Origin of the sequence: Flavobacterium sp. WV_118_3 (assembly GCF_039778605.1) — a bacterium.
In the GTDB taxonomy this organism is placed as follows: domain Bacteria; phylum Bacteroidota; class Bacteroidia; order Flavobacteriales; family Flavobacteriaceae; genus Flavobacterium.
The window spans coordinates 620,001-677,437 of the sequence record NZ_CP156060.1 but is presented as its reverse complement, the minus strand read 5'-3'; the positions used below and the strand labels follow the sequence as shown (position 1 = coordinate 677,437).

59 protein-coding genes (1 of these 59 only partly in view) are annotated in these 57,437 nt (G+C 40.5%); 27 read left to right on the top strand and 32 right to left on the bottom strand.

Going from position 1 to position 57,437, the window contains the following annotated elements; translation table 11 throughout:
• Positions 1-252 precede the first annotated feature (252 nt).
• The 6 genes from ABFU83_RS03250 to ABFU83_RS03225 form a co-directional block, all read right to left on the bottom strand.
• Positions 253-1,968: a S41 family peptidase gene (locus ABFU83_RS03250; protein WP_347068906.1), complete on the bottom strand. Its 1,716-nt coding sequence runs from the start codon at positions 1,966-1,968 to the stop codon at positions 253-255.
• 8 nt (positions 1,969-1,976) lie between these two features.
• Complete coding sequence (locus ABFU83_RS03245; protein ID WP_347068904.1) at positions 1,977-2,582, bottom strand: outer membrane beta-barrel protein; 606 nt, start codon at positions 2,580-2,582, stop codon at positions 1,977-1,979.
• 274 nt (positions 2,583-2,856) lie between these two features.
• Positions 2,857-3,222, bottom strand: a complete 366-nt coding sequence (locus ABFU83_RS03240) for a hypothetical protein (protein WP_347068902.1) — start codon at positions 3,220-3,222, stop codon at positions 2,857-2,859.
• Positions 3,143-3,328: a hypothetical protein gene (locus ABFU83_RS03235; RefSeq protein ID WP_347068900.1), complete on the bottom strand. Its 186-nt coding sequence runs from the start codon at positions 3,326-3,328 to the stop codon at positions 3,143-3,145. The genes ABFU83_RS03240 and ABFU83_RS03235 overlap by 80 nt, the downstream gene beginning before the upstream one ends.
• A 198-nt stretch (positions 3,329-3,526) precedes the next feature.
• Positions 3,527-4,024 (bottom strand): sigma-70 family RNA polymerase sigma factor, encoded by a 498-nt coding sequence (locus ABFU83_RS03230; protein ID WP_347068899.1) that lies wholly within the window; start codon positions 4,022-4,024, stop codon positions 3,527-3,529.
• A gap of 126 nt (positions 4,025-4,150) precedes the next feature.
• Positions 4,151-4,480, bottom strand: coding sequence for a YegP family protein (locus ABFU83_RS03225; protein ID WP_347068897.1), 330 nt, complete (start codon positions 4,478-4,480; stop codon positions 4,151-4,153).
• Between the two features lie 323 nt (positions 4,481-4,803).
• Between ABFU83_RS03225 and ABFU83_RS03220 the strand changes: the two genes are divergently transcribed.
• Positions 4,804-5,406 (top strand): TetR/AcrR family transcriptional regulator, encoded by a 603-nt coding sequence (locus ABFU83_RS03220; RefSeq protein WP_347068895.1) that lies wholly within the window; start codon positions 4,804-4,806, stop codon positions 5,404-5,406.
• Here the strand turns inward: ABFU83_RS03220 and ABFU83_RS03215 are convergent.
• From ABFU83_RS03215 to ABFU83_RS03205, 3 genes are all read right to left on the bottom strand, one after another.
• Complete coding sequence (locus ABFU83_RS03215) at positions 5,384-6,628, bottom strand: sigma-70 family RNA polymerase sigma factor (protein WP_347068893.1); 1,245 nt, start codon at positions 6,626-6,628, stop codon at positions 5,384-5,386. The genes ABFU83_RS03220 and ABFU83_RS03215 overlap by 23 nt on opposite strands.
• Positions 6,612-6,968, bottom strand: a complete 357-nt coding sequence (locus ABFU83_RS03210; RefSeq protein ID WP_347068891.1) for a YciI family protein — start codon at positions 6,966-6,968, stop codon at positions 6,612-6,614. Before ABFU83_RS03210 ends, ABFU83_RS03215 begins: the two co-directional genes overlap by 17 nt.
• Positions 6,969-7,043: 75 nt before the next feature.
• The gene (locus tag ABFU83_RS03205) at positions 7,044-8,351 is read right to left on the bottom strand and encodes a DUF2268 domain-containing putative Zn-dependent protease (protein WP_347068890.1); all 1,308 of its coding nucleotides are present in this window, start codon (positions 8,349-8,351) and stop codon (positions 7,044-7,046) included.
• 145 nt (positions 8,352-8,496) lie between these two features.
• On the opposite strand from ABFU83_RS03205, the gene ABFU83_RS03200 reads away from it, so the two are divergent.
• Positions 8,497-8,961, top strand: coding sequence for a hypothetical protein (locus ABFU83_RS03200; RefSeq protein WP_347068888.1), 465 nt, complete (start codon positions 8,497-8,499; stop codon positions 8,959-8,961).
• 16 nt (positions 8,962-8,977) lie between these two features.
• Positions 8,978-9,931, top strand: a complete 954-nt coding sequence (locus ABFU83_RS03195; protein WP_347068886.1) for a hypothetical protein — start codon at positions 8,978-8,980, stop codon at positions 9,929-9,931.
• 51 nt (positions 9,932-9,982) lie between these two features.
• Here the strand turns inward: ABFU83_RS03195 and ABFU83_RS03190 are convergent, their stop codons facing one another.
• Positions 9,983-10,828: a DUF2911 domain-containing protein gene (locus ABFU83_RS03190; RefSeq protein ID WP_136404430.1), complete on the bottom strand. Its 846-nt coding sequence runs from the start codon at positions 10,826-10,828 to the stop codon at positions 9,983-9,985.
• A 127-nt stretch (positions 10,829-10,955) separates the two neighbouring features.
• On the opposite strand from ABFU83_RS03190, the gene ABFU83_RS03185 reads away from it, so the two are divergent.
• Positions 10,956-11,405 (top strand): SRPBCC family protein, encoded by a 450-nt coding sequence (locus ABFU83_RS03185; protein WP_347068884.1) that lies wholly within the window; start codon positions 10,956-10,958, stop codon positions 11,403-11,405.
• Between the two features lie 16 nt (positions 11,406-11,421).
• The gene (locus ABFU83_RS03180; protein WP_347068879.1) at positions 11,422-12,720 is read left to right on the top strand and encodes a deoxyribodipyrimidine photo-lyase; all 1,299 of its coding nucleotides are present in this window, start codon (positions 11,422-11,424) and stop codon (positions 12,718-12,720) included.
• A gap of 15 nt (positions 12,721-12,735) precedes the next feature.
• On the opposite strand, the gene ABFU83_RS03175 is transcribed toward ABFU83_RS03180, so the two are convergent.
• Positions 12,736-13,395 (bottom strand): HAD family hydrolase, encoded by a 660-nt coding sequence (locus ABFU83_RS03175; protein ID WP_347068877.1) that lies wholly within the window; start codon positions 13,393-13,395, stop codon positions 12,736-12,738.
• Between the two features lie 121 nt (positions 13,396-13,516).
• Between ABFU83_RS03175 and ABFU83_RS03170 the strand changes: the two genes are divergently transcribed.
• From ABFU83_RS03170 to ABFU83_RS03160, 3 genes are all read left to right on the top strand, one after another.
• Entirely contained in the window at positions 13,517-14,059 is a 543-nt protein-coding gene (locus ABFU83_RS03170) for an RNA polymerase sigma factor (protein ID WP_300491788.1), read from the top strand.
• A 98-nt stretch (positions 14,060-14,157) separates the two neighbouring features.
• On the top strand, positions 14,158-14,568 hold the full coding sequence (locus ABFU83_RS03165) for a hypothetical protein (RefSeq protein ID WP_347068875.1): 411 nt from the start codon (positions 14,158-14,160) through the stop codon (positions 14,566-14,568).
• A gap of 4 nt (positions 14,569-14,572) precedes the next feature.
• Entirely contained in the window at positions 14,573-15,019 is a 447-nt protein-coding gene (locus tag ABFU83_RS03160; protein WP_347068873.1) for a sensor of ECF-type sigma factor, read from the top strand.
• Positions 15,020-15,132: 113 nt separating this feature from the next.
• Here the strand turns inward: ABFU83_RS03160 and ABFU83_RS03155 are convergent, their stop codons facing one another.
• Together ABFU83_RS03155 and ABFU83_RS03150 are read right to left on the bottom strand one after the other, a co-directional pair.
• Entirely contained in the window at positions 15,133-16,209 is a 1,077-nt protein-coding gene (locus ABFU83_RS03155) for an oxidoreductase (RefSeq protein ID WP_347068872.1), read from the bottom strand.
• Between the two features lie 40 nt (positions 16,210-16,249).
• Positions 16,250-16,609 (bottom strand): DUF983 domain-containing protein, encoded by a 360-nt coding sequence (locus ABFU83_RS03150; RefSeq protein ID WP_347068870.1) that lies wholly within the window; start codon positions 16,607-16,609, stop codon positions 16,250-16,252.
• A gap of 103 nt (positions 16,610-16,712) precedes the next feature.
• Here ABFU83_RS03150 and ABFU83_RS03145 point away from each other — a divergent pair, with 103 nt between their 5' ends.
• The 4 genes from ABFU83_RS03145 (at position 16,713) to ABFU83_RS03130 (ending at position 21,261) form a co-directional block, all read left to right on the top strand.
• A complete protein-coding gene (locus ABFU83_RS03145) occupies positions 16,713-17,582 on the top strand; it encodes an AraC family transcriptional regulator (RefSeq protein ID WP_347068869.1) in 870 nt (289 codons plus the stop codon).
• Positions 17,583-17,631: 49 nt separating this feature from the next.
• Positions 17,632-18,846, top strand: a complete 1,215-nt coding sequence (locus tag ABFU83_RS03140) for a methyltransferase domain-containing protein (RefSeq protein ID WP_347068867.1) — start codon at positions 17,632-17,634, stop codon at positions 18,844-18,846.
• 27 nt (positions 18,847-18,873) lie between these two features.
• Complete coding sequence (locus ABFU83_RS03135) at positions 18,874-19,968, top strand: endonuclease (protein WP_347068865.1); 1,095 nt, start codon at positions 18,874-18,876, stop codon at positions 19,966-19,968.
• A gap of 216 nt (positions 19,969-20,184) precedes the next feature.
• A complete protein-coding gene (locus tag ABFU83_RS03130) occupies positions 20,185-21,261 on the top strand; it encodes an endonuclease (RefSeq protein WP_347068863.1) in 1,077 nt (358 codons plus the stop codon).
• A gap of 74 nt (positions 21,262-21,335) precedes the next feature.
• Here the strand turns inward: ABFU83_RS03130 and ABFU83_RS03125 are convergent, their stop codons facing one another.
• Both ABFU83_RS03125 and ABFU83_RS03120 read right to left on the bottom strand, forming a co-directional pair.
• Positions 21,336-24,764, bottom strand: a complete 3,429-nt coding sequence (locus ABFU83_RS03125; protein ID WP_347068861.1) for a methylmalonyl-CoA mutase family protein — start codon at positions 24,762-24,764, stop codon at positions 21,336-21,338.
• Between the two features lie 187 nt (positions 24,765-24,951).
• The gene (locus tag ABFU83_RS03120) at positions 24,952-25,098 is read right to left on the bottom strand and encodes a hypothetical protein (protein ID WP_347068860.1); all 147 of its coding nucleotides are present in this window, start codon (positions 25,096-25,098) and stop codon (positions 24,952-24,954) included.
• 88 nt (positions 25,099-25,186) lie between these two features.
• On the opposite strand from ABFU83_RS03120, the gene ABFU83_RS03115 reads away from it, so the two are divergent.
• Positions 25,187-25,921 carry a DUF4197 domain-containing protein gene (locus ABFU83_RS03115; RefSeq protein ID WP_347068858.1) on the top strand — a complete coding sequence of 245 codons (735 nt, stop codon included), beginning with the start codon at positions 25,187-25,189 and terminating at the stop codon, positions 25,919-25,921.
• Between the two features lie 298 nt (positions 25,922-26,219).
• On the opposite strand, the gene ABFU83_RS03110 is transcribed toward ABFU83_RS03115, so the two are convergent.
• The 3 genes from ABFU83_RS03110 to ABFU83_RS03100 all read right to left on the bottom strand — a co-directional run bounded on the left by ABFU83_RS03110 (position 26,220) and on the right by ABFU83_RS03100 (position 30,232).
• The gene (locus ABFU83_RS03110; protein ID WP_347068856.1) at positions 26,220-27,605 is read right to left on the bottom strand and encodes a di-heme oxidoredictase family protein; all 1,386 of its coding nucleotides are present in this window, start codon (positions 27,603-27,605) and stop codon (positions 26,220-26,222) included.
• A 144-nt stretch (positions 27,606-27,749) separates the two neighbouring features.
• Positions 27,750-28,844, bottom strand: coding sequence for an imelysin family protein (locus ABFU83_RS03105; protein ID WP_347068854.1), 1,095 nt, complete (start codon positions 28,842-28,844; stop codon positions 27,750-27,752).
• Between the two features lie 29 nt (positions 28,845-28,873).
• Positions 28,874-30,232, bottom strand: coding sequence for an autotransporter outer membrane beta-barrel domain-containing protein (locus ABFU83_RS03100; RefSeq protein ID WP_347068852.1), 1,359 nt, complete (start codon positions 30,230-30,232; stop codon positions 28,874-28,876).
• 103 nt (positions 30,233-30,335) lie between these two features.
• Between ABFU83_RS03100 and ABFU83_RS03095 the strand changes: the two genes are divergently transcribed.
• The 7 genes from ABFU83_RS03095 (at position 30,336) to ABFU83_RS03065 (ending at position 37,022) form a co-directional block, all read left to right on the top strand.
• On the top strand, positions 30,336-31,727 hold the full coding sequence (locus tag ABFU83_RS03095; RefSeq protein ID WP_347068850.1) for an HTTM domain-containing protein: 1,392 nt from the start codon (positions 30,336-30,338) through the stop codon (positions 31,725-31,727).
• A 137-nt stretch (positions 31,728-31,864) separates the two neighbouring features.
• The gene (locus ABFU83_RS03090) at positions 31,865-33,223 is read left to right on the top strand and encodes a T9SS type A sorting domain-containing protein (RefSeq protein WP_347068848.1); all 1,359 of its coding nucleotides are present in this window, start codon (positions 31,865-31,867) and stop codon (positions 33,221-33,223) included.
• Between the two features lie 5 nt (positions 33,224-33,228).
• A complete protein-coding gene (locus ABFU83_RS03085) occupies positions 33,229-33,666 on the top strand; it encodes a thioredoxin family protein (protein WP_347068846.1) in 438 nt (145 codons plus the stop codon).
• Positions 33,663-34,655 (top strand): FAD:protein FMN transferase, encoded by a 993-nt coding sequence (locus tag ABFU83_RS03080; RefSeq protein ID WP_347068844.1) that lies wholly within the window; start codon positions 33,663-33,665, stop codon positions 34,653-34,655. The genes ABFU83_RS03085 and ABFU83_RS03080 overlap by 4 nt, the downstream gene beginning before the upstream one ends.
• Positions 34,656-34,862, top strand: coding sequence for a DUF4266 domain-containing protein (locus ABFU83_RS03075; protein ID WP_136404451.1), 207 nt, complete (start codon positions 34,656-34,658; stop codon positions 34,860-34,862). It abuts the gene before it with no gap.
• Positions 34,863-34,864: 2 nt separating this feature from the next.
• On the top strand, positions 34,865-36,358 hold the full coding sequence (locus tag ABFU83_RS03070; protein ID WP_347068842.1) for a DUF3570 domain-containing protein: 1,494 nt from the start codon (positions 34,865-34,867) through the stop codon (positions 36,356-36,358).
• Positions 36,359-36,410: 52 nt separating this feature from the next.
• Positions 36,411-37,022: a lipocalin family protein gene (locus ABFU83_RS03065; protein WP_136404453.1), complete on the top strand. Its 612-nt coding sequence runs from the start codon at positions 36,411-36,413 to the stop codon at positions 37,020-37,022.
• A 62-nt stretch (positions 37,023-37,084) separates the two neighbouring features.
• Here ABFU83_RS03065 and ABFU83_RS03060 read toward each other — a convergent pair whose 3' ends face one another.
• Positions 37,085-37,882: a helical backbone metal receptor gene (locus ABFU83_RS03060; protein WP_347068840.1), complete on the bottom strand. Its 798-nt coding sequence runs from the start codon at positions 37,880-37,882 to the stop codon at positions 37,085-37,087.
• A 78-nt stretch (positions 37,883-37,960) separates the two neighbouring features.
• The gene (locus ABFU83_RS03055) at positions 37,961-38,599 is read right to left on the bottom strand and encodes a YdcF family protein (RefSeq protein ID WP_347068838.1); all 639 of its coding nucleotides are present in this window, start codon (positions 38,597-38,599) and stop codon (positions 37,961-37,963) included.
• A 300-nt stretch (positions 38,600-38,899) separates the two neighbouring features.
• Here ABFU83_RS03055 and ABFU83_RS03050 point away from each other — a divergent pair, with 300 nt between their 5' ends.
• Positions 38,900-39,985 (top strand): lipase family protein, encoded by a 1,086-nt coding sequence (locus ABFU83_RS03050; RefSeq protein ID WP_347068836.1) that lies wholly within the window; start codon positions 38,900-38,902, stop codon positions 39,983-39,985.
• A gap of 6 nt (positions 39,986-39,991) precedes the next feature.
• On the opposite strand, the gene pyrF is transcribed toward ABFU83_RS03050, so the two are convergent.
• Together pyrF and prfA are read right to left on the bottom strand one after the other, a co-directional pair.
• Positions 39,992-40,810 (bottom strand): orotidine-5'-phosphate decarboxylase, encoded by an 819-nt coding sequence (gene pyrF / locus ABFU83_RS03045; RefSeq protein WP_347068834.1) that lies wholly within the window; start codon positions 40,808-40,810, stop codon positions 39,992-39,994.
• 89 nt (positions 40,811-40,899) lie between these two features.
• Positions 40,900-41,973 carry a peptide chain release factor 1 gene (prfA, locus tag ABFU83_RS03040; protein WP_347068832.1) on the bottom strand — a complete coding sequence of 358 codons (1,074 nt, stop codon included), beginning with the start codon at positions 41,971-41,973 and terminating at the stop codon, positions 40,900-40,902.
• Positions 41,974-42,080: 107 nt separating this feature from the next.
• On the opposite strand from prfA, the gene ABFU83_RS03035 reads away from it, so the two are divergent.
• A complete protein-coding gene (locus ABFU83_RS03035; protein ID WP_347068830.1) occupies positions 42,081-42,575 on the top strand; it encodes an SRPBCC domain-containing protein in 495 nt (164 codons plus the stop codon).
• Positions 42,576-42,624: 49 nt separating this feature from the next.
• Here ABFU83_RS03035 and ABFU83_RS03030 read toward each other — a convergent pair whose 3' ends face one another.
• A complete protein-coding gene (locus ABFU83_RS03030; RefSeq protein ID WP_347068828.1) occupies positions 42,625-44,091 on the bottom strand; it encodes an aminoacyl-histidine dipeptidase in 1,467 nt (488 codons plus the stop codon).
• A 130-nt stretch (positions 44,092-44,221) separates the two neighbouring features.
• Positions 44,222-44,506 (bottom strand): (2Fe-2S) ferredoxin domain-containing protein, encoded by a 285-nt coding sequence (locus tag ABFU83_RS03025; RefSeq protein ID WP_136404460.1) that lies wholly within the window; start codon positions 44,504-44,506, stop codon positions 44,222-44,224.
• 114 nt (positions 44,507-44,620) lie between these two features.
• On the opposite strand from ABFU83_RS03025, the gene ABFU83_RS03020 reads away from it, so the two are divergent.
• Positions 44,621-45,682, top strand: a complete 1,062-nt coding sequence (locus tag ABFU83_RS03020) for a DUF3810 domain-containing protein (protein ID WP_347068826.1) — start codon at positions 44,621-44,623, stop codon at positions 45,680-45,682.
• A gap of 29 nt (positions 45,683-45,711) precedes the next feature.
• On the opposite strand, the gene ABFU83_RS03015 is transcribed toward ABFU83_RS03020, so the two are convergent.
• Complete coding sequence (locus ABFU83_RS03015) at positions 45,712-47,013, bottom strand: NAD(P)/FAD-dependent oxidoreductase (protein WP_347068824.1); 1,302 nt, start codon at positions 47,011-47,013, stop codon at positions 45,712-45,714.
• 172 nt (positions 47,014-47,185) lie between these two features.
• On the opposite strand from ABFU83_RS03015, the gene ABFU83_RS03010 reads away from it, so the two are divergent.
• Together ABFU83_RS03010 and ABFU83_RS03005 are read left to right on the top strand one after the other, a co-directional pair.
• Positions 47,186-47,680: an RNA polymerase sigma factor gene (locus tag ABFU83_RS03010; RefSeq protein WP_347068822.1), complete on the top strand. Its 495-nt coding sequence runs from the start codon at positions 47,186-47,188 to the stop codon at positions 47,678-47,680.
• A gap of 14 nt (positions 47,681-47,694) precedes the next feature.
• Positions 47,695-48,336 (top strand): hypothetical protein, encoded by a 642-nt coding sequence (locus ABFU83_RS03005; RefSeq protein WP_136404464.1) that lies wholly within the window; start codon positions 47,695-47,697, stop codon positions 48,334-48,336.
• 38 nt (positions 48,337-48,374) lie between these two features.
• Here the strand turns inward: ABFU83_RS03005 and ABFU83_RS03000 are convergent, their stop codons facing one another.
• Both ABFU83_RS03000 and ABFU83_RS02995 read right to left on the bottom strand, forming a co-directional pair.
• Positions 48,375-49,184 carry a lysophospholipid acyltransferase family protein gene (locus ABFU83_RS03000; RefSeq protein ID WP_347068819.1) on the bottom strand — a complete coding sequence of 270 codons (810 nt, stop codon included), beginning with the start codon at positions 49,182-49,184 and terminating at the stop codon, positions 48,375-48,377.
• 56 nt (positions 49,185-49,240) lie between these two features.
• On the bottom strand, positions 49,241-49,879 hold the full coding sequence (locus tag ABFU83_RS02995) for a CoA pyrophosphatase (RefSeq protein ID WP_136404466.1): 639 nt from the start codon (positions 49,877-49,879) through the stop codon (positions 49,241-49,243).
• A 94-nt stretch (positions 49,880-49,973) separates the two neighbouring features.
• Between ABFU83_RS02995 and ABFU83_RS02990 the strand changes: the two genes are divergently transcribed.
• Positions 49,974-50,417 (top strand): DUF4268 domain-containing protein, encoded by a 444-nt coding sequence (locus tag ABFU83_RS02990; RefSeq protein WP_347068817.1) that lies wholly within the window; start codon positions 49,974-49,976, stop codon positions 50,415-50,417.
• 12 nt (positions 50,418-50,429) lie between these two features.
• Here the strand turns inward: ABFU83_RS02990 and ABFU83_RS02985 are convergent, their stop codons facing one another.
• Complete coding sequence (locus ABFU83_RS02985) at positions 50,430-51,656, bottom strand: glycosyltransferase (RefSeq protein WP_347068815.1); 1,227 nt, start codon at positions 51,654-51,656, stop codon at positions 50,430-50,432.
• Positions 51,657-51,749: 93 nt separating this feature from the next.
• On the opposite strand from ABFU83_RS02985, the gene ABFU83_RS02980 reads away from it, so the two are divergent.
• On the top strand, positions 51,750-52,331 hold the full coding sequence (locus ABFU83_RS02980) for a tRNA-(ms[2]io[6]A)-hydroxylase (RefSeq protein WP_136404469.1): 582 nt from the start codon (positions 51,750-51,752) through the stop codon (positions 52,329-52,331).
• A gap of 54 nt (positions 52,332-52,385) precedes the next feature.
• Here ABFU83_RS02980 and ABFU83_RS02975 read toward each other — a convergent pair whose 3' ends face one another.
• From ABFU83_RS02975 to aspA, 4 genes are all read right to left on the bottom strand, one after another.
• Positions 52,386-53,561 carry a porin gene (locus tag ABFU83_RS02975; protein ID WP_347068812.1) on the bottom strand — a complete coding sequence of 392 codons (1,176 nt, stop codon included), beginning with the start codon at positions 53,559-53,561 and terminating at the stop codon, positions 52,386-52,388.
• Between the two features lie 19 nt (positions 53,562-53,580).
• Positions 53,581-54,924 carry an anaerobic C4-dicarboxylate transporter gene (locus ABFU83_RS02970; RefSeq protein ID WP_347068810.1) on the bottom strand — a complete coding sequence of 448 codons (1,344 nt, stop codon included), beginning with the start codon at positions 54,922-54,924 and terminating at the stop codon, positions 53,581-53,583.
• A gap of 92 nt (positions 54,925-55,016) precedes the next feature.
• On the bottom strand, positions 55,017-56,087 hold the full coding sequence (locus ABFU83_RS02965; RefSeq protein WP_347068808.1) for a type II asparaginase: 1,071 nt from the start codon (positions 56,085-56,087) through the stop codon (positions 55,017-55,019).
• Positions 56,088-56,103: 16 nt separating this feature from the next.
• A protein-coding gene (gene aspA, locus ABFU83_RS02960) for an aspartate ammonia-lyase (RefSeq protein ID WP_347068806.1) crosses the window boundary here: on the bottom strand, positions 56,104-57,437 show its 3' portion. Its footprint extends 76 nt past the window's final position; the window shows 1,334 of its 1,410 coding nt (coding positions 77-1,410); its start codon lies beyond the right edge, outside the window; its stop codon occupies positions 56,104-56,106.

The following is a 57,437-nucleotide window of genomic DNA, read 5'->3' as shown; positions in this document are numbered from 1 at the left end:
TTTTTTATTACAAGGTTATCATAGAATCATTTTTTGATTGTTTTCGACATTTGTTTTCAACAACAATCTATTCGGATCCAATGCTACAGCAATTGTTTTTTGTTTTAGTTTTAACCGGTATTTTCCAAACTGTTTTTCGCAATAACCACCGTTTTAGCCGTTCCGTTTTTATAGATTAATTCCATTCCAACAGCTTCCTCAAATACCCTAATTCTCCGGTTACCGTTATTTATATATATTAATTATTTTTTTTTATTTTGAAGACAGGTGGTTTACAGCCGCTTCCATTACCCGATCTACAAAAGTATCCGGAGCATTTTCCATCTGTGTTACTTCAGCATCGGTCGGAGGTGCTACATAGATGTCTGGTTTTATCCCGACACCTTCTATTATTTCACCATTAACATCTTTTACAGCAGAAAAAGGCATATAAAAATAAAACCAGTTATCGGCTATATTACCGACGACTCCACCATTAAAATCTGCGGGATCGGATGTAATACCGGCTGTTGCTCCATAAGTATAATCTCCGATAGAAACAACATGATTCCCCTGACTTTTCAGCAATAACACCGTTATTTCCGACATGCTGGCACTATAATTATCGGTCAAAATAGCAATAGGGATGTTAGACGGAATACCGCCTAATTTATGAGGTTTTGTTTTTTGTGGAATCCAGGGAGTATAGTCAAATCGTCCATTTCCTTCTTTTGTTCTTTCATAAGACCATATAGTACTTTTTGTGACCAAACGTTCTATAAAAAATTGTAAATCTTTTAAAGCTCCACCACCATTACTTCTTAAATCAAGAATCAGCTTTTTAATCGTTCCTTTATGCAATGGATTCAGAAGATTCTGATAAAAAGAAGCCCGCTCAATAACAGCTATAACGGCTGTTTCAAAATCATTCATATTGCGTTCATTTCCAATATACTGCTCCATTTCACTTATAAACCAATCAATATAAGGCTTACTTTCAGGAGTCAGAACAGTGGCATAGGTCTCCTCCTCATAATAAACCGGCAGCTCATCATATTTGATCAATGCGGATCGTGCAGCCTCCAACAAATCGTCAGACATGATTTCCGTTGCCATAAACTGTCTGCACTGGGTCCTGAAAACATTTAACTCCGGAGCTATTATAAAAGCGTCCCACTTACTTTGTATATCCCGAGTAAGCACTTTTACATTTTCTCTAACTGTAAGATCTGTGATTCTTCCCAGCAAAGGGTTATTTTCAATGTTACGAGTTCGTAATCCCAATTCATTCGGATTGCTATCGTTTAAAAATTTAGAGCTTAGAAATTTTGTCAGGTCGCTTAAATACAGTGAAAACGAATCATAGGTCAAATAATAGATATCCGGATTTTTTTTTACACTTCCCATCAGGTAAGTAATAGAAAGATCACTCTTTTTTACCCCCGGTATCAGCGTATACTTCTGACATATGGTATCATTTCCTAAATAATTTTTTATATATCCAAGCTTCGATGAAAACATATAACTATTTGCGTGTTGTTCTTTCATTCCACCCCGAAATCTAAAAACACCATACTGATAACGATTTAAAGGTATCCTTATCTTTACAAAAAAATGCCTGTCAATAATCGGATTTATAATATCGATAAAATAGTGTATGGCTTTAACTTTGTCAGTATCGATTTCATTTTTATCGTCTGTACTTCTGCCAAAAGTTTTTAAAGCTGAAAATTTCGGATAATATTCATTGTAAATAGCGTCCCAACCCTTGCCATCCTTTCTTTTTTGCTCATAAAAATAACTGTAACGCTGATCCATAACTGTCCAGAATACTTTGAAAAGATCTGCATAAGATTTAACATCATCCTTAGTATACTGTTCCGGTGCGCTAATTGGATATTTATCATCCAGTTCACAAGCGTTAAAAATCAGTATCGCTAGTAGTACTCCTAAAACAAAAGCTGTTTTTTTATATAATTTTAGATACATAATCCATCTTAATTAAATTGATAAGAAGTTCCGGCGGCAATCATATAAGATTGAATTGTTTTTTGCATATTTTTATTCGTGTTAGCTATACTGATATCAGACAATCCATACTGATAATTACAGGTCCCATAAAATGTCCACTTTTTAAAAGAATATCCCAGACTTAACTGCCCTTGCAAACCATAACCAAGCCGATTTAGCATATTTTCATTTTTTTTAAAATCATACGTCTCCGAAACTTTTTTATACCTACTTTCGGTTAGCGCTATATACTGTCCTTTCCGTTGCAAACGCATCAGATACTCAATATAGGTACCACCGGCTATTTTAAGCCATACCCCCTGGCTTTTATCAGCGGAACTCAATACCGTAACACCTACCAGAAAAGGTATCGAAAGGAAATCATTATAATATTTTGTATACCATCCGAGTCGGCGACCTGTTCGCCTGAACGTGTAGTTTTTTTGCAGGAACGATACCGCTGTTTTCAGAAAAACCGGTTTCCGTATCGCATATTCTCCCGTAAGACTAGCACCAAAACCATAGCCTACGCTATATTTCGATTCCACTAAATTAGACAGGTTGGCATTGAGATTACTATAAGTATATCCCATATCGAATCCTGCCTTAAATTTACTTTGTGCCTGCAATGTTATACTTGAAAGAAAGAAGTAAAAACAAAACAACCAAACTACTTTTTTTACCATAATTAACCGAATATAAAACCGTTAATAATCCTAAAAGTTATTATAATATGAAAAGCGTTTATTATTTTCAGTATTCTTTGTCTATACAAATTCCTTATTAGTCTAATTTACTCACACAATATGATTTGATCGCAAACCATAAAAAAAGCCGATCCTGTTACAGACCGGCTCCAAAAACTAACTAATTATTCCTGTAGTAATTTATGAAAAAGATTGTATTGATACGATTGTAGCGGTATTGATGCTTTCGTTTTAGCTCGGTATTCATTTTCCGGATGCTTTTATACATCACACTTTGAACGGCCTTACGCTTTTCTTCGTACCGTTTGGTACAATTGTCCAATTCTGTTATCAGATTCCGGAACTTTAAATGGAGCATCTGTAACTCTTCCACCCCTTGTCGGATTTTATGGTCGCCTTCGGCCGATACCGTATGAGCCGAAATACGGGCCAGTTGCTCAATTTTTTTAAACGCTTCGACGATAACCTGATGTTCCGGGCGTAAAATAGAAGTTGTGCATATAGGTTGCTCTTTCGGTATGATCAATATCCAGTGTGGTTTGTGTATTCCGAAACATAATCGAACCGACAAAACCCCAACGGTTGTTGTCTTTCATTTCAAAAGCATGCCCTAAGGCAAACTGTAACGACATACCCGGGTCGGCTACATTTTTATAGGTCGAAAAATTATCCTTTGCAAACTATCGGGATTGTTGGAAAAAAGGTTCCGATCGGATACATTGCGATAACAATGGTGATGGTGTTTTAAATCGAAAGTCGATATAAACGTGATGTACAAACATCGGAAGAAACCAGTACAATTCGTTATTTTTCACCGAATGTTTTTTGAGCTATTGGAGTGTTTTGGAAATCTGGTTGGCCACGGCACCGGGTGTCATGTTCATTTCGGAAGCGATCTCTTTATAGCTGTGCTCTTCGAATTTGTGTAGGGTAAATATTTTACGTCTTTTTTCGGGAATCTGACGTAACAACAGTTCGATCTGTTCAAATCGGGAATCGAGTACCTCATCCGATCCGTAGGTAATATCCATTTCGGAAATGATCTGTTTTTCCTCGGTTGTCAAAATCCGATTCTGTTTTTGGCACCATTTGGAAATTTCCTGTTTGGAGCTTTTAAACAATACCGATTCCAAGGCTACTTCCGGATTGAGTTTGTTTCGGTAATTCCACAAGTGGATAAAGACATTTTGAGTCACATCTTCGGCATCGGCAGACTGTTTGGTATATTTCTTTACAAAACAATACACTTTAAAGGCATACAGATCATAAATTTCCCGGAAACAAGATTCGTCATCTTCGCGTAACCTTATAATCAAATTAGCACTCATATTGCCCATAATTATAGGTAAGTATGCGTAGAAAAACAACACAAACTATCATCAATAATTGGAGCCGTCGGATATTTAAAGATTTATTAATCTTAAAAAAAGGTCGGCTTTATTGCCGACCTTTTACTAGGACAAATCTTCTACCGTAGCGCCCGGTGCATTATTTTTTACCGAAGTAATTCCGGTTTCACGAGCCGATTCGGATTGATACATTTGACTGGTTCCGATAATTTCACCATTACCCGCTTTCAGGTTAAAATACAGCCTCCCGTCTTTCGCCGTTTCTCTTGCATAACGGGCATCCAATTGTGAGTTTTCGCGTACCGATTTGATCCCATTCAAACAACCTGCTTTGGCAGTATAACCTTCGCTGGTAAGGATGGTCTCGCCATTTGAAGCTCTCAGATTAAACTGAAACTCATTGTTTGTTCTTCTTGTAATTACAAATGTTCCCATTGTTCTAATTTTATAGTAATAATTGACTACAATAGTATCGCAGCATTTCCTATAAAAATTACGGTTTATCGTAAAAACACTTCTATAAGCTGGAAAATTTCATACCTCTAAAACGACTTATAGCATCAATCCGCGCCATATCTTTTTTGAAACAAGTCAATGTCGAACCGATTCGTATACCGGAAGTTTGTCAGCGCTTCAAACACTATTTTCAAAACGAACAACTTTGACAGCCGTCAGCACTCCGTGTCAAGGCATTCTGGCGATAATACCGGGAAACATTCTGATTTTTATAGTACCTTCGCTTTATCATATCCGAATGTATGTCAAAAGCAACCCTTACCCGAATGGCTATACTCAAAAAATCTTTCGAACTGATCTACCGAAAAGGTTATCAGTCGACTAGTATCGACGATATCATCGCGACCACACAGGTTACCAAGGGCGCTTTTTATTACCATTTTAAAAATAAGGACGAAATGGCTTTGGCGTTGATCAACGATTATATGCGTCCGAATATGCATCAGGTAATGCTTCGTCCGTTGGAAAAAGCCGAAAAACCTTTGGAAACCTTTTACGATATGATGTGGAATTTATTACACGATACCGATTTTTTTGATGTACGCTACGGTTGTCCGGCGATTAACCTGATTGAAGAAATGGCACCGCTACACGAAAAATTCCGGGAAGCGCTTTCCGTTTTGATGACGGACTGGAAATTGGCCATTGCCGACTGTATTCGATACGAACAACAGCAAAAAAACATTAGTCCGGATATCGATCCGCAGCAAATTGCGTTGTTTTTGATTTCCGGTTATGGCGGTATTCGTAATATCGGAAAACTGGAAGGTACCGAAAGCTACGAAAGCTATCTGACCGCATTGCAAAAGTATCTTCAATTTCTTAAGCCGTCTTTTTCAGTATAAAAGCACGATCCATTGTTGTTTTTGCAAACGGTAAGGCCTCGTTATACCAATATCGGGCCACAATCAAATCACCAAGTCTTTCATAGGCATACGCCTTGGTTGTGAGCCATACAAACCGATTTTCCTTACCGAATGCTGTTTCGATCTGATCGATCGCTTCGAATTGCTCCGACGTAATGTGAATATGCATTTCGGCTACAATCCGGTTTAGCCGGATCAAAATGGATTCCGGCTGCAAGCGCTCCAATTGCTCATACAAATACACAATTGCAGACCAATCAGTATGATCAAAACTGGAGGCCGTACAATGTAACGAGGCTATTAAGGCTTCGAGATAATAGGTATTGAGTTGCTGTTTGGGTTTTGCCTGATCCAGGTAATAAAATCCTTCGGCAATAAAAGTCGGATTCCAGAGGCTTCTGTCCTGTTCGGCCAATGTGAGCCATTCGCCGGTAGTGGTAATACGCGCCGGAAAACGGGCAATCGTAAAAAACAATAAGGCCAGCAATCCGTTTATTTCCGGATTGGAAGTGTCCTGTTCCCGGATGAGTTTCGCCAGTCGGATTGCCTCATAACACAAATCGATATTGATTCCGGCAGCATCACTTGTCGTTTTGTATCCTTCATTAAACAACAGGTATACGAACGTATGCAACATCACACTATATTTCCGAATGTCTTCTTTTTCCGGATTTTCAAACTGTTGCTTTTTGTTTTTGAGTTCCGATTTGGAACGGTACAAGGCTTTTTTAACCGCCTCATCCGACAGTAATAAGGCATTGGCAATTTCGCGGACACCAAATCCGCAGAGGACATTCAGTGTAAGCATCATTTTTTTTTGTGACGTCAAGTCCAGTCGGCAACACGCTAATAAAAGTCGTAACTGACTGTCGGTGATTTCATTTTCCGAAAAGACAACTTCCGGTTCGGTATTGTTTGTCCGATCCGATGGCAGAACCGTTACACTCCTGGCATTCCGTTTTAAAACATTAATGATTTTATTCCGGGCAACTTTGATCAACCAAGCGGAAGGATTTTCGGGTACGCCCGAATACCGCCATTTTAGAAGAGCCGATTCAAAAGTATCTTGTATGGCATCGGTAATCGTATCCAGATTATCGATGCCGTAAAGCCGCACCAAAACGGCCGTCATCTTTCCCGCATTTTCGCGGAAAAGATGCGCCGTTAAATGGTTTAGCGCTTGTTTATCCTCCGAATGCATCGTCGGTAGCCATAATCGGTCGGACTTCCACCATCGCTCCCAATTCCAGCGACGGACAACCTTTTGCTATATCGCGGGCTTCTTCGAGCGAATTGGCCAGCAAAAAATAAAAACCGCTGATGCACTCTTTCGTTTCGATATAGGGCCCGTCGGTTACCATACGGTCTTTTCCACGAATACAAACCCCTTCCGCATCCAACGGATTGCCTTCTTTAAAGTGACCTTTTTGGATCAATTCTTCAACCCATTGCATGTGTTTTTCGATGTCCTCCTGCATTTCCTCTGCGGTAAAACTGCCGTAATTTGTGCTTTCACGGATCAGCATTAAAAATTCTTTCATGACTTTTTGTTTTTAAATTAGTATTATCCGTATTTATAACAATCGACTTTATCAAAAAGGGACACTATACTTTATTTATTTTGCTGTTGTCAGATCAATCAAAAATGGTTTTAAACGGATTCCGGCTTTATTTCTAAAATTAACTGTAGCTGTGGACTGGTAGTGATGTCCCGGTTGTAATTCGGTTTCAAAACGAAACGAACGTCCATCGTCCGAAAAACCGATTACTTTTGAAATCCGCAATACATTATTTTCGCCAAGCGGACCGAAGTCGAATCCCCGGAAATTTTTATCCATTTCCTCCGAAAACGTCAACGTTATCGTTAGCGGGCCGGATGGTACTAACCCATTTTCTCCAACAACCACCGAAGGCTTCATGTCGATTACCGTCGGTCTTATTTTGTCATAATCCGCTTTAAGCTGTGCGAGTGTTCCGGAAAAGAAACCGGTACTGTTGACCAAAGCATCGATCTGTTCCGAATTAGTATAGTCCAGTTCGATCAGGGTTTTGATCGCCTGTTTTTTATCTTTTGCCTGATCGTAATATTTTTCACAAATCGCATAACCGATATAATAGCCCAAATCCCTTTCTTTTAATTCATTCTGATTGGTTCCCCAAAGCCAGTTGTAGGTCGTTTCGATATGTTGCATGTCTCTTTCAAATAACGCTTTTACCCGCGCTTCATTCTTTTTTCCGAACGCTATCGCTGGCGTATAAGACGGTTTCCCGGTAACTTTAGTCGAAATAAACTCCGCCACACCTTCATACAAACAATAGTACAATAGATCGTCGACCATCTCTTTTTGCTGCGTATGCACATATTCGTGCGTACATAACAATCCGATATCATCGATTGGATTCAGGTTTTTATAATACGAATGCAAATAGTTTGGAAGCGCATCGGTGTTTACATTCCGATCTGACAACGCCATTTCACTACCAATTAAGACTTTTCCATTTGAAATGGTTCCATTCGTACGGAAAACACCTACCGTAAAATAAATCGGAGCTGGTTGTAATTCCGGATAAGCCTTTTTTAATCTGCTAATATTTTTTTGGATTTCCGGACTTACCTTTTTGACCGAAAGTGTATTTTTTCGGATCGTTTTCCAGAAATCCGGATACTTTTTAATAGCGTCGATATACTCTTTTGCCGTATAACGTCTGCGTTGTCGTATCGCTTCGAGTCCTTCGGTACCGCTGTCGAAATACAACTTTTGCAACAATTCATACTGACGCACACTATCGGGTGTTGCGACAATCGCATCATAGGCTTCCCAGAAATGATCAATATCAGACGAAATGATTTCCGTTTTTAGTTTTTGTCCGTATGATACGGATAACGATAGCAAACCCAAACAAATAATAACGTTCTTTTTCATGGTAAGTAATTAATCATTAAAGATAGTCGGCTTGTTTTTATTGACCTATAAATAACGTATTTTCTTTCATTTTAATATTCGACCAAAAAAACATACTAATTGGTATGTTTTTTTGATTATCTTTGAAACATAAACTTTAAAAAGCATGTACTCCATCCTTTTACCACTTCATTCTGTAATTCGTTGGTTGGTGTTGATCAGTCTTCTTATTACAATCGGGAAATCCCTTTTGGGTTATTATAAACATTCCGTTTTTTCGAAAACCGACAACCGTTTACGGCATTGGACCGCTACTTTTTCCCATATACAACTCCTGATCGGGATGCTGCTTTATACACAAAGTCCGTTTGTAAGCTATTTTTATGACACCTATAAATCGGGAAATCTGAATACAGAAGCATTATTTTTTGGTGCTATTCATATTATACTGATGTTTATCGCGATCCTATTTATTTCGATCGGATCGTCTAAAGCCAAACGAATAGCCTCCGACAACGAAAAACACAAAACGATACTGATCTGGTTTGTTTTGGGATTAGTACTGATATTTCTGGCAATCCCATGGCCATTTTCTCCATTGGCAGTACGACCTTTATTACGTCCGTTTTAAATCCTACTTCATTGAGATGAAAGCTTCTAAACTGGTTGTAACCGGCATGCTCGCTTTTTCCATAATCATCGTTTATTTTGGACTGCGAAATACCGGGAGCATTGAAAACAATTATACCTTTCCAGGCAAATTATCCGACCTGAAATTATTCAAGGGTCCATTAAAAGAGCGTATTCCCGATGATAACGTCCAGCTATTGGAACTTTCCAGCACACTCTATACCGATCATGCCGACAAGCAACGCCTACTAAAATTACCACCGGGAACAAAATTAAAAATCATAGATGACGGATTGCCACAATTCCCGGAAGGAAGCCTGTTAGCCAAAACTTTTTATTATCCGAATCAACCTATCGAAACCCGGATACTCTACCTGAAAAACGGAAAATGGAATGCCGCAACCTATCAATGGAATGTCACACAAACAGAAGCGCTACTCCTAACCAATGGTGCTACGGTGTTGGTAAAACAGAAAAACAAACCGGACATCAACTACGCTATTCCAACAGCAACGGAATGTAGCAGTTGTCATCGTAGTAACCGTAGGCTGCAACCGATTGGTCCAAAAATCCGGAATCTAAACAGAATGATCATCCGAAACAACGAAAGCGTTTCTCAACTGACCGATTTACAACAGCAACAATTACTAGACGCCACTTCCTCAAAAGAAATGACCGCCTTCCCCGATTATAATGATCCTGAACAACCACTGGCATTACGTGCCAGAGCGTATATGGAACTAAACTGCGCCCATTGTCATCAAGCGGGCGGTATGGCTGGTTATACCAATTTACTGCTGTCTTATGAAATACCTTTTGGAAAAACCGGCATTGCCCGGCAGCAACCCAATATTATTTTCCGAATGGAAACTTCCGGTACTTTACATATGCCCAAACTGGGCACCACCACAACCGATCCGGTAGGTCTCGCGCTGATTAAAGCCTATATCAAGAGTCTTGATCGCAGCTAAACAGGCATAAAAAAGCCGGCATATAGCCGGCTTCGTCTCCTTTAAAAGGAATTATTTTTTAGACCATTCTAAGATAGAGTCTTTATTCATTTTCACATAGTCAGCGTTGTTTGCTTTTTCTGCACTTGCCTGTGATAATTTAGCGGTTTCGATCGCTCCTTTTTTATCTCCTAATTTTGCCTGAATCAATGATTTTAGACGTAAATACCAGAACGGAGCTTCTTTTTCCATTGCAACGGCTTTGTTAACCCACTCCAATGCTTTGTTCATATCGCCACCTGACTGGTAGTAATATTGAGCAGATGAAAAATAATCATTACCGGTAGGTCCCGCTAAAGCACCTTCGATGCTCTTCATTGCGATTTTTTGTGTTGGTACTGTAAATTTAACGGCTACCAATGTTTTTTCCCATGAAATTTCAAGACTTCCGTTATCGTTATCTATATTATTAACTGCAATGGTAAACGTTTCTACTTTTCTACCTAATGTCTCCGGTTTAACCGTAGTACGCAACGCTACTTTCGAATCATCCCATTTTTCAGGAGTTCCCCAGTTGTTTGTATCGGTATAGAAAATCACATCCCATGAATCTGCTTTTGGCAACGTATAAAGGGCATATTTTCCTTTTTTCAGTGTTTTTCCATCAATGACAACATCATCTCCGAAAGAAATGGTCGTATTAGCATTGGCACCGGTTCTCCATACTTTTCCGTAAGGAACCAATTCACCAAAAACGGCTCTTCCTTTAGAACTCGGGCGGGAATAATCCAATTCAACCTGTGTTAGTCCTACAACCTGTTCCAATTCTGCTTTAGGACTGGCCTGTGGCGTTTTTACCTGAGCCTGAATCGCTAGAGTAGCCATAAAAAAAGCTGCAGTAATAATAATTCTCTTCATAACTATTTTGTTTATTTGCGAACGAATTTACTAAAAAAACGTACTTTAAATGTTAATTTTAATTTAAAAGAAAAAACCATTCGACAGGTATCGGTCCGAAACGCAAACATTTGTAATTTTGTTTTATATGAGGCTATATACCCTACATACCCGCCAAAAGCTACCGGTTTCACTAAATGAAGCGTGGGCTTTTTTTTCGGATCCGTCGAATCTCAATGCAATCACACCGGAAAACTTGAAATTCCAAACCCTTTCGGGCGACGACCGGAAGATGTTTTCCGGACAAATCATTCACTACAAAATCAGTCCGTTTCGCGGTATTCAACGGCAATGGGTAACGGCAATCCCCCCTATGGAACCGAATGCTTTTTTTGTAGACGAACAACGATTTGGTCCGTATAAATTCTGGCATCACAAACATTTTTTCAGGGAAATCGACGGTGGTATCGAAATGGAAGATCTTTTCGGTTGTATCCGAAATCTGCTCCATCCGTTACTCGTCCGACCAAAGCTAAAAGCCATTTTCGACTACCGAAAAAACAAACTGAAACAATTATTCGGCCGTTATCCCGGCTAACAACTGTACATTTTATATGCAAACGATGATCTCTATTTTTTGGTTTCGGAGAGACCTGCGATTAATTGATAATACGGCACTATTTCACGCTCTTAACAGCGAACTTCCGGTGCTGCCCATTTTTATTTTCGACACCAGTATCCTTTCTCAGTTACCTACTAATGATGCGCGGGTTGGGTTTATCCATAACCTACTCGATCAGATGCAACAGCAGCTTTTGAAATCGGGAAAATCACTGGCTGTTTTTTATGGTGATCCTGTCAGCATTTTTCAAAAACTGATCCACGAAAATAAAATTGCTACCGTTTACACCAATCACGATTACGAACCATCGGCTCGCAAACGGGACACTGCGGTTTATAACCTGTTAAAAGAAAACGGCATTGTTTTTAAAACAGCAAAAGATCAGGTTATTTTTGAAAAAAGTGAAGTTGTAAAAGACGACGGTACGCCCTATGTGGTCTATACACCTTATTCTAAAAAATGGAAAGAACATTTCTATAAAACAACTATTCATCATTATCCATCGGAAACCGTTCTGGAAAATATAGTAGCGCACGATTATCCGTTTTTAAGTTTGTCTGATATCGGATTTGAATCCTCCAAAATCACGGTTCCCACTTTTGACGTTTCGGAAAAGTTAGTCGAAAACTACGAAGACACGCGCAACTTTCCGGCTATTCCCGGTACTTCTTTACTAGGACCGCACCTACGCTTCGGATCGGTGAGCATTCGGCAAATGGTGCGCTTAGCGGCTGGTTTCCAAAATCAGACCTTTTTAAATGAACTGATCTGGCGGGAGTTTTTTATGCAGATATTATGGCATTTCCCGCATACGGTTCATCGTAGTTTTAAGGAAAAATACGATGCTATTCAGTGGAACAATAACGAAGATTTATTTCAGAAATGGTGCGAAGGCAAAACCGGTTATCCGTTTGTCGACGCCGGAATGCGCGAACTCAATGCTACCGGACATATGCACAATAGAGTCCGCATGATAGTAGCCAGTTTTCTGTGCAAACACCTTTTAATCGACTGGCGATGGGGCGAAACGTATTTTGCTCAGAAATTACTCGATTACGAGCAGTCCAGCAATGTGGGTAACTGGCAATGGGCAGCCGGATCGGGTGTGGATGCTGCACCGTATTTTCGAATATTTAACCCGACCGAACAAATCAAAAAGTTCGACAAAGATCTTATCTATATCAAAAAATGGATCCCGGAGCTTGGAACCGAAGCTTATCCGCTACCTATCGTCGATCATAAAACAGCACGTGAAAAATGCCTGACAACCTATAAAAAAGCCGTGGGATAATCCACGGCTTTTGCTTTATTGTTTTATTTTGGAGACAATCTCATAATTGATCTCATCGAAATGCCCGATTTCATGATCGGCTTCCGACAAATCCTGTAGTTTGGAATTAACACTGTTGTAGGCCAGACAAAATATTCCGGCTGCTTTCGACGCTTTTACACCATTAGTACTATCTTCGATCACGATACAATGTTCGATCGGAGCAACCGACAAAGACGCCGCATGCAGGAAAATAGCCGGATGCGGTTTTGATTTCGGAAAATCTTCGCCACTAACCGTATGAGTAAAATACGTATGCAATTCAAAACGGTTAAACACTCTTTCGATCGTTCCTTTGGAAGCCGATGAAGCCAAAATTAATTGCATTCCATTTCCGTGAAGATCAATGATCAACTTTCGAACCCCATCAATCAGTTCCAAATCTTCTTTGGTATCGAAAGCATCGTTAAAAAGGAAACGCTTCCGCAGAATCAATTCTTCCACATCGTGTTGCAGCGCAAAACTTTCTTTTAATTTCTGAAACACATTTCGGGTGGAATTCCCGGTAAAAGAAGCATACATTTCTTCCGAAACATCGATTCCCAATTCTGAAAAGTGTTTATAATAAGCATATTTATGAACAGGTTCTGTGTCGACAATCACGCCGTCCATATCAAAAATTACGGTCTTAACCATGGTGTGTTGTTATTTTTCACAAAAGTACGCTTTATTCCAGTATCTCTTTCCGGTAGCAAAAAAGATATTTCCGATTAAACTTTTTCGGTTATCTTTAGTCAAAATCATAAAAACAGTCAGTTTGCAGGACGAAGCGCTTTTTATCCGCCAGTTACTCGATCCGAAAACGCAAAACGAAGCGTTTCGCCGGTTATTGACCGAATACCAACGGCCATTGTACCGTCATATCCGAAATATAGTACTGGATCACGACGATACCGACGACGTACTGCAAAATACCTTTATCAAGATTTTTAATAACCTAAAACACTTTAAAGGAGAAAGCAAACTGTTTTCCTGGATGTATCGTATTGCAACCAACGAAGCGATCACCTTTATCAACCAACGCGCCCGGAAAGCGGGAATCAGCAACGAAGAATTGCAATCGAAAGCCGTGGGTAAACTGGAAGCCGATGTGAATTACGACGGCGATGAAATCCAGCTAAAACTGCAAAAAGCAGTCGCCACTTTACCGGAAAAACAACAGTTGGTTTTTAAGATGAAATATTTTGAAGAGCTGAAATACGAAGCCATATCGGAGATACTTGGCACTTCGGTTGGCGCCTTAAAAGCCTCGTATCATCATGCGGTAAAAAAAATTGAAGAATATTTGAATTCCGTTTAAACCTTTCAATCGAAAATTTGTCAAATAAATAACAAGAACAGGAAATAACGCTATTAAAATTCACAAATAGTGTTAGCGAAGAACGAAAAATAAGAATAATGAAAAAGTTTAATTTAGAAAACGATCCGAAAATTACTTCCGGTTTTACAACTCCGGAAGCGTATTTCGACCAGTTGGAAGCCCGTATTATGGACCGACTGCCGCAACCGGAAACGGAAGTAATTCCGTTATGGCGTCGTAGTAGTGTATGGATGTCGGGCATCGCGGCCACTCTTTTACTGGCCGGCGGATTGACCTTCTATTACAATAATCAGCCCAATCCGGCTACTTCTTTAGACGATGCTACAGTGGAAACCTATTTGCAGGCGAATGTGAATTCGTATGACCTTATCCAACATTTGGATGAAAACGACATTCAGGCGTTGGAAAAATCGATCGTTTTAAACAATGATGCGGTAGAAGCCTATCTGTCCGATCACAACAATTTAGACCTTTATTTAAATGAATAATGCCATGACTATAAAACGAATCCTACCCTTTCTATTGTTAATGCTGTCCGTTACGGTTTTCGGTCAGGGTTTTAGAGAAAAAAGAGAGCAGATCAAACAGTTAAAAGTCGCTTTTATCACGACCGAATTAGGTTTGACAACGGAAGAAGCGACTAAATTCTGGCCGATTTACAATACTTTTGATGAAAGACAATTTGAATTACGCCATAAAAAAATGCGTGTTTTTCAATCCAATATGGACGAGGGTGCCATCGATAAAATGAGTGAAAAAGAAGCACTGGTATTTTTAAATCAGATGGAAAACACCGAAGAAGAGCTTTTTAACTTAAAACTTAAATTTATTGCTGATCTGAAAACCGTGATCAGTCCGACAAAAATTTTAAAACTCAAAAAGGCGGAAGACGATTTTAACCGGAAACTTTTACGACAAATGAAAGACCGCGGAAGATAATAAAAAGGAGCTTTTTTATTAGGAAACCTGCATAGGTGTTGCAAAACACCGGCAGGTTTTTATTTTTTAAACCTGACAGGTTTTTTACCGTTGCGCAGAGAAACCTGTCAGGTTTAAAACTGAAATCGCATTATTTTATTATTTCCGGCTGCTATAACGGTTTTTCGGTTTACAAAACGGATTGCAAACAGATCCTTATAATCGGCTATTTTTTGCCAGTTTTCGCCAAAATCAGCCGAATAATAAACACCGCTCGCTCCTACTGTTAGCAATTCTTTCCCCTTACTTCCGGGAAAAAACTGTACGCAGGAACCATAACCAAAACCTTCGTTTTCGCCTACTTTTTGCCAGGTTTTTCCACCATCTGTAGTTCGGATTTTGTTACCGTGATTCTGATTCGGTTTTTCATAATTTCCACCTACAGCAAATCCGGTATTGTTATCGTAAAAATCGGCTGAAAAAATACCCGTCATCGCTTCTCCCTGAACTATTGGCGTATCGACCACTTTCCAACTTTTTCCTTTATCCGGAGAAAAGAAAACCCGCGAACGCTTTCCACCTGATACCACCCAGGTATTCGTTTCCTTCACAATAATATTGGTATTACTGGCGGCAAAAAAAGCCTCACCATTGGCAATACCCGGCAATTGATCACAACCAATTTTTGTCCAGGTTGTTCCGCCATCACGGGTGATCAGGAGCGAAAAACAATTGTCGGTCGGATCGCCAACCACAATACCTTCCTGGTCGTTCCAAAACTGCATACTATCGTAAAAAACCTTTTCCCCTTTTTCTTCATATACCAACTGAACATGACTTCCGTCTTTATCAACCCGATATAACAATCCTGGATTTCCGATACTGATCATAAAAATATGCGCTTTTGTTTGCGCAATACTTCGAAATTCGGGTTTCAGATCATTTTTTTCGATATGTCCTTTAAAAGCCTTCGAACCGTCTAACGCAACATAGCCGTATTTTCCATTACTTCCGGCATACCAAATGCGGTTACTGTCGACTGTAATGGCCCGGATACTGATTTTATCCGTGAGCAAGGTATCGATAGTAACCGCATTCGGGTTGGTTAGTGCGACCGATGGGCCGTTATTTTCGGTCGTGTCGGTTGTTGGTTTTAATTTATTGCAGGAAAAGCAAATGAATATTGTAAACAGTAGTAGCCTTATTTTCATTCCGAAGGGATTTAAAAGGCTAATTTACAAACATTTTTAACTATAAGCGTTTGTTTTTTCCATCCAACAGATACATCCACAACATACGGGATATTCTGAAATTAAAGGTACTTAACAGGATCGACATAATTCCGATAAGCACCACAATTGTCACGAAACTGTCCACAAAAAACTGGATAATCAGGAAAAAGGCAACCATTTCGGCCACCGCTACGGCATAACTCACAAACATGGATCCGAAGAAATAGCCCGGTTCCTTTTCGAATTTATGATTACAGTGGGAACAATGCGTATTCATTTTTGGCATCTGAAAAAGCAATATATTTCCTTTCTTTTCAAAAACCTGTCCCTGATGACATTTAGGACATTTTTCCGTTACAATGTTCTTTAAAATTGACATAACTCTTTTTTTATACAAATTTCACAAGAATTCGGCAACAAGCTATAGACGATTCACACAAGTTTTTGTACTTTTAGGACATAAAAATACCGATACCCGTTTTATGAAAACTGCTATTCTCGACATAAAACAATTCGAACCGGGCGAAACCCGTAAAGAATTCTACACAAATACTATTGAAAACCATATCATTACCAATCACCGCAACATCCATAAACCGCATAAACACAATTTTTACCTGACTGTACTTTTTACGCAGGGAAGCGGCATCCACGAAATTGATTTCACCACCTATACCGTAAAACCCGGTAGTCTTTTTTTCCTAAATCCCGGACAAACACACCATTGGGAATTGTCGGAAGACATTCGTGGTTATATTTTTTTCCATACGCAGACTTTTTATGACCTGCATTACAATCGGATTAAGATTCATAATTATCCGTTTTTTTACAGTGTCCAAAACGCTCCGTTTTTATATCTTGAAAAAGATGCGGCCGATTTCGAATCTTTATTTCGCGAAATTCTGAAAGAAAATCAAAATGAGGCCGTTCTAAAAATGCAAAAAATTCTCAGTCTGATCGATCAGATTTATATTGACAGTACGCGTTTGTATATTGAAAAGAATGCGACCGCAACCGCTGTACAACATTCGTACGCCTTGCGATTTCAGGAACTCGAACGGTTGATTGAAAAGCACTATAAATCCGAAAAATCACCCTCGCAATATGCCGAATGGCTCAATGTGAGTCCGAAGCATTTAAACCGCATCACGCAATCGATGGTCGGCAAAACGACTTCCGATGTCATTTTGGATCGGGTATTTCTGGAAGCCAAACGGGAATTGATCCGGTTTAAGAACAATTTTGCCGAAGTTGCTACGCTATTAGGCTATGATGATTATGCTTATTTTTCGAGACTATTTAAAAAAAAATGTGGCGAAACGCCCTCTTCATTTATTAACCGATACAGATAGGCTTGTAAGTAAATAAATTAACTATCTTTGCAAGCTGATTTTTACACAAATGAGATTACACAGAAACCTGGTTTTTACCGTTATTGATTCGATAATGGCTATTTTCAATGAAGGAGAATATGCCGACAAAGTAGTGGCACGCGCCTTAAAAAAAGACAAACGATGGGGAAGCCACGACCGAAAGTTCGTTGCAGAAACCATTTATGAAATTGTACGTTGGAAACGTTTATACACTGAAATAGCTGAAGTTAAAGAACCGTATGACCGTGACAATGTATGGCGTATTTTTGCCGTTTGGGCGGTTTTACGCGGGTATACCTTACCGGACTGGAAGTATTTTGAAAGTACTCCGGTGCGAAAAATAAAAGGCCGCTTTGACGAATTGTCAAAAATCAGAAAATATAGAGAATCCATTCCGGACTGGATGGACGAAATTGGTGTACAGGAATTGGGCGAAGCGTTATGGTCTACAGAAATTGCAGCACAAAACGAACAGGCAAAAGTTATATTACGTGTTAATACACTAAAAACGACCAAAGAAAAGCTTCGTGCTGTCTTAATGGACTTAAACATTGAGACGGAATTCCATTCAGACTATCCGGATGCCTTGATTTTAAAAGAACGTGCCAATGTATTCCTTACAGATGCCTTTAAAGAAGGTATGTTTGAAGTACAAGATGCCTCATCGCAAATGGTTGCCCGTTTTCTGGATGTTAAACCAGGAATGCGCGTAGTTGATACCTGTGCCGGAGCCGGTGGAAAAACATTGCATATGGCTTCCTTAATGGAAAACAAAGGTCAGTTAATCGCAATGGATTTGTATGAAAGTAAATTAAAACAACTAAAAATCCGCGCGAAAAGAAACGGGGCTTTTAATATTGAATACCGTATCATCGACAGTACGAAGGTGATCAAAAAATTACATGAAAAAGCCGACCGTGTATTAATCGACGCACCGTGTAGCGGTTTGGGGGTTTTAAAACGTAACCCGGACAGTAAATGGAAACTACAACCGGAGTTTATCGACAACATCCGTAAAGTACAGGCGGAAGTATTGGAAAACTACTCTAAAATTGTAAAACCAGGCGGAAAAATGGTGTATGCCACCTGTTCCGTATTGCCTTCCGAAAATCAGGAACAGGTTCAGAAATTTCTGCAAACTGAATCCGGAAAGCAATTTGAATTTGTAAAAGACATTAAGGTTTTGGCGTCGGAATCCGGATTTGACGGATTTTATATGGCACTTTTCAACCGAAAACCCTGATAAACAAATTGTATAAACTGACTTAACATGAAAAAATTTTACGCACTCGCATTAGCCCTTTCTCCTCTATTGGGCTTCGCACAAGCAGGTGCTCCGGCTTCTCCGTATTATAACGGATTTAACTGGACCGTGACCGGCAGCAACTTAAAAAGTGCATTGTCGACAAAAATCACGAACACACACACCAAAACATTGAGCTATGACGACATCTGGGATGTAGACAAAATTATTGATCTGGATCCAAATGATGCCTCGAATGCCAACGTATTATTACTATACGGTTTTAGTAACAACATGTGTCCATCTTCTCAATCGGATGACAACGATCATAGAAGACGAAGCAAAAACAGTAATGGCGGTGGCACAACCTGTCAATGGAATCGTGAACATACGTTTGCAAAATCATTGGGAACTCCGGATTTAGGAACTTCGGGACCTGGTGCTGATGCACACCATTTACGTGCTTCCGACGTACAACGTAACGGTGCACGTGGTAGTTTAAAATTTGCCGCGGGTTCTGGTAATTCAGGATCTGTTGCTGGCGGATGGTATCCCGGAGACGAATGGAAAGGTGATGTAGCCCGTATGATCATGTATATGTATTTACGTTATCCAACCCGTTGTTTACCTAAAAATGTAGCTACCGGATCGACGGTTTCGTCTGATAGCAATATGATGACCTTATTATTACAATGGAATGCGGAAGATCCGGTTTCGGAATATGAAGACCGTAGAAATACCTATTTAGGAAATGCGAGTAATTCATTCGGACAAGGAAACCGTAACCCGTTTATCGACAACCCATATCTCGCAACAGTAATCTGGGGTGGACCGGTAGCCGAAAATCGTTGGCCAGGGATGTTAGCTACGGATAGTTTTGATCTATTGGCCAATGTTATGGTATATCCAAACCCATCCAACGATCAGAAAATCAATATTTATTCGGAAAAAGAATTGGATGAGATTGAATTGATCAACATCAACGGACAAATGATACAGCAAATCAAAAAACCGGTACACCATCAGGAAGTATATACTTTAGAAAATTTACCACACGGTTTTTACCTGATCCGTATGTCGTCTGAAAATATGAGTACAACCAAAAAAGTGATCATCAACTAAATACCGTTGTATCCCCATCTAAGAGCCTGCTTTCCTGCAGGCTTTTTTTTATTCCTTTTTTACAGGCATCACAAAATGTTAAAAGTTGATCACATATTTTCCTACAAAATAAACCTTACAGAAACTTTTTTGTAATTCACTCGTTTCTAAATAGTTAAAATTCTTTTTTTGTAACGACAAACATTCTACATTTGAATCCTAAATATTATTTCTTTTATGAAAAAACTCTACACTACCGCACTATTATTGTCGGTATTTTTGGGATTTAGTCAGATCCCGGCCGGGTATTACAATACGGCCACCGGTACCGGGTATACCTTAAAAACCCAGCTTTATAACATTATTAAGGGACACACAGACAGAACTTATAATGGTCTTTGGACAACTTACGGTACATCGGACCGTGATCATTACTACGAAAACGACAACACTATTTTAGACATTTATTCCGAAAAACCAGCCGGCCCGGATGCCTATAGCTATACATACCAAACCGACCAATGTGGAAATTATACTGCAGAAGGCGCCTGCTACAACCGGGAACATACCGTTCCGCAATCGGTTTTCGGATCACAGACACCGATGTATTCTGATGCACACCATATTCCACCAACCGACGGATATGTAAACAACAGAAGAGACAACTGGCCACACGGTGTTGTAGGAACCGCCACGTGGACCTCCACCAACGGATCCAAACTGGGATCGGCTTCCAATAGTGGCTATGCTGCGGGATATACCGGAACCGTGTTCGAACCAATCGATGAATTCAAAGGGGATATTGCCCGTATGTATTTTTATTTCGCAACACGCTACGAAAATACAGTATCCGGCTACACCTATGCTATGTTTAACGGTACCAGCAATCAGGTATTTACTACTACATTTCTTAGAATTTTATATACCTGGCATACACAAGATCCGGTAAGTCAGCGTGAAACAGATCGTAACAATGCTATTTATGCCCGTCAGAACAACCGCAACCCATACATTGATCATCCGGAATACGTACAAATTATCTGGGGACCAACACTGGCTACGGATAGTTTTGAAGCAATTGCCAATGTATCGGTATATCCAAACCCGTCAACCAATCACACCATCAACATTTATTCGGAAAAAGAACTGGACGAAATTCAGTTGATCAACATTAGTGGTCAAATCGTACAGCAAATCAAAAAACCGGCACACAATCAGGAAGTTTATACGTTAAACGAACTGCCACAAGGTTTTTACCTGTTACGCCTTTCTTCCGAAAACCAATCCACCACCAAGAAGATAATTATTAATTAATAATCGAGGTTAGTTATAACTGAAAGAGCACCCGTAATGGGTGCTCTTTTTTATTATATAATGATCCTGTGTTATTACATATTTCTTCGGTATTGACCGCCTACTTCAAACAAAGCCGCAGTAATCTGACCTAAAGAACAGTATTTCGCAGCATCCATCAGTTTTTCGAAAATATTCTGATTCTGAATCGCCGCTTCCTGGATAATTTCCAATTGTTTTACCACTTCATCTGCATTTGCCTGATGTAGGTTTTCCAGGGTATGAATCTGGAATTGTTTTTCCTCTTCCGTCGCACGGATCACCTCAGCCGGTACCACCGTTGGCGAACCTTTGGAACTTAGGAATGTATTCACACCGATAATTGGGAATTCACCGGTATGTTTCAGGGTTTCGTAGTACAAACTTTCCTCCTGAATTTTAGAACGCTGGTACATGGTTTCCATAGCACCCAATACACCACCTCTCTCAGTAATTCTGTCAAATTCGGCTAAAACGGCTTCCTCAACCAAGTCGGTTAGTTCTTCAATGATAAACGATCCCTGAATTGGGTTTTCGTTTTTCGCCAATCCTAACTCTTTATTAATGATCAACTGGATTGCCATCGCACGACGTACCGATTCTTCGGTTGGCGTAGTAATCGCCTCATCGTAGGCATTCGTGTGTAACGAGTTACAGTTATCGTAAATCGCATATAGCGCTTGTAAGGTCGTACGAATATCATTAAAATCGATTTCCTGTGCGTGTAACGAACGCCCGGAAGTCTGAATATGGTATTTTAACATCTGCGCTCTTTCGTTGGCTCCATATTTTAATTTAAGCGCCTTTGCCCAAATCTTACGCGCCACACGTCCGATAACCGCATATTCCGGATCGATACCGTTTGAAAAGAAGAACGACAGGTTGGGTCCGAAATCGTTGATGTTCATACCACGGCTCAGGTAGTACTCCACATAGGTAAATCCGTTTGCAAGCGTAAATGCCAACTGTGTAATCGGGTTCGCTCCTGCTTCGGCGATATGGTATCCGGAAATTGAAACCGAATAGAAGTTTCGTACGTTTTTCGTAATAAAATATTCCTGAACGTCACCCATCAAACGCAACGCAAATTCGGTAGAGAAAATACAGGTGTTTTGTGCCTGATCTTCTTTTAAGATATCCGCCTGAACGGTACCTCTTACCTGTGCTAATGTTTTTACTTTGATGTCATTATAAATATCCAATGGTAAAACCTGATCTCCGGTAACACCCAATAGCATTAATCCCAATCCGTCGTTCCCTTTTGGCAGATCACCGTTATAACGCGGACGCGCTACACCTTTTTTCTTGTAGATTGCCTCGATTTTGGCTTCCACTTCTTTTTCCAATCCGTTTTCTTTGATATACAATTCACATTGCTGATCGATAGCGGCATTCATAAAGAATCCTAACAACATTGGCGCCGGACCGTTGATGGTCATACTCACCGATGTCATTGGATGTGCCAGATTGAATCCGGAATATAATTTTTTCGCATCGTCAAGACAACAGATCGATACTCCGGCATTTCCGATTTTTCCGTAAATATCCGGTCGGTGACCGGGGTCGTTTCCGTATAAGGTCACACTATCGAAAGCGGTTGACAAACGTTTTGCCGGCATTCCCAAACTTACATAGTGGAAACGACGGTTGGTTCGTTCCGGTCCGCCTTCACCGGCAAACATACGGGTTGGATCTTCTCCTTCGCGTTTAAACGGATACAATCCGGATGCAAACGGGAATTCTCCCGGTACGTTTTCCTGTAACGACCAACGCAAAATATCGCCCCATGCCTGGTATTTCGGCAATGCTACTTTTGGTATCTGTGAATGCGATAAACTTTCGGTATGTGTCGCAATTTTGATCTCTTTATCACGAACCATAAAACTGTACACCGGGTTTTTGTATTTGTTTACTTTTTCATCCCAGGTTAGAATAATTTCCCAGTTGTAGGGATCCAGGTTCATTTTTACTCTGTCGAATTCTTTTAGTAATAACGACAGGAATAGTTTTTTATCGTCATCGGAAGTTGCTACAGAAGTCTCATCGATTCCCGACTTATTGATCAATGGTTTTTGCCCCGAAACGGTTTCGATGGTTTTAAAAATTCCGTATAATTTTTGAGCTACATCCTGCTGACTAGCCGCTACTTCGTCGTATTTACGGTTATTTTCGGCGATTTCCGATAAATAACGGGTACGATGTGGCGGGATCACAAAAATTTTCTCGCTCATCTCGCGGGTAATTTCAAAAGTCGACTGTAAAGCGGCACCCGTTTTTTCCACTACTTTATCCATAATGGATTTGTAAAGCGTGTTCATTCCCGGGTCGTTAAACTGAGAAGCGATGGTTCCGAAAACCGGCATTTCATCCGGGTTTACATCCCAAAGGTTATGGTTGCGCTGGTATTGTTTTTTCACATCGCGAATCGCATCCAACGCCCCTCTTTTATCAAATTTGTTGATCGCAACCAAGTCGGCAAAATCCAACATATCGATTTTTTCCAACTGTGTTGCCGCTCCAAACTCCGGTGTCATTACATATAAAGATACGTCCGAATGTTCTAAAATTTCGGTATCCGACTGACCAATACCGGACGTTTCCAATACAATAAGATCGTATTTCGCTGCTTTTAGTACTTCGATAGCTTCGGCCACATATTTAGACAAAGCCAAATTGGACTGACGGGTTGCCAAAGAACGCATATACACTCTCGGATTGTTAATCGCATTCATACGAATACGGTCGCCCAATAAAGCACCGCCTGTTTTTCGTTTGGACGGATCGACCGAAATCAAACCGATTGTTTTTTCCGGGAAATCGATCAGGAAACGACGTACCAGTTCATCGACCAAGGACGACTTACCGGCACCACCGGTTCCGGTGATTCCCAATACCGGGATATGATTTTCTTTATTTTTCTGATGAATCTGATCTAAGGTATCTTTGGCTACTTCCGGAAAGTTTTCGGCCGAAGAAATCACTCGTGCAATTGCTGTTGGGTTCTTCTCTTCCAAATGATTGATCTCTCCGTTTAAGACATCTCCAACCGGGAAATCGGCCCGCTGTACTAAATCATTGATCATTCCTTGTAATCCCAACGCTCTTCCGTCATCCGGCGAATAGATACGGGTAATACCGTATTCGTGTAATTCCTTAATTTCCTCCGGAAGGATCACACCACCTCCACCGCCAAAAATCTTGATATGTCCGGCACCTTTTTCTTTTAAAAGGTCGTACATATACTTGAAATATTCATTATGTCCACCCTGATACGACGTCATTGCAATTGCATTGGCATCTTCCTGAATTGCTGTATTAACTACTTCTTCCACACTTCTGTCGTGACCTAAGTGAATCACCTCAACACCGGTTGCCTGAATAATTCGACGCATGATGTTGATCGCCGCATCGTGCCCGTCGAATAACGACGCAGCCGTTACAATACGGACTTTATTAACAGGTTGGTAAGGTTGTGCTTGTTCCATTGTTATTCTGAATTTTGAGGTCGCAATGTAGTGAATTCTGCAAGATTAAAAAAGTGTTCGATTGTTAATAGATTGCCCTTCAACACGCTTTAAGCCTATTTTTATAACACGAAAAAGCGGCTTTCCGACAAATCCAAAGGATCTGATTATATAAAACGACTACAAGCAACTGCAACAAACTATCGTTTTACCGGAGGATATGGTCGTTTTGTGCTTTCGCTTCGGTCATTCCCTGAATGCTATGGCCGGTGATTTTAAATTGGTTTGCGGATCCCGTTTCTTCGTGTGGATAAAATTCCCGAATGTGTCCGTCCACGCGAAAATCAAACGTCAAATTGATGGTTCATATTTTTCCATAACTAAAAGTCATATCATTTTTTGGTACAAACTTTGATTACCTTTGAACATCAATAACAAATACTATGAAAAGAATAATTTTACTCCTTGCACTTTTACCTTTATCCAATACTGCGGATGCGCAGATTTTAAAACAACTAACGGATAAAATAAAAGGTAACAGCAAAACACAAAGTACCGGAATATTGAGTCAGACTGATATCGCATCCGGTTTAAAAGAGGCGCTAAACAAAGGGATTGAAAAGCAAGTAACCAAACTAACACAAGAAGACGGTTTTTACAAAAATGAAATGGTAAAAATCCTAATGCCGGAAGAATTGCAAAAAGTAGACAAAACCTTACGTAGTATGGGATTGGGAAGCCTTGCAGACGAAGGTATTAAGGTAATGAACCGCGCGGCCGAAGATGCGGTGAAAGAAGCGACTCCTATTTTTGTGAACGCGGTTAAAGGGATGACGTTTACCGATGCCAAAAATATTTTAATGGGTAACGATACGGCTGCAACGACCTATTTACAGGGTTCCACATCAACAGCATTATACGCTAAATTTAATCCGGTTATTAAAACCTCGTTTGAAAATGTAGGTGCCGATAAAGTTTGGACAGGAATCATCAATAAATACAACACATTGCCATTGGTTAAAAAAGTGAATCCGGATTTAACCGATTATGTAACCAACGAAGCAATGAAAGGAGTGTTTAAAATGATTTCGGTAGAGGAAAAAGAGATCCGCGGAAATCTAAATTCGAGAAGCTCCGATTTATTGAAAAAAGTGTTTGCTGCACAAGATAAAAAATAGTCCGAAAATTGTAAAAAATGGAATAAGATGCCTTTGAGGAAGAAAAATCTTAAAGTATTCTTAAGAATCTATTTTTTTAATTATCAATAACATACAAATAACATTCCGTTAACACAAGTGCTAAAAAAAATGTCGGACATTTGCAGAGTAATAAATGATTTCTCATTTGGTTAGGGTTAGTTAAAAAAGAAATGCCGGTGCTTCTCACACCGGCTTTTTTTATGTCCAAATAAAAACACCTGACAAACAGGTTTAATAGAAACACCTGACAGGTTTTGGAAACCTGTCAGGTGTGAGCTTACAAGGAGTTTAAAAAGGCCAATAACGAGGTTCGTTCGCCTGTAGAAAGTTGTTTAAAACGATCTTTAGCATTTTGTCCTTCGCCACCATGCCATAGAATAGCTTCGGTTAGGTTTCGCGCGCGCCCATCGTGTAGAAAATGGGTATGTCCGTTGACCAATTCCGTTAGACCAATTCCCCATAACGGTCGTGTTTTCCATTCTTTTCCATTCGCCAGGAAATCCGGACGGTTATCGGCCAATCCATCGCCCATATCATGCAAAAGTAAATCGGAATACGGATAAAACACCTGATTCGACAAGGCTGCAATCGGACTATATCCAGTGGTTTGTTTTGGCGTATGGCATTGTGTACAACCAATTCGCTCAAAAATCGCGGCACCTTCCCGTACCTGTCGGCTACCTATATTTCGTGGTGCCGGAACGGCTAATGTTCTACAATACAAAGCCACCTGATCCAATACGGCATTGGTAATTTCCGGATCATCATTTAATCCATCTTGTCCGTTGGATTGGTTGTATCCGGTTTCATTTGGAAACACATAATTGGTAATCCCCATATCCTCGACATAAGCTGCCGCACATTGTACCAAAATCGTTCCGGTATTGGCTTTCCATCCAAAGCGTCCCAATACGGTTTGCTGTAACGCCGGATCCCAGACGTAATTGGCCTTTCCGGAAATCCCGTCACCATTGGCATCATTGATATCCTGTAATGCCAGAATATTCGCTTCCGGAATCGCTTCCAAAAGTCCTAAACCAAAAACAGGTGTTCCGATTCGCGGTGAGGTCATCATACCTGCCGGAAACGGCATATACGGATTAGTTAACGTGATAACCGGTTTTCGAAGTCGTACAATTGTTCCATCGGCCAAGGTTTCGGTACTTTCTTCAAAAGTCACCTGATAGGCCGCTTCCGGCGTATATCCGAATAGGGCCTGGTTCTGAATCTGCAAACCAAACCCCGGAGCAGCAAGCGGTCCGCCATGCGCATCCATCCCCGGAATACTGGCGCGAACCAATAAGCCACTTCGATTGTTGATCACCATAGGAAATGCCGATCGTCCATCTCTTGGATGGCAGGCAATACACGATGAATTATTAAAAATGGGACCCAATCCGGAATTGACATTCGCCGGAGCCGTTACAAAAATCGACTCAAACTGCACGTCACCCGATAGATGGATTCCGAGACTTTCCGGATCCAGATTGGGAGCCGGCATACTAAAGGCATTACTGGTTGCCAGGAAAACAGTTGTTTCACCACCGGCCATTAACCGGTCGTTCAGATCCGGGATATTCTCATATTCGTCCGGATTATTATCATTACTACAGGAAACCAGTGTTATCCCCAACAAGCCTAATGCTATGTATTTTTTTATCATGTTATTTTTCATTGGAAAATCCCTCACTTAAATTGGATTAGGTGAGGGATTAGGAAGACATCATAATGAAGGTTCACAAATTAATTACAACTTGTGAAACTAAATCACGGTCAAAATTTATAGTTACTATGGCAATTCCTATTCTTAGTTGTTAATTAACGGCAACAATTGTGTTTGCAACATACTGAACAATTCGTTCACTTTTTGTTGCGCATTTTCAACTGCCGGTCGGTTGTTATAGATGGCATCCGTAAACGATACCGGGATCGCTTCGATGGCTGAAATTGACTCTGCAATTTTTGCTTTGATCGCCGTATCCAATTGGGGATTTCTAGCCGCTACTACATCTGTCAACCCTTTTCCATCAATACTTCCGTAATCTCCTAAATAAACATTCTGAACACTACGAATGTTATCGGCGAAGTCTAAAAGTGAATTTTTACTAAAACGAGATTCTTCTGCCTGAGGCGAAACTCCTTCTCCATTCGGACCGTTTAACGGCTCCTGAATTTTAGTATTCGCCACCTCATCCGCAATGGTGATGATTCCGTGAACGAACTCCTCCAATGCCGCTTTTTGAGACGGATATTTTACGTTTCCGGAATTTCCGGCTGTAAGGAAAAATCCAACATAATTTCCGGAAGAAGCACTCCATCCGTTGATTAATGTTTGGGTGTTGTTTTGTAAATCTTCTGCAGCCGCTTTCAGGTATTGTAACTCACGAGCCGTAAGTTGTGCCGCTGTTTTTGTTCCGTTTTCTCCCCATAATAAAAACTCGATTAAGTGGAATCCACGTGCTTCCGGGTTCGCAGCGATTACATTAGCCGTGATTGGCTGACCACTGGAAAGAATGTTGTTCATCGCTTCTACGTCGACCGGCCAGGTATCCATTGCCGGATCCAAACCTCCGTTTCCTAAAGCGTCATCCGCAACCGGTCCGTATAAAAATCCTTCCGACTGTTCCCAAGGCTTACGCGTATTCATCCACGCCTGTTTGGCAGCCGCCAGATTCACTTCGTTAGGCGTAGTAGCCAACGTATTGATCGCCGTTCTCAATTCTCCAGCTCTCTGATTTAAGGTTTTATAGGTTTCCACTACTACATTTGAGGCTACATTTCCGATTACATCCGTATAAAGTGATGCGTTTGGATCTACATAATTCGTATCATCATTATTACTACAATTCACCAATGTAATGGCCATTGCGATAAATCCCAGACTTAAAATTCTTCTTTTCATCTATTAAAAATTTGAGTTAGTATTTTGTATTAAAACGAGAATCCGATTCCGGCAGAAAAAGTATTCTCTTGTTGTCTTTCCCCCGTGTTCAAAGATGTTACCGGATCAAACTGATACGATCCCAGTCTTCGGTTCTGATAATGTGCTTTTAACACGATCTGCGGATGCACAAACCAGTTAAATCCACCCATCATCGCACTACGCTCCCAACGCGGTTTGCGCACTACGTTTCCTTCCACCTCATGCATGGTATCGTAGTAATCATATCGTAAAAACGGGTATATTTTATGTTTGGCCTGCGGATTGATGAAATGCAGAATTTCATACCCAACCTCGGCCGAAAATCCAACTACATTTTTACCAACCGGCGTTCTTTTCACACCCAAGTTATTGGACAAACTGGCGTTTTTACGCGATACGATATTAGAATTTTCAAGGTTTCCATAAAGGATGATCGAATTAAAACGTAAGTAATCCTCATCGTAAGTAATGTGTCCTTCGAAAATGGTCACATAAGCCGATTCCTTCATATCGTTTTTCGGACGGTTTGCAGCGGCATCATTAATATAGGCCGAAACCCCGAAATAGGTATTTTTATGTGTTCCGAATTTATAATCCAAACGTGCCGTTAAAGCCCAGCTTTCGCCAACAGACATTTCAAAACGGGTTTGGTAGCCTTCTTTAATCCATCCTCGGGAACTAAATCCGGACGCATCCAAACCATTGGTTACCGACACTTCATATTTGAATCTTTTTTTCCAGAACGTACCGTGGAATTGTACTCCGTTTTCATACCATCCTAATGGCAGAATTTCGTTTTCCATTTCCTGACGGTGCGTGGTAAAATAGGAGATCGGACGGTCTAAATCCTGTGCCAATCCAAAGTGAATTTTCATACGTCCCACACGAACATTAAAATACGGACGGATCGCCAGGTTAACGTGAACCTGCTCGATTTTCACTTCGCCACCCGCTTCGATTTCCTGTTCGTATTCACCGGCTTCTTCTTGTGTATCCAGCTCAACAGTAGAACCGGTTCCACCGTGTTCGAATTCGATTTCCGATTTAAAACTGATCCAATCGTTAAAATTATACCCCAGATACAGATTTAAACGCTCCGCATCAAATTTATCCTTCATACCCAAGTCGGTATCATAGCGTCGGTAGTTGTAATAATTCACCACTCCGTAACCGCTCAGCGTAAACTTGCTCCAGTTAAAAAGATTCTTATTATCGTTAGCAAAATCCTGCTTTACTTCTTGTCGAAGCTCTTCTCTAAGCTCCTTTTTAATCTGTTCTTTAAGTTGCTTAACACTCGTAGAATCAACCGTTTGTGCGTATCCAGTATATGAAATTCCGGCGAGTAGTAAAAGTAATATTCGGTTCATACAGTCTTTAAATTTCGGACAAAGCTATATATTTATTTTTAATAAGTCTAAATAAGTGTAATATTTTTTTAACTTTGCCATAACTTTTGATTAAGATTTTTTTATGTTAAAAGACTATCGATTCGCTAACGTTTTAGCCTTCAATCGCTTAAAACCGATACAAGGGCAATTCAAAAAAAAGCAGGATCAGTTACTATCCGCCTTATTTACTCCGATTGACAATTCGCAATTGATCCTTTTCAGGATTGTTTTTGGTTTATTAATCACACTACATTGTTTACAATCTGTCAACTCCGACTGGGTGCGTCGCAATTTTATGCTGCCCTCCTACACTTTTGCACATATCGGAATGGAGTGGTTACAGCCGTTACCCGGTGATGGCATGCTCTATTACTTCTATGCGATGGGAGTTGTTGGGTTGCTTATTTCGATCGGATTGTTCTACCGTTTCAGCATGGCCTTGTTTACGATTATGTGGGCCGGAGTCTATTTTATGCAAAAAACTGCTTATAACAATCATCACTACCTACTTTTATTGCTAGGGATTATGTTATTTTTTTTACCGGCCAATTGTGCCAATTCGGTAGATGGCAAATTAAAACCATCCATCCGTAAAACCCATATCCCCCAATGGTGCATTTGGGTATTGATTCTCCAGGTTGGAATTGTTTATTTTTATGCGACCGTAGCCAAGCTCTATCCCGATTGGCTCGATGGAACTTTTACCCGGGAAATGTTAAGTAAGCATGCTACACCAACCCTGAAAACACTCTATTCTCAGAAATGGTTTTACCTGTTTATCGCTTATGCCGGTATACTTTTCGACTTATTGGTAGTTCCATTGATGCTATGGCGTCGTACGCGAATGCTGGCTTTTATCGCCTCGGTCATTTTTCATTTTTTTAATAAAATACATCTGGGTATCGGAATCTTTCCATTCCTGGCACTTTCGTTTTCCATATTACTTTTTCCACCGGAAACCATACGCCGACTATTTTTCCGGAAAAAAACCGTACCGAAAGCCGATGTGCAACAAACGGATTACGGAAAGCGCATACTGCTGTACTTTTTTGTTCCCTATTTTATTTTCCAACTCGCTTTCCCGTTACGCCACTGGTTGATCGAAGGTGATGTTTTATGGACCGAAGAAGGGCATCGCTTGAGTTGGCGCATGATGTTGCGCAATCGAAGCGGTTATTCCAAATTCTATGTTGTAGATCATGCCACGGGTGAAAAAAAACGTTATAAATTAAAACGCATTCTGACCAAAAAACAGATCCGTGGGATGCAAACCAAACCGGATATGATCTGGCAAACGGCGCAAAAGATCAAAGAAGTGTACGAAAAAGAGGGGAAAAACATCAGTATTTATATCGATTCGAAGGTATCAATTAATAAAAAACCACTCCGAACGCTCATCGATCCGAATGTTGATTTTGCAAAAGCAAAATGGAATTATTTCACTCATAATGAATGGATTCTACTCTACAAATAGCAGTATAATTATCAACAATTCGACCACTTCATTAAATAAAATTCAAAAAAATACCGACAAAAAGTCAAAGCATTACTAAAATTTAGTAGTATTGCAAATTATTTAGATTTAGTATAAATAAAAATAACTTACCCGGAATGAAAAAAACATTACACGCCTGTTTTACTGCATTACTCTTGTTTTCAATACCCGACGGAATCGCACAACCGATACGCATCGGAAACGAAACCAGCAACAACATTACGAGCGACGCACCGGTAAATTGTGTCTACGAAAAATCGGCCAGCGAAAGTCTGTATCTGTCCAGTGAGATCAACAGCTCCGGAACGATAACCGCGCTATCCTGGCAACACAGTTCTACTTTTAATGCCGCGGCAACCAACAATATCAAAATTTATTTAAAAACCGCCACGCTTAGCGCTTTACCATCGGGTACGGTTGGTACTGGTTTTTCGGGTTATACCGAAGTATATTCCGGAGCATTACCGGCCATAACTACAGCCGGATGGAATACCATCACCCTGACAACTCCATTTTCATACGATAAAAACACCGGTAATCTGGCAATACTGGTAGTACGGGATGCAATCACAAAAGACGACAACAATTATCCAAGATTCCGAGCCACGACCACCAATCCCAACTATCTTTGCCGTAAATATACCAGCGGTGTCGATTTCTTTACCCCAACGGCTACGCCATGGAACAGCAATGCCAGTATGAGCGGTTCGTATTTCCGTCCGAATGTCCAGATCACCATGAACAGTACTATGCCAACGGCAACATACTGCACGATCAACAATAACAACAGCTGTTTGTATGGCGGTACGATAACCAACGTAACTTTTTCCGGAATCAATAATACCTCTGTATGCAGTCAGGATAACTATTCGTATATCGATTATAGTGCGACCGTTGGAGCGGCACAAATTACCAAAGGCTCGACAAACAGTATTTCCGTAACGGTAGACAATCCGGGAAGCAGCGGAGGTGTTGGTGTTTGGATCGATTTTAACCAAAACGGAACCTTCGAAAGTACTGAATTTTTTAGCTTGGGAACCATCAACAGCAGTAACAGCGCTACGTTTAGCAGTAATCAAATCGTAGTTCCGGCATCTGCTTTAAGCGGTACCACCCGTATGCGAATCCGTTCGAAACGATTAACAGCCGTAACTGCCGCCGAAGCCTGTGAATTTATTGGTAGCGCCCGTGGCGAGGTAGAAGATTATGCCATAACGATTACCGAACAAACAATGAACACTTCCGATTTCGACAAAACATCCGTACGACTATATCCAAATCCAACGCAAGGAACCGTGGCGTTTGAAACCGCAGAAAACATCAAAAAAATTACGTTTTACAATGCATTAGGTCAGATCATTACTGTTCAGACTTCTAACACCGCAGACCTATCGGCATTTGGAAACGGGATTTATACCGCCAGAATTGAATTTGAAAATGGTCGGACTACAACTCAAAAGATCATCAAAAAATAACCCGTATGAAAAGCCACTATTTATTTTTACTCCTAATCAGTACCTTTACGTATGCCCAACATTGGGAAAACGATTTTGAAAACGGCAAAAAAATTGCCGTAGCCGAAAACAAAAATATCGTACTCGTTTTCTCCGGTTCCGACTGGTGTGCACCTTGTATGAAACTCGACAAAACCATCTGGAGTTCGGAAGAATTTAAAACCGAAGCGGATAAAAACTGGATCCTTGTAAAAGCCGATTTTCCAAAAAAGAAAACCAACAGTCTATCGGAAAACCAAAAGAACCAAAACAATCATCTGGCCGAACAATATAATAAGGAAGGCCATTTTCCACTAGTGGTTATATTAGACAAAAACGGAAAAATATTAGGCAAAACCGGATATAAAAACATCAGCCCTACGGCTTATATCGAATTATTACACACTTTAGAAAAGAAAATATGAAACGCTTTCTCCTAATCGCATTCCTGACAAGCAGTATCGTCCTTAACGCACAAGTAGCACACAAAAGGGTGGTTAAACTAATGGGAAGCCGTTTTGACATCACGATAGTGGCAAAAGATATTCCCACAGCGAATGCTTATATCGACACCGCTGTGGCCGAAATCACCCGTATCGAAAACCTCATTTCGGAATGGATGCCACAAACACAGGTATCGGAAATCAACCGGAATGCCGGAATCCGTCCGGTTGTCGTAGATCAGGAGCTTTTTGATCTGACACAACGCGCGATCGGTTTTTCCAAACTAACCGACGGAGCCTTTGATATCAGTTTTGCCGCCGCCGATAAAATCTGGAAATACGACGGTAGTATGACCGTATTGCCTTCGCCGGAAGACGTAAAAGAATCCGTAAAAAAGATTGGCTACAAAAACATCATCCTCGACAAAGAACACCGTACGATTTTCCTGAAATTACCGGGAATGAAAATCGGTTTCGGATCGATCGGGAAAGGCTATGCCGCCGATAAAACCAAGGAGCTTATGATGGAAAAAGGCGTCGTAGCCGGAATCATCAATGCTTCGGGCGATATGAACACCTGGGGAAAACAACCGGATGGCAAAGAATGGACCATCGGGATTACCAATCCAAAAAACAAAGCGCGCGTTTTTGCGGTTTTCCCGCTCACCGACGGTGCTGTAGTTACCTCCGGTAGTTATGAAAAATATATTGAAATCGATAAAAAACGATATTCCCATATTATTGATCCCCGAACCGGCTACCCGGCCAGCGGCTTATCGAGTGTTACGGTTTTTGCCAAAAGCGCCGAAATGGCCAATGGTATTTCCACTTCCGTAATGGTACTCGGCAAAGAAGTCGGCATGAACCTCATCAACCAGATCCCTCAGATCAGCGCGGTTATTGTAACCGACAGCGGCAAAATTTTCTACTCCAAAAACATTGATCATAAAAAATTAAAAAAGACCAACTAAATGAAACCCGCATTACTCCTTTTAGGGTGTTTTCTCCTTTTTTCCTGTAACTCCGTAAAAGAATACGAAAAACAAAACATTAACGATCCCGATATGAAACTATCGGCGCGATCGTCCGAACGCTATGAGACCAATTTTCAAATTTACCGCGAAGGTGCTTCGGGCGCCAATGGCGGAAAAACAGGAGGAGGCTGTGGCTGCAATTAAACATGAAAAAAATACTTTTTTATACCGGTCTCTTCTGTTGCGCGATTGTAAATGCTCAGGAAGACGAAAACGCTACGTCCTATAAGAAACGGGTACTCGAATCAACCGAGATCGAATTTTTGGGAAGTTACTACCAACAGGATGGCAAACACTCGGCTGTTGGCGGTGGTATCGGAACCGAAAAATTAAAAGATTACACCTCCAATATCGTATTGACCATCCCGCTGAACGACGACGATGTGTTGACCATCGATGCCGGTTTTTCGGCCTATACGTCGGCTTCGTCCAGTAACATCAACCCGTTTGTCACCGACGGATCGTATACCATAACCACCACCAATAACAACAATACCGGGGCTTCACGAGGTATGAATCCAACCGGACTTTACAGTAAAGACGATGATTATACGACTACAACAACGACACCGGCGCCTTATGGAAGTCCGTGGATCGAATCGACCGGAGCTTCCCGCAAGGATGTATTAAAAACACTATCGGCCAGTTATAGTCATAGTTCAGACAATCGGAATACAATCTGGAACCTCAACGGTAGTGCTTCCAAAGAATACGATTACCAATCGTTTGGAGTGGGTGCCGGTGTTGCCAAATTGTTTAACGACAAAAACACCGAAATCAGCCTAAAAGCCAGTGCCTACTTTGACAAATGGGATGCGATTTATCCGACCGAACTGCACGAATATGCCCTTTACGGGCTGAATTTTCAAGGTTTCGGTTATTTCCAGGGTGTGACGATTTTGGACGAATACGGACAACAATCGACCAATTATTTACCGAAAGCCTTTCAGGAGTTTTCCAATGAAAACCGGAATTCGTATTCCTTTTCGTTAGGATTATCGCAAGTATTGACCAAACGTTTACAAGTTTCCTTGTTTATGGACGTCTTGTATCAGGAAGGCTTACTATCGACACCGTACCATCGTATTTATTTTGCCGACAAAGCCAACTATTATATTGGTCAGCCGCGCTATATCCCGATTTACGACAAACCCGGGAACATCGGTGTATTCCGATTATCGGATGACGTGGAACGCCTACCGGGAACGCGCTTTAAAATTCCGGTTGGCGCCCGTCTGAATTATTACATTAGCGAACAATTTGTCGTACGCAGCTATTACCGTTACTATGCCGACGATTGGGGATTATCGGCCCATACCGCCAGCATCGAAATTCCGTATCGCATTTCGGAACATTTTACCCTTTTGCCCATGTATCGTTTTTACACCCAAAAAGGTGTCCGCTATTTTGCACCGTTTGAAAAACATTATTCCTACGAGCGCTATTATACCTCCGATTATGACCTTTCGTCCTTCGACAGTCATCAGTATGGTTTCGGATTGAGTTATACCGACCTGCTTACCAACACGCGTATTCTGCATTTCGGTCTGAAAAATATCGATTTGCGCTACCAACGTTACGAAAGAAGTGATGCTTTAAAGGCGGATATCATCAGCCTCGGAATCAAATTTGTCCAATAAATAATTATTGATCAATAAACAATTATATTTTAATTTTTAACCTTAATCCATTATGAGTAAAAAACTATTTTTAATGCTAACCCTGGTCCTTACGATCGTATTCATTGGCTGTAATAAAGACGAGGATACCGTTATATTACAGAGCAACCCTGTAATCGGAACCTGGAAATTAGTAGAGGAATACAGCAACAACCAGCTGGTAACCTTAAACAACTGTAACCTACAGGAAACGTATATTTTCGGGGAACAACAATTTACCCATGAAATGTATTCGAATGGTGGTCGTTTTGACGATTCTACTTTTCAAAAAGGTGGTGATGACGACGATGACGATGATCACAGCGGAGGAAGCAACGACGACGACGACGATGATGACGATCACGGACCGGTAAATCCAAACCCTGGAAACGGTGGCGGAACAACCGATGACGATGACGACGATGATCACGGTGGAAATGGTGGTACCGGAACGTGTGTATTATCCGAAACCGTAATCGGTTACTGGACAAACCCAGGTAACAACCTGTACAGCCTAACGAGTTCGAATGCGATCGATACCAAAAACATTATTTTCACCGACAATGGTAACAAGTTTTACTATGAAACTGCCGTAAACGTAAACGGTATTTCGGTGACTAAAAAATATGTGTTCAAAAGACAGTAATCCGGAATTTTTAGTGTCTCAAGAAAAGGGTCGTCTTTATATAAAGATGGTCCTTTTTCGTTTTATGTGATACGCTGATGCAATTGTTTAAAATAATCAAACGCTTTTACGAGTCGGCTGCCATACCAGGAAAACATTTCTCCATCTACAAAAACCGTTTTGGCATGATGGGTAAAACGTCCGATTTCAAAAGCGTGTTCGTCTTTAAACGGATAGGGTTCTGACGAAAGGAATACCAGATCCGGATCGCCTTCCAGTCGGATTTTTTTTAATTCCACTTCCGGATAACGTCCTTTATTGTCATAAATGTTTTTAAAATGATTCAGTTGTAGCAATTCGTTGATAAAATTGTCCGAACCGGCGGCCATATACGGATCCCGCCAGATAAAATAAGCGACTTTCTTTTCGGGCTTATCGGCTATAAAACGCTTAAAATCGTCGTAGGCATAGCGCGTCTTATCGATCCATTTCTGCGCATCGGTACGTTTGTTAAACAACTGCCCGAAATCGGCTATCATTTTCAGGTTATCATCTATCGTAATAATATTGGTCACCCATACCGGACATATTTTAGACAATTCGGCTACAATTTCAGGCGTATTTTCTTCTTTATTCGCGATAATAATATCCGGAGCCAACAGGCGTATTTTTTCGTAATGCACCTTTTTGGTACCACCAATGACTTTTTTGGTCGATTTAAGATGGAACGGATGAATACAAAACTTGGTTATCCCGACGAGTTGTTCTTCCAATCCCAAGTCAAAAAGTAATTCCGTTTGCGACGGTACCAACGAGACAATTCGTACCGGTGTTTGTTCGAACGTATGCAACGTTCCCATTTGATCTGTAAGCGACTTCATTTTACAAAAATACAAAAAGCCATAGTCCCATCATTTTTAAAAATCAGAATATCGAAACCTTTTTAAAACCTACCGGATTTACTTTTCTGATTTGTTAAGTCCCATAGTAGTGTAGAAATGAACCTGTACGATCCCAATTAGTTCCTTTAGCATAAAAGACGTAAAGGCACAATTATAGCTATTCGGAAATACTGTTATTTTAGTATCTATATAATCCGACGGATACGGAACCGGTTTTATACCAAATGTTTCAAACAACAAAAGTGCCCGTTTGAGATGAAAACCGGAAGTAACCAAATACACCTGAGATGGCATCTGTTTTCGCAGCATTACGCTCGAATATTTTGCATTTTGATAGGTATTTTCACTGCTGTCTTCTTTAATAATATCCGAATCCGGGATTCCCATACCGATAAGCGCTTTACGAAACAATTCCGCTTCGGAAGTTTTATGGCTATTCCCTTTACCGGAAACAAGAATTGTACAAGGTTGTTTATTTTCACGTATCTTATGGTACAATCGACAAGCCGCTACCAATCGGGAATACGACGTTATATGCGGTTGTTCTATAGTGTTAAAATCGGTAATCCCACCTCCTAACACTACTATTATCGAAGGTGAAGTGATATTCGGATTTGCAGTACCGGTATAAGCCTTTTGCAGATATTGTGCCGTTATTTTTCCTAAAAAACCATTACCGATCCCTACAATCAGCAATAATAACAGTCCGATACATACCGTAGCCGCTTTATTTTTTTCTTCTTTTTTAATAAAAAAACCACCCCGATAATCAAGAAAAAGAGAATAAATGGTTCTGTCAAAATTTAAAAAAAAAGAAAAATTACATCTACTACTGTTTTCATTATCTATCTGATTTTATTTTCGTTTTGATACCCTTTTATAAAAGTCTCAGGAGTAAATTTAACATCAAAACGGGATGTTATTATGGATTAAGTACAACTCTGAATTTAACAAAAATACAAAAAGCCGTATCTTAGTACGTAAAATCAGAACAGAATGAAACGAATTTTATACATCTTACTTGGAATTCTGGCTGGCCACAGTCTTTTTGCTCAGAAATTACAACCTGGTTTTGACAAATCGGAATACACCGAACTACTCTATGCCTACTCCCGCTGGAGCGATAGTACACACTATAAAGGAATCCCCGAAAGCAGTCGTTTTAAACGAACCTACCGATCGGAAGAAATGGGATTGGTTAACCGTTGGGAATTGTATGAAGATCCCTATGGCATTAATGTGATCAGTATTCGCGGAACCACACCAAGTGAAGTGAGTTGGTTGGCTAATTTTTATGCAGCGATGATTCCGGCCAAAGGAAAGCTACAATTAAACGATTCCACGACATTCGAATACCATTTTGCCGACGAACCACGTGCCGCTGTTCACGTAGGTTGGAGCGTTGCGAGTGCCTTTTTACTTCAGGATATTATTCCGGTCGTGTGGGAACAGTACAACAAAGGTATCCGGGATTTCATCATTTTTGGACATAGTCAGGGTGGCGGAATCAGTTACCTCATCACGGCACAATTATTATACTATCAGAAAACCGGCATACTTCCGGCCGATATGTATTTTAAAACCTATTGCAGTGCCGCACCCAAACCGGGAAATCTGCCTTTTGCCTACGAATATGAAGCGTCACGGCAAACCGGCTGGTCACAAACGGTTGTCAATGCAGCCGATTGGGTTCCGGAAGTTCCCGTATCCATACAAACGCTGACCGATTTTAACGTGACGAATCCGTTTAAAAATGCCAAAAGTATGATCAGTAAACAAAAATTTCCGACCAATCTGGCTTTAAAACACATATACAATCAATTGACCAAGCATAATAAAAAAGCGATGCGACGTTACCAGAAATACCTTGGCAAAGCCGCATCAAAATTTGTTGTAAAACAATTAGTCGGTTATAAAGCTCCGAACTATTTTGAATCCAATTATTATGTTCGTACCGGTACGACAACTGTTTTATATCCCGACAGTCTGTATTATACCCAATATCCGGATAGTGATACCAATGTATTTGTACACCATTCGATCCAATCGTATCTGTATCTGACGGATAAATTAGTGGATTAACAAGAATTAGCGTTTGGCTAAAATACGTTGCATTTCCTGTTGAATTTTCAGGGCTTCAGCTCTTGCTTTTTCGGCAAAATCCATTCCTGAAGAGGCATAAATAATCCCGCGTGAGGAATTGATCAATAGACCTACATTCGCATTCATACCATAACGGCAAACTTCGGAAAGACTTCCGCCCTGCGCACCTACTCCCGGTACCAGTAAAAAGCTATCCGGAATAATTTTTCGTATTTCCGAAAAGTATTCCGCTTTGGTTGCGCCCACCACATACATCAGATTCTGACTATTTTTCCAGGTTTTGGAAGTCGCAATTACTTTTTTATACAATTCTTCACCATTCACCTCCAAAGTCTGAAAATCGAATGCTCCTTCATTGGAGGTCAGTGCCAACATAATGGTATGTTTATTTTCGAAAGCCAAAAACGGCTCCACGCTATCTTTTCCCATATAGGGTGCCACCGTCACACTGTCGAAATCCAAATCTTCCAAAAATGCTTTGGCATACATGGACGAAGTGTTTCCAATATCACCGCGTTTGGCATCGGCTATGGTAAAAATATCCGGGTATTTTTCGTTGCTATAGCGGATCGTTTTTTCCAGTGACTTCCAACCTTTAATCCCGTAGGCTTCATAAAAAGCCGTATTGGGTTTATAGGAAACCGCCAGATCGTGCGTCGCGTCGATGATTCTTTTATTAAATTCAAAAATCGGATCTTCATATTGCAGCAGATGCTCCGGAATTTTTGTCAGATCGACATCCAGACCTACGCAAAGGAAAGACTGCTTTTGTTGGATTTGCTCAATTAAGTGTTGTGTTGTCAAAGTTGTTGTAGTTTAGTTGTTATTTTAAAAAAAATGCCACACTAAGATTCCTTTTGTGTGACATTTGATTTATTTCAGTATTTTGATCATTAAAATACGTCGCTTTCTTTTAATTTTTCGGTATTACTCACCAGCTGTAATTCTTCGATTACTTTCTGGATATTTCCGTTCATAACACCATCCAGATCGTAAAGGGTTAACCCGATTCTGTGATCCGTAACACGTCCTTGCGGATAGTTATAGGTACGGATTTTTGCCGAACGGTCACCACTACTTACCTGTGAGTTACGTTTTTTAGCATCCTCTTCCTGTTTTTTCGCCAATTCCATTTCGTACAAACGGGAACGTAAAACGGTTAATGCTTTGTCTTTATTTTTATGTTGTGATTTCTCGTCCTGACACTGTGCTACCAATCCGGTTGGAATGTGTGTCATACGCACAGCCGATTTGGTTGTATTTACCGACTGTCCACCAGGTCCTGACGAACAGAAAAAGTCGATACGTACGTCGTTCATATCGATATGTACGTCAAATTCTTCGGCTTCCGGCAATACCATAACGGTAGCTGCAGACGTGTGAACACGTCCCTGTGTTTCGGTTTGCGGAACACGTTGTACACGGTGAACACCCGCTTCAAACTTCAAGGTTCCGTAAACGTCTTCTCCGGTAACTTCAAAAATAACCTCTTTAAAACCACCCGAAGTACCTTCGTTTAAGTCTACCACAGAAGTTCTCCATCCTTTGTTTTCGCAGTATTTGGTATACATACGGAACAAATCACCGGCAAAGATACTTGCTTCGTCTCCACCAGTACCGGCACGGATTTCCACCATTACGTTTTTCGCATCTTCCGGATCTTTCGGGATCAGTAAAAATTTGATCTCTTCTTCCAGTTGCGGTAAACGCTCTTTGGCTTCTTCCAACTGCAATTTGGCCATATCGACCATTTCCGGATCCGATCCATCGGCGATAATTTCGTTGGCCTCCTTGATATTTCCGTCAAGATTTACATACTCATCGCGTTTTTCAACCAATGCTTTTAAATCTTTGTATTCTTTATTCAATTGTACATAACGCTTCTGATCGGCAATAACATCCGGCTGGATAATTAAGTCCGAGATCTCGTCAAAGCGTTGTTTTACTATCTGAAGTCTATCTAACATTTTGTATTTCCTTTGTTTGGAGTGCAAAATTACAAAAAAATCCGTTTAGTTGTATCGCTATACCGCCTTAGAATTTTCGCTAAATTTGATTTTCAAAACGGCTTCTTATGGAAAATTTCGACTGGACCCGGTTTACACTCCGGATTGCAATAAACACAACACTACCAAACCTTTACGATGCCTGGACCAAAGCTTCCGAACTGGAAAAATGGTTTCTGAGTCGGGCGGATAGTTTTGAGGCCGATGGCACCCTAATTCCGAAAAATCAGAATGTAAAACAGGACTATCGTTATGAATGGAACTGGTATTTATATCCCGATCTTGAGATGGGTACTTTTACGCAAGCGAATGGCAAAAATTCCTTGCAATTTACCTTTGCCGGTCAATGTCTTGTGGATATTTCATTAATGGAACAGGACAATTTTGTAATCGTAGAACTAACGCAGAAAAACATCCCTACCGATGATCACTCTAAAAAAAATATCCGATTGGGTTGCCACGGTGGCTGGTCGTTTTACCTTGTGAATCTGAAGTCAGTCTATGAAGGCGGATTGGATTTACGCAATAAAAACACCGACCTGAAACCGATGTTAAACAACTAAAAAAGGGTTATCGTAATGACAACCCTTTCCTATATTTAAGCAATACCGTTTAGTTTTTTAACGGAATCTGTTGTAGAATTTCCAATACGAATTTCCAGTATTTCTGAGCCGATGCAATCGAAGCTCTTTCATCCGGGCTATGCGCTCCTTTGATCGTAGGGCCAAAAGAAATCATATCCATATCCGGATAATTGGTTCCTAAAATTCCACATTCCAATCCGGCGTGACAAGCCACTACATGTGGTTTATTTCCGTTTTGTTTTTCGTAGATTGACGTCAGCACATCCAAAATCGGTGAACTCACATTTGGCGTCCATCCCGGATACGAACCGGCAAAAACCACTTCACATCCAATTAATTCGAAAGCCGAACGCAACGCATTTGCCAAATCAAATTTTGAACTTTCAACCGAAGAACGCGTTAAACACTGCACGGTAATTTTTCCGTCTTTAACGATAACACGGGCAATATTGTTGGAAGTTTCAACCAAATTTTCCATATCGGCACTCATACGGTAAACACCATTATGAGCGGTATACAAGGCACGAATCAATCCTTCCTGAACACCTAAATCCATAACCGTAGCCGGTACTACATCGGATTTTACGATTTCGATGGTTAGGTTTGGTTCCGTTGTTTTAAACTCGGCTTTAATATCGTTGATTACTTCCTGCATATCGAAAACAAAAGCTTCATCATAAATCTGAGAGATGATCACTTTTGCCACACTTTCTCTTGGGATAGCGTTACGAAGACTTCCACCGTTGATTTCTGCGATTTGTAATCCGAAGTTTTCAAATCCGTCAAACAACAAACGATTCATAATTTTATTGGCGTTACCCAAACCTTTGTCGATATCCATTCCGGAGTGCCCTCCGTTTAGTCCTTTAACCGTAATGGTATAGCCTACCGAACCTTCGGGAGTTTCTTCTTCGTTATACTCACGAACCGCGGTTACATCTACTCCACCGGCACATCCGATATCGATTTCATCGTCTTCTTCCGTATCCAGATTTAAAAGAATCTCACCATCCAGTAAACCACCTTTTAATCCCATTGCTCCGGTCATTCCGGTTTCTTCATCAATAGTAAAAAGTGCTTCAATAGCCGGATGCGGGATATCGTTACTTTCTAAAATCGCCATGATGGTAGCCACACCCAATCCGTTATCCGCACCTAAAGTCGTTCCTTTGGCACGAACCCAGTCACCATCGACATACATTTCAATTCCCTGTGTATCGAAATCGAAAACGGTGTCGTTATTTTTTTGGTGTACCATATCCAAATGCGATTGCATCACGATTGTTTTGCGGTTTTCCATTCCGGCAGTGGCCGGTTTTTTAATGATGACGTTACCCACCTCATCTTTCAGGGTTTCCAATCCTAGTTTGTTTCCGAAATCCATCATAAAAGCAATCACGCGTTCTTCTTTTTTAGAAGGCCGCGGAACAGCATTTAAGTCGGCAAATTTATTCCAAAGCTGCTTAGGCTCAAGGTTTCTTACTTCCTGGCTCATTATTTTACCTTTTGTAGTTATACTTCAAATTTTGAATCCCAAAGGTACAAAGATTTTCAGCCCGGGAAAATGATAATTCGGGGAATTTTAAATAAAGAAAAGGGATGTTATTTCAAGACGGAAAGGACTGTTATTTTGCAATGGTAAGTATCGGTGGTGCGATATATTCTTCAAAAATTTGAATAGCCTTTTTTTCAGACACATCACCAAACCAAAGATTTTCCGGTTGTACGGCGATCACCGGTGCACATTTACAATTATCGGTACAAAACGTTTTTACCAATGCCACTTCGTTTTTCAATCCGGCTTCTTTTACCAGCGTGCGGATTGCTTTGCGATTGTGTTTATTCTCCTTGCTGCATTTGCTACCATCACAGAAATAAATCGCTTTTTGAGGTGCGTCTAACTTTTTCATTACCAGAATAATTGCGTTTGTTATTTTTATCTATTCTAATTAAATGCAAATATACAATAAGAAAATTAACAGGATCTTAAATTAACATTTTTTATATTTATAAAAATTTTGTCGATGAAGAAAAAGCTCGTATTACCTGTATTCCTTGTGTTTCAGTTTGTTATATTAAAATTGCTTTCGTTTTTCCCCGAGCTTGTCGAACGTTATTACAGCAATGGTTTTTATCCGGTTTTATCCAAAATTTCGCGTATTACTTTAGGCTGGCTTCCGTTTTCTGTTGGTGATCTACTCTATGGCATCGTTATCTTTCTACTTCTAAAATGGTTGTGGAACAAACGGAAAACCTGGAAAATCGACTGGAAAGAAAATTTACTACGTCTTATCGGTTTTGTTTCCGTTTTTTATTTTCTGTTTAACCTGTTATGGGGCATCAATTACATCCGCGTACCCTTATATCAAAAACTGGCACTCGAACGCGATTATTCGACAGAAGAACTGATCGCTTTTACCGAACGGGTGATTGTAAAAGTGAACGCCATCCATTCGCAAATTGAAAAAAATGACAGTCTGAAAGTAGTTGTTCCTTATACCCGTGATGTGATTTTTGAAAAAACACAAAATGGATATGAACATCTTTCAAAAGCCTTTCCGTTTTTTACTTATAAGCATCCCTCCGTAAAAAAATCGCTGATCAGTACACCCTTAACCTATATGGGTTTTAGCGGTTATCTGAATCCGTTTACCAATGAAGCTCAGGTAAATGCTTTGATTCCGTTGTCAAATTTTGCCACAACCACCTGTCACGAAATGGCACATCAAATTGGTTATGCTTCCGAAAGTGAGGCCAATTTTATCGGCTATATGGCTTCTATTTATAACGATGATCTTTATTTTCAATATTCCGGATATACGTATGCCTTACGGTATTGCCTTCACAATATCGAATTAAAACAGGAAGGTCGCAGTGAAGCCTTACTTCCTTTAATCCATCCGGGCGTTCTCGAAAACTTTAAAGATTCGGATACTTTTTGGGACAAACATCAGAACATCATGGAACCGTTGTTTAAAATCTTTTACGACAATTTCTTAAAACTCAACCAGCAAAAAGACGGCATGGAAAGTTACAGCAAGTTTGTGGACCTGCTGATTCATTACTATCGCAACAAGCCATTATAGAAAAAGACGCCGGATTGGCGTCTTTTCATTTATAATTCATCGGGTATAAAACTCTGCGAACTTTTCTTTTTATAAGGTCGGATGATCAATCGTCCTTCCCGATCAAAACGGATATAATTATATACCCAGTTCATAAATACAACCGCTTTATTTTTAAATCCAATCAGGGAAAACAAGTGGACAAACATCCATACAAACCAGGCAAAAACGCCGTTAAAATGCCAACGCGGTAAATCAACCACCGCTTTATTCCGACCAATAGTAGCCATCGATCCTTTATCCTTATAGACAAAAGGTTTCATCTTTTGCTTCTGAATTTTTCGGAGAATATTCTGTGCCAATAACGCCCCTTGTTGTAACGCCGGCTGTGCCATCATAGGATGTCCCATCGGATAGGTATCGCTGACCATGGTGGCAATATCACCGATGGCAAAAATGTTGTCATCCCCCAAAACCTGGTTGCATTCGTCTACTTTAATCCGCTCGTTTCCGGCTAATGCTTCGGGTTTTAAACCTTTAATTGCCGCGCCTTTCACTCCGGCCGTCCAGATTACGGTAGCCGATTCGAATGTCAGATCCGAATTGGTGGTTACCGTTTTACCGTCGTAATTGGTTACGCGAACGTTTTTCCAGATGCTAACGCCCAGTCCGCTTAAAAATTCCTCTGCTTTCCGGGATGCTTTTGGTGACATCGCATCCAGGATTTTATCGGTTCCCTGAATCAGGTTGATTTCCATTTTCCGAACGTCCAAGTCCGGGTAATCTTTTGGCAGAATGGCTTTCTTCATTTCGGCCAATGCTCCGGCCAGTTCCACTCCTGTTGGTCCGCCACCTACGATTACAAAATTCATCAGACTCAATCGTTCGTTGATATCGTTTGTAAGCAATGCCTGTTCGAAATTTTCAAGAATCAAACTGCGGATATTGAGTGACTGCGGTATGGTTTTCATCGCCATACTATTTTTTTCAATCTCCTTATTTCCAAAATAATTGGTTTTGGATCCGGTAGCAATTACCAGATAATCGTAGTATAAATCACCTATATCGGCGGTGACTTTTCGGGTTTCCGTATCGATTTCCTTTACCTGCGCCAATCGGAAATAAAAATTATCGTAATCCTGCACCACTTTTCGGATCGGATAGGCAATCGACCCGGCTTCGAGTCCACCGGTTGCCACCTGATACAGCAACGGTTGAAACGTATGGTAATTGTGTTTATCCAACAGGACCACCTGAACATTTTTATTACGCAATTTTTTAGCCAGCGCAATACCGGCAAAACCACCTCCAATAATAACGATACGTGGAAAACTCGATCGGGGAATGTTCATTTTTTCTTTTTCAATTTAGCTTCTAAAGTTACGAAGTAAAATTGGCTCTCCCGCTATTTTAAATGGGATTCTGCGGGCGAATTCCACGGATTTCTGATGCGATTGTTTCAAGGTCAAAAAAAATAAAAAGAGTAACTTGTAACAATTTCTAGTATCTCGACACTAATCGGTTATGAATTCGAACCTGGAACAGTCCTTTGTATCGCAATTAGAACAACATCAGAACATTATACACAAGATTTGTCGGCTGTATACTTCTGATGAAGATTCGCATAAAGACTTGTTTCAGGAAATCACAATTCAGCTTTGGAAAGCATTTCCTCAATTTCGCGGTGAGGCAAAATTTACCACCTGGGCCTACCGGGTTGCGTTGAATACGGCTATTACCTTATACCGAAAGAAAGTCAAAACGGTAAACACCATCGAGTTTGACGGTAAAATACACAAATTCAATCACGAGGATTATAACTATGAAGAAGAAGAACAGATCAAGTTGTTGTATAAGGCCGTCCATCAGTTAAACGATATTGAAAAAGCCTTGGTTTTCATGTATCTGGAAGACAAGGATTATACCGAGATCGCCGAAACATTGGGCATTAGCGAAGTAAACGCCCGTGTAAAGATGAACCGTATAAAAGGGAAACTAAAAAAAATTGTAAATCCATAACGGGAGCGATTGTCATGGAAGAGTTAGATTTATTAAAAAAAGACTGGAAGAAAAACGAGCATTCCTTTCCGAAGATTACGGAACAGGAGATTTATGCCATGCTGCATAAGAAGTCGTCTTCCATCGTAAAATGGATATTCATTATCAGTATACTGGAAATGATTGCCTGGAGCCTGATTAGTTTTTTTACGGCAGATGAAAATTACCTGAAAACACTGGAATCCTATCACATCAAGACGTTAGTCACCACTTTTACAGTGATCAACTATATTGTTATCTTTTCCTTTATATTCCTGTTTTACCGGAATTTTAAAAGTATCAATACAACCGATAGCGTGAAGTCGCTGATGAAAAACATTCTGAAAACACGAAAAACCGTTCAATATTATATTTGGTATAATCTGGTGATGATTGGTATTATTTTTATCACGATGATGGTGGCCACCTGTATTTATGACGAACGCTTTAACCGTATGTCCGGGCAATTCGAAGGCAATGATCAAGGTATGTTGTTCTGGATGATGATTTTGGGCTTTACGATTGTATTCTTCGGACTATTCGTAGGAGTCATCTGGTTGTTTTACCGACTGGTGTACGGTTTCCTGTTACGTCGACTGTATAAAAATTACGAAGAGTTAAAGAAAATTGACTTATAAAAAAAGCGGCTTACAAATTGTAAGCCGCTTTTTTTATATTAATAATCCCATTGTCGTTGTCGGTTGAGTTCTTCCTGTGCTTCGATTTCTTCGGCTGGAATTACTTTTAGAAATGAGGGGTGTTGTTCGATAGCAAATTCAACTTTTTCAACGATCTCATCTATGGAATCATTTTCATAATCGATATCCAAAGGTTCTTTAATGATAAACGATTGCAGGATTCCTTTTTTCTTTAATCGCAATCCTTTTTTGTCGAACGAACGACGGAATCCATCGATAACAATTGGTACGACTATTGGTTTATGTTGTTTGATGATATGCGCGGTTCCTTTTCGAACGGGTTTAAACGATTTGGTCGTTCCCTGCGGAAAGGTGATTACCCATCCGTCTTCCAGTGCAATTCGGATATTTTCGGTATCGTTTGGATTGACTTCCCGCTTTTCGGTTACGTCTTTTCCTTTCGACCGCCAGGTGCGTTCTACAGTAATAGCACCTACATATGACAATATTCTCGGCAACAAACCGGATTGCATGGTTTCTTTGGCAGCCACATAATAGATATTCAATTTCGGTTCCCAAAGGTATCCGATGTTTTTGATATTGTCTTCGCGACCTTTTAAACTGGCGTTAAATACGTGAAACATGGCCACGACATCGGCGAAATAGGTTTGGTGATTTGAGATAAAAAGTACATTTTTATCCGGTAAAGCCCTTATAATTTCCGATCCGTCGATTTGCAATTCATTAAAGCCGCGATACCGTCGGTGCGTAAGAGCACCAAAAACACGGATCAGCCATTTTTTCAAAAAGAGTATATGACCAAAAGGATTTCTTTTAAACAATCCCATTTTTTTTACTGTTTAATTTCCAAAAAAGAACTGCAAATGTATAGAAAACAAATCGATTAGATTACATTCTTAACAGTTTCTTTGAGTTCGCTCATCATCATGGCTGTTGCGCCCCAAACGATATGGTCTTCAATCTGAAAAGCCGGTACTTTAATATTGGTAGCATAGGATGTTGTCATGGTTACTTCCACGATAATTTCATCATTCAGAAAACGTTCCAACGGTAATTCGATAATCTGAGCCACTTCTTCCAGTTGGGGAATAAAATGAAGTTCCTGATGGGCAATTCCCATAAACGGTGAAACCAGAAAATTGCTCGGCGGAATGTAGATTTCGCTAAAGGGTTTGATGACTTCAATTTTGCTGGGTGCGATTCCCACCTCTTCGTGTGTTTCCCGTAGGGCGGTATGAATCAGGTTCCGATCTTCGGGTTCGACCTTTCCGCCGGGAAAAGCAATCTGCGAAGAATGGATACCGGGATAGGAATTTCGGACGATCAGTACGAGATGCGGCACATTATTTTTCGGGTAAAAAAGCATCATTACCGCGGCTCTTCTGGGATTTTTATCAACATAGCTGGCTTCTTTCAGGGTCGAAATACGCTCCAGGGGTGCCATTTTTATATGTGCATCCGACGCCAAAAGCTTTTCTTTTTCTATTTTTGGAATATATTTTAAAAAATCCTGAAAGTCCATCGTTTTTGTGTGTTTTCTTTTAAAACCTAACTATAAAGTTACCTCAAAAAAAACTCATGGCAAATTTTTATTAAAACAAATATTCAAAGAAAAAATGTTCAGCAAAGAAGAAGCACAAAAGATAAAAAAAGAATTCTGGACCGAATTTGCGGAAGCGTATCCCCGGAAATGGCTCTTGTATGATACCAAAATCAAAGACTTTTCCTTTAAATTTTATGTCGATAATAAAAAGGCACAGGTTACGCTGGATATTGAGAGTAAAGACGATGAAAAGCGAAAAATCTATTATGAAAAAATAGAATCCCTACGTACGATCTTGCATGAGGATTTTTTACCGGAAGCCGTTTTGGAACGCCATTATTATCTGGAAACGGGAAAAGCGATCAGTAAAGTTTGGGTCGAAAAAACCGGAATCAGTTTGTTTAATCGCTCCAGCTGGCCGGAAATTTTTGATTTTTTTAATGATAATATGGATGCTTTCGAACGTTTCTTTTATGAATATGAAGATTACATCCGTGATCTGGAAATCAACACCTAAAAATAAGGCTGCCTATCGGGTAGCTTTATTTTTTTCGGCGATCCACTTGGCCATATAATGCGTACTTTGCATTGAATGGTGTTGCAGCATCGCTCCTATAAAATTGGAATCTCTGTGTTGTTTTAAATTGGCTTTCAGATGTCCTATTCGTTGTTGTAATTTTGCCCAATGTGGTTTGGCTGTGTAACGTCCGCTACTGATCCGGTAACCGTTTTGTTGTTTTTGATACCATAGTTCCGAATCGGAATACAATACTGCTGCTTTAGCAATAAAAGTCGCATTATCGTCGGCGATAAAACCATTCCAGTCACCGTTATCCTGCATCGATTCCGCGCCAACTGTAGTCGTTACCGTTGGCGTTCCGTATACCATCGCTTCGAGTAGCTTCCCTTTTATTCCAGCTCCGAAACGGATCGGTGCGAGTAAAACCCTGGCGTTTGCGATTACTTCCCTTGCCTCGGATGCTCTTCCCATCACATAAAAACGCTCTTTCGGATTGTGAAGATCCGTTACTTTTTGAGTGGCGTAAGCGCCGTAAATCCGCAAGGTAGCTTCCGGCAATCGTTCTTTTAATTCCGGCCAGATTTCATTTTTAAGTACCCAGGCACAATTCCAATTGGGTTCGTGAAAAAAGTTTCCGATAAAAACAAAATCCTTTCGCTCCGGGAATGAAAGCGACGTACCTTCCATCGGTTCGATCAATAATGGCAGATAGTGTAAAATGGCTGCATCGACCTTAAACTGGTTTTGCAATAGGTTCATTTCAAATTCTGAAATCATCAGGGTCAAATCCGATCGAAAAATACTGGCAATTTCCCGTTTCGCGATTTCGGACGACTGTAGTATTTCCCGGTAATCGGTTTGCTTTTTATAAGCCTGACGTCTTGATTCGCGCAGACAGTGCAGGTCTTCGGTATCGAGTAACCGAATCGCATCCGGACAGTATTTTGTGACACGCCAACCAAATTGCTCTTCCATCATAAAACGATCAAACAACACCATAGTCGGTTGTAACACTTTTATATAATCATCGAAACTGGAACAATTCAATTGGATATTTTGGGTTTCCACGCCTATGCCTGGTAAGTCAACTGCAAATTCACTATGTGCCGCCGGACTGGCGAAGATCACTTTATAACCTTCAGACTGAAAAAAACGGATCAGTTGCAGCATTCTGCTACCGGCCGCCGACGAACCCGGTTCCGGCCATACATAACCAATGATGAGTAGTAACGGCATTTTGAATCGATAATAAAAACAAATATACTACTTGTCGCTACGCATTTCGGACTTTCGTCGTAAAATTGTATTTTTACAGCTAAACTTTATACAATGTTAGGCTTAAAATTAAAAACAGACCCGAGATGGGTAACGATTGTAGAATCGAACATCCAGGAAATTTTGACGGATCATGCCTGGTGTGAGCAAAAAGCGGCTACAAATGCCATATCGATTATCACTATTAATTCTGAAAAAGTAGACCTGGTAACCGAAATGCTCAAAATTGCCCGGGAGGAACTGGAACATTTCGAGATGGTTCATGAGATCATCAAAGAGCGCGGACTGGAATTGGGTCGGGAGCGGAAAGACGATTATGTAAACGAACTGGCTAAATTTATGATCAAAGGTGGTAGCCGAAATCAGGCTTTAGTGGATCGTTTGTTATTTTCGGCCATGATTGAAGCCCGAAGCTGTGAGCGTTTTAAAGTTTTATCACAAAATATACAGGATGAAAAACTGGCTACTTTTTACAGAGATTTGATGATCAGTGAAGCCGGGCATTATACTACCTTTTTAGGATTTGCCCGAAAATATACCGAAAAGACCGATGTAGACAAACGTTGGCAGGAATGGATTGAGTATGAAACGTCGATCATTACCAACTACGGAAAACAGGAAACCATACATGGTTAATCAAAAAATCCCCTTCTGAATCAATCGGAAGGGGATTTTTAGTAAACAAAACAATTAAAAAATTAGTAGCGGAGCAATGAATCCGACACTAAGACGTCCCGTATTGTAATCGGTTTGACCTAACTGTTCCTGTGCATACGAAGAATAGTTATAATAACGGCCTACATAGGATACGAAGAATCGTAAATTAAGATCTTTAAAAGGCAAATACTGAACCGACGGTATAAATCCATAACTGGCTCGGACATGATTCACCCCACTATTGGCATCGACCAGATTTTTGGCATAGGCGTTGCTGTGCATTAAGGTCAGCGACAGGTTCACTTTTGGTGCAATCAGGTATTCTGCACGAAGCCAGTTTTCCAGATACGAAACATTTTGCTGGATACTCACTTCTTCACCCGGGATCATATTGGTGATAATCCCTTTACGGTCGATTCCTTCGTTACTATACTTAAAATCATATAGTAATGTTAGCTTTTTATCCTGATACTTATGTCCTAAGGAATAAAAATTCATTCCCTTTTTGGTTGTTTCTTTAAAAAAGCTGTAACTATAAATCGTTTCGAATTTTCCACCAAAAAAGCGTCCTCTCCAATTGGTGATATATGCCATTGGAACTTTAGCTTTTTCCAGATTTACCGGAACTCGATCCTGGTAGACATCTTCAAAATCGGAAACCCTGGAATTTAGCATCTGTAAGCCAAAAGAATGGTTTTGAAATGCCTGATAGGTAATTCCGGCACCGGTTAAGAAGTTATCCGCATATTCGAGAATATCGTTGTATTCCAAAATGTCGATCGGATTCAGGTCGAATTCATATCCTCCCCAATCGGCACTCATTTTACCGAGATTCAGGCGTATTTTAGGAGACAATTCAACCCCGATATATGCCATATCGGTCGACCGGCTTAAGTTATCCCGGGAACCCGGATTGGTGGCTCTGGTATAGCGATCCCGAAACCGGAAATACACTTTATCGTGTATTTTTCCTTTAATTTCAAGACGCATCTGATTATTCCCAAATGCCGATTCCTGGAATTTTCCGTCCCGAAAAAAGTTATCATTGGCAAATTGCATATTAAAAATGATATCTACATTTTTGAGTAAATCCAATCGTTCCTTAGGAATAATGGGTTTAGAAAGAGTGTCCTTACTCAGTTGATGGTCTTGTCCCGACATTACGGCCTGAGCAAAGAGAAACAGTATTAAAAGAACATATTTTTTCATGGCATGTATATTAAATTATCTATAAAAAGGCACCTATCAGGAACCCCGCTGCGATAGCAACGATCACGGCGACGAGTCCCGGTACCATAAAACTGTGGTTGACCACAAATTTTCCGATTTTGGTACTACCGGTTCTATCAAAGTTGATAGCGGCCAATAATGTCGGATAACCCGGCAAGACGAAATCAGCATTTACAGCCGGGAAAATAGCGATCAGTGCATGATGTGGTACGCCCAATGCCATCCCTAATGGCATTATGGTTTTTGTTGTAGCCGCCTGACTAAACATCAAAGCACCTAAAGCAAATACGGCAATGGCAAATGTCCATGGATGTGCCGTAACGATTTCTTCCATAAATCCTTTAATGGCGACCTGATTGTGTCCCATAAAGGTTGCACTCATCCAAACGACTCCAAAAACGGAAACCACTGCTGTAGCCATAGCGCTAAACAAGCTCACTTTGGTTACATCGACAGCACTGGTTTTGGTTAGTAGCATCATTAATGCCGAAGCTGTTAACGTGACAATACTGATTACCGCCACCATTTTCAATTCACCATTGGCCGTTAAAACCAAAGAAGCTTCTCCCGCTCCGAATTGTGGTAACAACTGCGGACAGGCTCCAGCCAAAACGATTAATAGTACGGCTATCGCAAAAATAACCACCGACGTTTTGGCTCCTTTTTTAAGTTGTTGGGGTTTATTTCCCGGTTCGGAGTCCAAACTTTTAGCAAACTCAGTATCCTTCATTTTTTCAATAAAAATGGGATCGTCTTCCAGTTCTTTCCCTTTTTTGAGTACGACGAAACAGGAAAATAAGATTCCGATAAGACAAGCCGGGATACAAATTTTCATGATATCGATTAATGCTCCGGGATAGGCTAGTATTCCCGCTCCGGCAAAGGCTGCTGTTGCGGCACTCATCGGACTTCCGGTTATCGCAAGGTGCGACGCAATTACCGATACACTTAACGGACGCTCCGGTCGGATTCTTTTTTTGGCGGCCACTTCCGAAATAATGGGTAGTAAGGAATATAATAAATGCGCCGTACCGGCAAAAAGGCAAAAGAAATATACTGTAAAAGGCGCAATAAAAACAATATTGGAAGGATTGCTACGAATGACCTTTTCGGCCAACTGGACTAAATAATCCAATCCGCCGCAAGCCTGTAATGTTGCAGCTGTCGAAACGATCGCCATAATAACAAGCATCACATCGATTGGAGGATCACTCGGGCGCATTTGAAACAGGAAGACAAAAATCATCAGGCCGACCATTCCCATAACACCAAGACCAATCCCTTTCATTTGGGAACCGATCAGGATCATGGCTATTAAAATTATAAACTGTATCAATAACATAGGCGTACTATTTACGTTTATAAAAGACTCACAGGAGACAAAGGGGAAAACAGACTGTCATCCCTTTTATCCTATACTGTAAAAGAACTTTATTAATATTTGAAAAAGAGATCCTGAATCGTCTGCTGATCATTTGTCTGTGTTAACGCCAGCATCAGCAAGACACGCGCTTTTTGCGGATTCAGATCATCGGCTACCACAAACCCCAATGTTTTGTCATCGACTTCATTCAATAGTGTTACCCTTCCGGCACCGGCACGGGCAGCACGACAAACGATTACTCCTTTTTTGGCAGCATCGGCTAGTGCTTTACCAACCGGAGCGTTATAATTACCATTTCCCATTCCGGCATATACAATACCTTTGACACCTTCTTCAACAGAAGCTGTTATCGCTCTTGGACTGGCATCGGCATATCCGTAGATAATTTCTACCTGAGGTAGTTTTTTCAGTCCTTTGATATTGAATTTCTGAGCCGGTGAACGAAGTGATTTATAGTAATAACTCACTTTTCCATCATAAATCAGTCCGATCGGGCCGAAATTTCGGGATTTAAAAGTAGCGGTACTTGTGGTAACGGTTTTCGTCACATCACGAGCGGCATAAATCTCTTCATTCATGGCTGTCACTACTCCAATTCCCTGACTATCAGCAGCAGCAGCAACGGTTACAGCATCAAATAAATTCCGGTTACCATCCTGACTCATTGCCGTAGCGGGGCGCATTGCTCCAACCAAAACCACAGGTCTGTCTGATTTAACTGTTAGCGATAAGAAATAGGCTGTTTCTTCCTGCGTATCCGTACCATGTGTTACCACCACACCATCGGCTTCATTATTATCGAAAATGGCATTAATACGGTTACTTAATTTTAACCAGGTATCCACATTCATATCCTGACTTCCAATTTGAGCAATCTGTTCTCCTTTAATACGCGCCAATTCATGAATCTGTGGTACTGCATTGAGTAGATTATCCACTGGAATCTGTCCGGATGTATAGGCTGCTTTTGAGGAAGATTCTCCTGATCCTGCAATCGTTCCACCAGTGGCGAGAATAATGACACGTGGTAAATTCGCATCTTTGGTTTTTGTAGTTTTAGATTGTGCCTGTATTTGAAAAACAATCAATACGGCAAACAAAACACTTATTATTTTTTTCATCGTTATAGTGGTTAAATTAAGATACAATCAATTTCGGGTGTATTAAATTATCCATTGCATATATCTCATTCCATTTTTCCTGAGAGATCAGTTTTCTTTCGAGTACTACGATCTCATGGATATTTTTACCCGATAGTAAGGCTTCGCCTGCAATGCTGGCACAGGTTTCATACCCCAGAATAGGATTTAACTGTGTCACGATACCAATACTATTCATTACTAATTTAGCACAATGTTCTTTATTAGCCGTAATTCCGGTTACACATTTATCAACTAAAGTGTTAATACTATTACCAAGATACTCCAAAGAAGTAAATAGTGCAAAACCGATGACCGGCTCCATTACATTGAGTTGCAGCTGACCCGCTTCGGCAGCCATAGTAACGGTTACATCCTGACCGATCACATAAAAACAGGTTTGATTGACCACTTCCGGGATAACCGGATTCACTTTACCCGGCATAATGGAAGATCCCGGTTGACAAGGAGGCAGATTGATTTCGTTTAATCCGGTACGCGGTCCTGAACTCAACAATCGCAAGTCATTACAAATTTTGGACACCTTAACTGCAGTTCTTTTTAGGGTTCCCATTGCCAGAACAAAAGCACCGGTATCACTCGTCGCTTCTATTAAATCGGGTGATAGCAATAATGGAAGGCGGGTTTCTTTGGCCAGATATCGAACACATAATTTCGGATAATCTTCCGGAGCGTTAACTTTTGTACCAATAGCTGTTGCGCCCATATTTACCTCCAAAAGGAGGCTTTGTACTTCTCGTAATCGTTGAATATCTTCACCAATAGTTGTCGCAAAACCATGAAACTCCTGACCTAAAGTCATCGGAACGGCGTCCTGTAGCTGTGTTCGCCCCATTTTTAACACCTCTTCAAATTCTCTTCCTTTTAGAGCAAATGCATCTTCAAGACGTTTCAGTATTGTACAAAATGTGTTTAATTTGTAATAAAGTGCCAAACGAACAGCCGTGGGATAGGCGTCATTTGTAGATTGTGAACAATTCACATGATTGTTTGGATGCACATATTGATAAGCTCCTTTTTCATGCCCTAAATATTCCAGGGCAATATTGGCTATTACTTCATTAGCATTCATATTGACAGAAGTTCCGGCACCACCCTGAATCAGATCGCTAACAAACTGATCGTCGAACTTACCATTGATTACCTGATCACAGGCAAAACAAATGGCATCTGCTATTTTCGGATCCAAAACCCCACAATCTCTATTGGCTAAAGCCGCTGCTTTTTTTACCTGACCTAATGATTTGATCAATCCCTTTTCATTCATAAGGGTAATGCCTGTAATATTAAAATTTTTTTTCGCTCGGAAAG

What these genes read in the sequence shown, in the direction of transcription:
- ABFU83_RS03005 (WP_136404464.1), top strand. Translation starts at nt 47,695, where the DNA reads ATGGAAGAGTTAGATTTATTAAAAAAAGACTGGAAGAAAAACGAGCAT.
- ABFU83_RS03035 (WP_347068830.1), top strand. Translation starts at nt 42,081, where the DNA reads ATGGAAAATTTCGACTGGACCCGGTTTACACTCCGGATTGCAATAAAC.
- ABFU83_RS03185 (WP_347068884.1), top strand. Translation starts at nt 10,956, where the DNA reads ATGAGGCTATATACCCTACATACCCGCCAAAAGCTACCGGTTTCACTA.
- ABFU83_RS03065 (WP_136404453.1), top strand. Translation starts at nt 36,411, where the DNA reads ATGAGTAAAAAACTATTTTTAATGCTAACCCTGGTCCTTACGATCGTA.
- ABFU83_RS03210 (WP_347068891.1), bottom strand. Translation starts at nt 6,968, where the DNA reads ATGAAAGAATTTTTAATGCTGATCCGTGAAAGCACAAATTACGGCAGT.
- ABFU83_RS03225 (WP_347068897.1), bottom strand. Translation starts at nt 4,480, where the DNA reads ATGGGAACATTTGTAATTACAAGAAGAACAAACAATGAGTTTCAGTTT.
- ABFU83_RS03130 (WP_347068863.1), top strand. Translation starts at nt 20,185, where the DNA reads ATGAAAAAACTCTACACTACCGCACTATTATTGTCGGTATTTTTGGGA.
- ABFU83_RS03080 (WP_347068844.1), top strand. Translation starts at nt 33,663, where the DNA reads ATGAAACGCTTTCTCCTAATCGCATTCCTGACAAGCAGTATCGTCCTT.
- ABFU83_RS03085 (WP_347068846.1), top strand. Translation starts at nt 33,229, where the DNA reads ATGAAAAGCCACTATTTATTTTTACTCCTAATCAGTACCTTTACGTAT.
- ABFU83_RS02970 (WP_347068810.1), bottom strand. Translation starts at nt 54,924, where the DNA reads ATGTTATTGATACAGTTTATAATTTTAATAGCCATGATCCTGATCGGT.
- ABFU83_RS03155 (WP_347068872.1), bottom strand. Translation starts at nt 16,209, where the DNA reads ATGAAAATAAGGCTACTACTGTTTACAATATTCATTTGCTTTTCCTGC.
- ABFU83_RS03215 (WP_347068893.1), bottom strand. Translation starts at nt 6,628, where the DNA reads ATGCATTCGGAGGATAAACAAGCGCTAAACCATTTAACGGCGCATCTT.
- ABFU83_RS03150 (WP_347068870.1), bottom strand. Translation starts at nt 16,609, where the DNA reads ATGTCAATTTTAAAGAACATTGTAACGGAAAAATGTCCTAAATGTCAT.
- ABFU83_RS03165 (WP_347068875.1), top strand. Translation starts at nt 14,158, where the DNA reads ATGAAAAAGTTTAATTTAGAAAACGATCCGAAAATTACTTCCGGTTTT.
- ABFU83_RS02995 (WP_136404466.1), bottom strand. Translation starts at nt 49,879, where the DNA reads ATGGACTTTCAGGATTTTTTAAAATATATTCCAAAAATAGAAAAAGAA.
- ABFU83_RS03245 (WP_347068904.1), bottom strand. Translation starts at nt 2,582, where the DNA reads ATGGGATATACTTATAGTAATCTCAATGCCAACCTGTCTAATTTAGTG.
- ABFU83_RS03145 (WP_347068869.1), top strand. Translation starts at nt 16,713, where the DNA reads ATGAAAACTGCTATTCTCGACATAAAACAATTCGAACCGGGCGAAACC.
- ABFU83_RS03105 (WP_347068854.1), bottom strand. Translation starts at nt 28,844, where the DNA reads ATGAAAAGAAGAATTTTAAGTCTGGGATTTATCGCAATGGCCATTACA.
- ABFU83_RS03205 (WP_347068890.1), bottom strand. Translation starts at nt 8,351, where the DNA reads ATGAAAAAGAACGTTATTATTTGTTTGGGTTTGCTATCGTTATCCGTA.
- ABFU83_RS02990 (WP_347068817.1), top strand. Translation starts at nt 49,974, where the DNA reads ATGTTCAGCAAAGAAGAAGCACAAAAGATAAAAAAAGAATTCTGGACC.
- ABFU83_RS03060 (WP_347068840.1), bottom strand. Translation starts at nt 37,882, where the DNA reads ATGAAGTCGCTTACAGATCAAATGGGAACGTTGCATACGTTCGAACAA.
- ABFU83_RS03125 (WP_347068861.1), bottom strand. Translation starts at nt 24,764, where the DNA reads ATGGAACAAGCACAACCTTACCAACCTGTTAATAAAGTCCGTATTGTA.
- ABFU83_RS03175 (WP_347068877.1), bottom strand. Translation starts at nt 13,395, where the DNA reads ATGGTTAAGACCGTAATTTTTGATATGGACGGCGTGATTGTCGACACA.
- ABFU83_RS03010 (WP_347068822.1), top strand. Translation starts at nt 47,186, where the DNA reads ATGAATTCGAACCTGGAACAGTCCTTTGTATCGCAATTAGAACAACAT.
- prfA (WP_347068832.1), bottom strand. Translation starts at nt 41,973, where the DNA reads ATGTTAGATAGACTTCAGATAGTAAAACAACGCTTTGACGAGATCTCG.
- ABFU83_RS03075 (WP_136404451.1), top strand. Translation starts at nt 34,656, where the DNA reads ATGAAACCCGCATTACTCCTTTTAGGGTGTTTTCTCCTTTTTTCCTGT.
- ABFU83_RS03070 (WP_347068842.1), top strand. Translation starts at nt 34,865, where the DNA reads ATGAAAAAAATACTTTTTTATACCGGTCTCTTCTGTTGCGCGATTGTA.
- ABFU83_RS03025 (WP_136404460.1), bottom strand. Translation starts at nt 44,506, where the DNA reads ATGAAAAAGTTAGACGCACCTCAAAAAGCGATTTATTTCTGTGATGGT.
- ABFU83_RS03220 (WP_347068895.1), top strand. Translation starts at nt 4,804, where the DNA reads ATGTCAAAAGCAACCCTTACCCGAATGGCTATACTCAAAAAATCTTTC.
- ABFU83_RS02985 (WP_347068815.1), bottom strand. Translation starts at nt 51,656, where the DNA reads ATGCCGTTACTACTCATCATTGGTTATGTATGGCCGGAACCGGGTTCG.
- ABFU83_RS03030 (WP_347068828.1), bottom strand. Translation starts at nt 44,091, where the DNA reads ATGAGCCAGGAAGTAAGAAACCTTGAGCCTAAGCAGCTTTGGAATAAA.
- ABFU83_RS03195 (WP_347068886.1), top strand. Translation starts at nt 8,978, where the DNA reads ATGAAAGCTTCTAAACTGGTTGTAACCGGCATGCTCGCTTTTTCCATA.
- ABFU83_RS03000 (WP_347068819.1), bottom strand. Translation starts at nt 49,184, where the DNA reads ATGGGATTGTTTAAAAGAAATCCTTTTGGTCATATACTCTTTTTGAAA.
- ABFU83_RS03115 (WP_347068858.1), top strand. Translation starts at nt 25,187, where the DNA reads ATGAAAAGAATAATTTTACTCCTTGCACTTTTACCTTTATCCAATACT.
- ABFU83_RS03090 (WP_347068848.1), top strand. Translation starts at nt 31,865, where the DNA reads ATGAAAAAAACATTACACGCCTGTTTTACTGCATTACTCTTGTTTTCA.
- ABFU83_RS03050 (WP_347068836.1), top strand. Translation starts at nt 38,900, where the DNA reads ATGAAACGAATTTTATACATCTTACTTGGAATTCTGGCTGGCCACAGT.
- ABFU83_RS03140 (WP_347068867.1), top strand. Translation starts at nt 17,632, where the DNA reads ATGAGATTACACAGAAACCTGGTTTTTACCGTTATTGATTCGATAATG.
- ABFU83_RS03200 (WP_347068888.1), top strand. Translation starts at nt 8,497, where the DNA reads ATGTACTCCATCCTTTTACCACTTCATTCTGTAATTCGTTGGTTGGTG.
- ABFU83_RS03180 (WP_347068879.1), top strand. Translation starts at nt 11,422, where the DNA reads ATGCAAACGATGATCTCTATTTTTTGGTTTCGGAGAGACCTGCGATTA.
- ABFU83_RS02965 (WP_347068808.1), bottom strand. Translation starts at nt 56,087, where the DNA reads ATGAAAAAAATAATAAGTGTTTTGTTTGCCGTATTGATTGTTTTTCAA.
- ABFU83_RS03250 (WP_347068906.1), bottom strand. Translation starts at nt 1,968, where the DNA reads ATGTATCTAAAATTATATAAAAAAACAGCTTTTGTTTTAGGAGTACTA.
- ABFU83_RS02975 (WP_347068812.1), bottom strand. Translation starts at nt 53,561, where the DNA reads ATGAAAAAATATGTTCTTTTAATACTGTTTCTCTTTGCTCAGGCCGTA.
- ABFU83_RS03015 (WP_347068824.1), bottom strand. Translation starts at nt 47,013, where the DNA reads ATGAACATTCCCCGATCGAGTTTTCCACGTATCGTTATTATTGGAGGT.
- ABFU83_RS03135 (WP_347068865.1), top strand. Translation starts at nt 18,874, where the DNA reads ATGAAAAAATTTTACGCACTCGCATTAGCCCTTTCTCCTCTATTGGGC.
- ABFU83_RS03230 (WP_347068899.1), bottom strand. Translation starts at nt 4,024, where the DNA reads ATGAGTGCTAATTTGATTATAAGGTTACGCGAAGATGACGAATCTTGT.
- ABFU83_RS02980 (WP_136404469.1), top strand. Translation starts at nt 51,750, where the DNA reads ATGTTAGGCTTAAAATTAAAAACAGACCCGAGATGGGTAACGATTGTA.
- ABFU83_RS03190 (WP_136404430.1), bottom strand. Translation starts at nt 10,828, where the DNA reads ATGAAGAGAATTATTATTACTGCAGCTTTTTTTATGGCTACTCTAGCG.
- ABFU83_RS03020 (WP_347068826.1), top strand. Translation starts at nt 44,621, where the DNA reads ATGAAGAAAAAGCTCGTATTACCTGTATTCCTTGTGTTTCAGTTTGTT.
- ABFU83_RS03235 (WP_347068900.1), bottom strand. Translation starts at nt 3,328, where the DNA reads ATGTCGTTACAGTTTGCCTTAGGGCATGCTTTTGAAATGAAAGACAAC.
- ABFU83_RS03110 (WP_347068856.1), bottom strand. Translation starts at nt 27,605, where the DNA reads ATGATAAAAAAATACATAGCATTAGGCTTGTTGGGGATAACACTGGTT.
- ABFU83_RS03095 (WP_347068850.1), top strand. Translation starts at nt 30,336, where the DNA reads ATGTTAAAAGACTATCGATTCGCTAACGTTTTAGCCTTCAATCGCTTA.
- ABFU83_RS03160 (WP_347068873.1), top strand. Translation starts at nt 14,573, where the DNA reads ATGACTATAAAACGAATCCTACCCTTTCTATTGTTAATGCTGTCCGTT.
- ABFU83_RS03100 (WP_347068852.1), bottom strand. Translation starts at nt 30,232, where the DNA reads ATGAACCGAATATTACTTTTACTACTCGCCGGAATTTCATATACTGGA.